This is a genomic window from Actinosynnema sp. NPDC002837 (assembly GCF_040295345.1).
GTDB lineage: Bacteria > Actinomycetota > Actinomycetes > Mycobacteriales > Pseudonocardiaceae > Actinosynnema.
This window is the reverse complement of the sequence record NZ_JBEOVG010000044.1, coordinates 1-56,410: the sequence shown is the minus strand read 5'-3', so window position 1 is coordinate 56,410 and position 56,410 is coordinate 1. Positions and strand designations below refer to the sequence as shown.

54 protein-coding genes (1 of these 54 cut by a window edge) are annotated in these 56,410 nt (G+C 73.6%); 29 read left to right on the top strand and 25 right to left on the bottom strand.

The genetic code is table 11. From position 1 onward, the window contains the following. From ABTZ99_RS26525 to ABTZ99_RS26515, 3 genes are all read right to left on the bottom strand, one after another. Positions 1-329: the beginning of a carbohydrate-binding protein gene (locus ABTZ99_RS26525; RefSeq protein WP_499614917.1), read on the bottom strand. The gene continues 2,251 nt to the left of window position 1, outside the view; the window shows 329 of its 2,580 coding nt (coding positions 1-329); it begins with the start codon at positions 327-329; its stop codon lies off the left edge, out of view. A 115-nt stretch (positions 330-444) separates the two neighbouring features. Beyond that, positions 445-609 (bottom strand): hypothetical protein, encoded by a 165-nt coding sequence (locus ABTZ99_RS26520; protein WP_498784084.1) that lies wholly within the window; start codon positions 607-609, stop codon positions 445-447. A 46-nt stretch (positions 610-655) separates the two neighbouring features. Beyond that, positions 656-2,806, bottom strand: coding sequence for a glycoside hydrolase family 36 protein (locus ABTZ99_RS26515; RefSeq protein ID WP_498784082.1), 2,151 nt, complete (start codon positions 2,804-2,806; stop codon positions 656-658). 62 nt (positions 2,807-2,868) lie between these two features. Here ABTZ99_RS26515 and ABTZ99_RS26510 point away from each other — a divergent pair, with 62 nt between their 5' ends. After that, on the top strand, positions 2,869-3,078 hold the full coding sequence (locus ABTZ99_RS26510) for a hypothetical protein (protein ID WP_498784080.1): 210 nt from the start codon (positions 2,869-2,871) through the stop codon (positions 3,076-3,078). 108 nt (positions 3,079-3,186) lie between these two features. On the opposite strand, the gene ABTZ99_RS26505 is transcribed toward ABTZ99_RS26510, so the two are convergent. The 3 genes from ABTZ99_RS26505 to ABTZ99_RS26495 form a co-directional block, all read right to left on the bottom strand. Next, on the bottom strand, positions 3,187-4,239 hold the full coding sequence (locus tag ABTZ99_RS26505; protein ID WP_498784079.1) for a LacI family DNA-binding transcriptional regulator: 1,053 nt from the start codon (positions 4,237-4,239) through the stop codon (positions 3,187-3,189). Between the two features lie 73 nt (positions 4,240-4,312). After that, positions 4,313-5,188 carry an alpha/beta fold hydrolase gene (locus tag ABTZ99_RS26500; protein ID WP_499614913.1) on the bottom strand — a complete coding sequence of 292 codons (876 nt, stop codon included), beginning with the start codon at positions 5,186-5,188 and terminating at the stop codon, positions 4,313-4,315. Positions 5,189-5,198: 10 nt separating this feature from the next. Beyond that, the gene (locus ABTZ99_RS26495) at positions 5,199-6,689 is read right to left on the bottom strand and encodes an alpha/beta fold hydrolase (RefSeq protein WP_499614911.1); all 1,491 of its coding nucleotides are present in this window, start codon (positions 6,687-6,689) and stop codon (positions 5,199-5,201) included. A gap of 178 nt (positions 6,690-6,867) precedes the next feature. On the opposite strand from ABTZ99_RS26495, the gene ABTZ99_RS26490 reads away from it, so the two are divergent. The 3 genes from ABTZ99_RS26490 (at position 6,868) to ABTZ99_RS26480 (ending at position 9,779) form a co-directional block, all read left to right on the top strand. Then, positions 6,868-7,587 carry an alpha/beta fold hydrolase gene (locus tag ABTZ99_RS26490; protein ID WP_498784073.1) on the top strand — a complete coding sequence of 240 codons (720 nt, stop codon included), beginning with the start codon at positions 6,868-6,870 and terminating at the stop codon, positions 7,585-7,587. Positions 7,588-7,752: 165 nt separating this feature from the next. Next, entirely contained in the window at positions 7,753-8,424 is a 672-nt protein-coding gene (locus ABTZ99_RS26485) for a response regulator transcription factor (protein WP_498784071.1), read from the top strand. Beyond that, a complete protein-coding gene (locus ABTZ99_RS26480; protein ID WP_499614907.1) occupies positions 8,421-9,779 on the top strand; it encodes an ATP-binding protein in 1,359 nt (452 codons plus the stop codon). Before ABTZ99_RS26485 ends, ABTZ99_RS26480 begins: the two co-directional genes overlap by 4 nt. Before the next feature lie 28 nt (positions 9,780-9,807). On the opposite strand, the gene ABTZ99_RS26475 is transcribed toward ABTZ99_RS26480, so the two are convergent. The 3 genes from ABTZ99_RS26475 to ABTZ99_RS26465 form a co-directional block, all read right to left on the bottom strand. Beyond that, complete coding sequence (locus tag ABTZ99_RS26475) at positions 9,808-10,314, bottom strand: SgcJ/EcaC family oxidoreductase (protein ID WP_499614904.1); 507 nt, start codon at positions 10,312-10,314, stop codon at positions 9,808-9,810. Between the two features lie 144 nt (positions 10,315-10,458). After that, a complete protein-coding gene (locus tag ABTZ99_RS26470; protein WP_499614901.1) occupies positions 10,459-12,054 on the bottom strand; it encodes a pectate lyase family protein in 1,596 nt (531 codons plus the stop codon). A gap of 267 nt (positions 12,055-12,321) precedes the next feature. Continuing rightward, positions 12,322-13,170 (bottom strand): PaaX family transcriptional regulator, encoded by an 849-nt coding sequence (locus ABTZ99_RS26465; RefSeq protein ID WP_498784063.1) that lies wholly within the window; start codon positions 13,168-13,170, stop codon positions 12,322-12,324. 103 nt (positions 13,171-13,273) lie between these two features. Between ABTZ99_RS26465 and ABTZ99_RS26460 the strand changes: the two genes are divergently transcribed. Then, positions 13,274-15,115 carry a cellulase family glycosylhydrolase gene (locus ABTZ99_RS26460; protein ID WP_499614898.1) on the top strand — a complete coding sequence of 614 codons (1,842 nt, stop codon included), beginning with the start codon at positions 13,274-13,276 and terminating at the stop codon, positions 15,113-15,115. A gap of 374 nt (positions 15,116-15,489) precedes the next feature. Continuing rightward, entirely contained in the window at positions 15,490-16,644 is a 1,155-nt protein-coding gene (locus tag ABTZ99_RS26455) for a hypothetical protein (RefSeq protein ID WP_499614895.1), read from the top strand. Here the strand turns inward: ABTZ99_RS26455 and ABTZ99_RS26450 are convergent. The 3 genes from ABTZ99_RS26450 to ABTZ99_RS26440 are packed head-to-tail and all read right to left on the bottom strand — an operon-like array spanning position 16,620 to position 19,607. Then, the gene (locus ABTZ99_RS26450; protein ID WP_498784057.1) at positions 16,620-17,528 is read right to left on the bottom strand and encodes a bifunctional methylenetetrahydrofolate dehydrogenase/methenyltetrahydrofolate cyclohydrolase; all 909 of its coding nucleotides are present in this window, start codon (positions 17,526-17,528) and stop codon (positions 16,620-16,622) included. The genes ABTZ99_RS26455 and ABTZ99_RS26450 overlap by 25 nt on opposite strands. Beyond that, positions 17,525-18,133 carry a cyclodeaminase/cyclohydrolase family protein gene (locus ABTZ99_RS26445; RefSeq protein ID WP_498784055.1) on the bottom strand — a complete coding sequence of 203 codons (609 nt, stop codon included), beginning with the start codon at positions 18,131-18,133 and terminating at the stop codon, positions 17,525-17,527. The genes ABTZ99_RS26450 and ABTZ99_RS26445 overlap by 4 nt, the downstream gene beginning before the upstream one ends. A gap of 46 nt (positions 18,134-18,179) precedes the next feature. Further along, complete coding sequence (locus ABTZ99_RS26440; protein ID WP_499614892.1) at positions 18,180-19,607, bottom strand: serine hydrolase domain-containing protein; 1,428 nt, start codon at positions 19,605-19,607, stop codon at positions 18,180-18,182. Positions 19,608-19,692: 85 nt separating this feature from the next. On the opposite strand from ABTZ99_RS26440, the gene ABTZ99_RS26435 reads away from it, so the two are divergent. Continuing rightward, positions 19,693-20,817, top strand: coding sequence for a sensor histidine kinase (locus ABTZ99_RS26435; protein WP_499614890.1), 1,125 nt, complete (start codon positions 19,693-19,695; stop codon positions 20,815-20,817). After that, positions 20,810-21,466 carry a response regulator gene (locus ABTZ99_RS26430; protein WP_498784049.1) on the top strand — a complete coding sequence of 219 codons (657 nt, stop codon included), beginning with the start codon at positions 20,810-20,812 and terminating at the stop codon, positions 21,464-21,466. The genes ABTZ99_RS26435 and ABTZ99_RS26430 overlap by 8 nt, the downstream gene beginning before the upstream one ends. 12 nt (positions 21,467-21,478) lie before the next feature. Here the strand turns inward: ABTZ99_RS26430 and ABTZ99_RS26425 are convergent, their stop codons facing one another. Then, entirely contained in the window at positions 21,479-22,639 is a 1,161-nt protein-coding gene (locus ABTZ99_RS26425; protein ID WP_498784047.1) for an MFS transporter, read from the bottom strand. Between the two features lie 137 nt (positions 22,640-22,776). Then, on the bottom strand, positions 22,777-23,991 hold the full coding sequence (locus ABTZ99_RS26420) for a YncE family protein (protein ID WP_499614941.1): 1,215 nt from the start codon (positions 23,989-23,991) through the stop codon (positions 22,777-22,779). 294 nt (positions 23,992-24,285) lie between these two features. Between ABTZ99_RS26420 and ABTZ99_RS26415 the strand changes: the two genes are divergently transcribed. The 4 genes from ABTZ99_RS26415 (at position 24,286) to ABTZ99_RS26400 (ending at position 28,335) form a co-directional block, all read left to right on the top strand. After that, a complete protein-coding gene (locus tag ABTZ99_RS26415; protein ID WP_499614887.1) occupies positions 24,286-25,452 on the top strand; it encodes a PucR family transcriptional regulator in 1,167 nt (388 codons plus the stop codon). A 69-nt stretch (positions 25,453-25,521) separates the two neighbouring features. After that, positions 25,522-26,235 carry a TetR/AcrR family transcriptional regulator gene (locus tag ABTZ99_RS26410; RefSeq protein ID WP_499614885.1) on the top strand — a complete coding sequence of 238 codons (714 nt, stop codon included), beginning with the start codon at positions 25,522-25,524 and terminating at the stop codon, positions 26,233-26,235. Positions 26,236-26,632: 397 nt separating this feature from the next. Then, the gene (locus ABTZ99_RS26405; RefSeq protein WP_499614882.1) at positions 26,633-27,403 is read left to right on the top strand and encodes an SDR family oxidoreductase; all 771 of its coding nucleotides are present in this window, start codon (positions 26,633-26,635) and stop codon (positions 27,401-27,403) included. Positions 27,404-27,438: 35 nt separating this feature from the next. Next, complete coding sequence (locus ABTZ99_RS26400; protein ID WP_499614880.1) at positions 27,439-28,335, top strand: SDR family oxidoreductase; 897 nt, start codon at positions 27,439-27,441, stop codon at positions 28,333-28,335. Between the two features lie 86 nt (positions 28,336-28,421). Here ABTZ99_RS26400 and ABTZ99_RS26395 read toward each other — a convergent pair whose 3' ends face one another. Further along, positions 28,422-29,294: an SDR family oxidoreductase gene (locus tag ABTZ99_RS26395; RefSeq protein ID WP_499614877.1), complete on the bottom strand. Its 873-nt coding sequence runs from the start codon at positions 29,292-29,294 to the stop codon at positions 28,422-28,424. Positions 29,295-29,382: 88 nt separating this feature from the next. On the opposite strand from ABTZ99_RS26395, the gene ABTZ99_RS26390 reads away from it, so the two are divergent. From ABTZ99_RS26390 to ABTZ99_RS26375, 4 genes are all read left to right on the top strand, one after another. Beyond that, positions 29,383-30,222: a LysR family transcriptional regulator gene (locus ABTZ99_RS26390; protein WP_498784268.1), complete on the top strand. Its 840-nt coding sequence runs from the start codon at positions 29,383-29,385 to the stop codon at positions 30,220-30,222. A 75-nt stretch (positions 30,223-30,297) separates the two neighbouring features. Continuing rightward, complete coding sequence (locus ABTZ99_RS26385) at positions 30,298-30,996, top strand: DJ-1/PfpI family protein (RefSeq protein ID WP_499614875.1); 699 nt, start codon at positions 30,298-30,300, stop codon at positions 30,994-30,996. A gap of 97 nt (positions 30,997-31,093) precedes the next feature. Next, complete coding sequence (locus tag ABTZ99_RS26380; protein WP_498784271.1) at positions 31,094-32,164, top strand: pyridoxal-phosphate dependent enzyme; 1,071 nt, start codon at positions 31,094-31,096, stop codon at positions 32,162-32,164. Beyond that, on the top strand, positions 32,161-33,363 hold the full coding sequence (locus ABTZ99_RS26375; protein WP_499614873.1) for an ATP-grasp domain-containing protein: 1,203 nt from the start codon (positions 32,161-32,163) through the stop codon (positions 33,361-33,363). The genes ABTZ99_RS26380 and ABTZ99_RS26375 overlap by 4 nt, the downstream gene beginning before the upstream one ends. Here the strand turns inward: ABTZ99_RS26375 and ABTZ99_RS26370 are convergent. Next, on the bottom strand, positions 33,345-34,061 hold the full coding sequence (locus ABTZ99_RS26370; RefSeq protein ID WP_498784275.1) for a zf-HC2 domain-containing protein: 717 nt from the start codon (positions 34,059-34,061) through the stop codon (positions 33,345-33,347). The genes ABTZ99_RS26375 and ABTZ99_RS26370 overlap by 19 nt on opposite strands. A 63-nt stretch (positions 34,062-34,124) precedes the next feature. Between ABTZ99_RS26370 and sigC the strand changes: the two genes are divergently transcribed. Next, on the top strand, positions 34,125-34,694 hold the full coding sequence (gene sigC, locus ABTZ99_RS26365) for an RNA polymerase sigma factor SigC (protein WP_498784277.1): 570 nt from the start codon (positions 34,125-34,127) through the stop codon (positions 34,692-34,694). 6 nt (positions 34,695-34,700) lie between these two features. After that, positions 34,701-35,897 carry an MFS transporter gene (locus tag ABTZ99_RS26360; protein WP_498784279.1) on the top strand — a complete coding sequence of 399 codons (1,197 nt, stop codon included), beginning with the start codon at positions 34,701-34,703 and terminating at the stop codon, positions 35,895-35,897. A gap of 1 nt (position 35,898) precedes the next feature. Here the strand turns inward: ABTZ99_RS26360 and ABTZ99_RS26355 are convergent, their stop codons facing one another. Both ABTZ99_RS26355 and ABTZ99_RS26350 read right to left on the bottom strand, forming a co-directional pair. Further along, a complete protein-coding gene (locus ABTZ99_RS26355; RefSeq protein WP_499614869.1) occupies positions 35,899-36,801 on the bottom strand; it encodes a serine hydrolase in 903 nt (300 codons plus the stop codon). A 2-nt stretch (positions 36,802-36,803) separates the two neighbouring features. Beyond that, positions 36,804-37,691 (bottom strand): LysR family transcriptional regulator, encoded by an 888-nt coding sequence (locus tag ABTZ99_RS26350; protein ID WP_499614867.1) that lies wholly within the window; start codon positions 37,689-37,691, stop codon positions 36,804-36,806. 83 nt (positions 37,692-37,774) lie between these two features. Here ABTZ99_RS26350 and bla point away from each other — a divergent pair, with 83 nt between their 5' ends. Both bla and ABTZ99_RS26340 read left to right on the top strand, forming a co-directional pair. Further along, positions 37,775-38,713: a class A beta-lactamase gene (gene bla / locus ABTZ99_RS26345; RefSeq protein WP_498784284.1), complete on the top strand. Its 939-nt coding sequence runs from the start codon at positions 37,775-37,777 to the stop codon at positions 38,711-38,713. Continuing rightward, positions 38,713-39,285, top strand: coding sequence for a D-alanyl-D-alanine carboxypeptidase family protein (locus tag ABTZ99_RS26340; RefSeq protein WP_498784286.1), 573 nt, complete (start codon positions 38,713-38,715; stop codon positions 39,283-39,285). The genes bla and ABTZ99_RS26340 overlap by 1 nt, the downstream gene beginning before the upstream one ends. A gap of 4 nt (positions 39,286-39,289) precedes the next feature. Here the strand turns inward: ABTZ99_RS26340 and ABTZ99_RS26335 are convergent, their stop codons facing one another. Next, a complete protein-coding gene (locus ABTZ99_RS26335; protein WP_498784288.1) occupies positions 39,290-39,655 on the bottom strand; it encodes a DUF1330 domain-containing protein in 366 nt (121 codons plus the stop codon). A gap of 75 nt (positions 39,656-39,730) precedes the next feature. Next, complete coding sequence (locus tag ABTZ99_RS26330) at positions 39,731-40,777, bottom strand: glucose 1-dehydrogenase (protein ID WP_499614865.1); 1,047 nt, start codon at positions 40,775-40,777, stop codon at positions 39,731-39,733. A 147-nt stretch (positions 40,778-40,924) separates the two neighbouring features. Between ABTZ99_RS26330 and ABTZ99_RS26325 the strand changes: the two genes are divergently transcribed. The 3 genes from ABTZ99_RS26325 (at position 40,925) to ABTZ99_RS26315 (ending at position 44,525) form a co-directional block, all read left to right on the top strand. Beyond that, positions 40,925-43,072, top strand: a complete 2,148-nt coding sequence (locus ABTZ99_RS26325; protein ID WP_498784291.1) for an amylo-alpha-1,6-glucosidase — start codon at positions 40,925-40,927, stop codon at positions 43,070-43,072. A gap of 5 nt (positions 43,073-43,077) precedes the next feature. Next, positions 43,078-44,157 (top strand): glycosyltransferase family 4 protein, encoded by a 1,080-nt coding sequence (locus ABTZ99_RS26320; protein ID WP_498784352.1) that lies wholly within the window; start codon positions 43,078-43,080, stop codon positions 44,155-44,157. 116 nt (positions 44,158-44,273) lie between these two features. Next, a complete protein-coding gene (locus tag ABTZ99_RS26315) occupies positions 44,274-44,525 on the top strand; it encodes a putative antibiotic biosynthesis monooxygenase (protein WP_498784293.1) in 252 nt (83 codons plus the stop codon). A gap of 6 nt (positions 44,526-44,531) precedes the next feature. Here the strand turns inward: ABTZ99_RS26315 and ABTZ99_RS26310 are convergent, their stop codons facing one another. Next, positions 44,532-45,578 (bottom strand): alpha/beta fold hydrolase, encoded by a 1,047-nt coding sequence (locus ABTZ99_RS26310; protein WP_499614861.1) that lies wholly within the window; start codon positions 45,576-45,578, stop codon positions 44,532-44,534. A 74-nt stretch (positions 45,579-45,652) separates the two neighbouring features. Between ABTZ99_RS26310 and ABTZ99_RS26305 the strand changes: the two genes are divergently transcribed. Then, a complete protein-coding gene (locus tag ABTZ99_RS26305) occupies positions 45,653-46,564 on the top strand; it encodes a LysR family transcriptional regulator (protein WP_498784298.1) in 912 nt (303 codons plus the stop codon). Between the two features lie 52 nt (positions 46,565-46,616). On the opposite strand, the gene ABTZ99_RS26300 is transcribed toward ABTZ99_RS26305, so the two are convergent. Beyond that, positions 46,617-47,036: a cold-shock protein gene (locus tag ABTZ99_RS26300; RefSeq protein WP_499614858.1), complete on the bottom strand. Its 420-nt coding sequence runs from the start codon at positions 47,034-47,036 to the stop codon at positions 46,617-46,619. A 119-nt stretch (positions 47,037-47,155) separates the two neighbouring features. After that, positions 47,156-47,962, bottom strand: coding sequence for an SAM-dependent methyltransferase (locus ABTZ99_RS26295; protein WP_499614855.1), 807 nt, complete (start codon positions 47,960-47,962; stop codon positions 47,156-47,158). Between the two features lie 236 nt (positions 47,963-48,198). Here ABTZ99_RS26295 and dacB point away from each other — a divergent pair, with 236 nt between their 5' ends. Continuing rightward, entirely contained in the window at positions 48,199-49,749 is a 1,551-nt protein-coding gene (dacB, locus tag ABTZ99_RS26290) for a D-alanyl-D-alanine carboxypeptidase/D-alanyl-D-alanine endopeptidase (RefSeq protein WP_499614853.1), read from the top strand. Positions 49,750-49,761: 12 nt separating this feature from the next. Here dacB and ABTZ99_RS26285 read toward each other — a convergent pair whose 3' ends face one another. Both ABTZ99_RS26285 and ABTZ99_RS26280 read right to left on the bottom strand, forming a co-directional pair. Continuing rightward, positions 49,762-50,715 carry a hypothetical protein gene (locus ABTZ99_RS26285; protein ID WP_499614850.1) on the bottom strand — a complete coding sequence of 318 codons (954 nt, stop codon included), beginning with the start codon at positions 50,713-50,715 and terminating at the stop codon, positions 49,762-49,764. 233 nt (positions 50,716-50,948) lie between these two features. Continuing rightward, positions 50,949-51,686 carry a FadR/GntR family transcriptional regulator gene (locus ABTZ99_RS26280; protein ID WP_498784307.1) on the bottom strand — a complete coding sequence of 246 codons (738 nt, stop codon included), beginning with the start codon at positions 51,684-51,686 and terminating at the stop codon, positions 50,949-50,951. A 111-nt stretch (positions 51,687-51,797) separates the two neighbouring features. Between ABTZ99_RS26280 and ABTZ99_RS26275 the strand changes: the two genes are divergently transcribed. The 4 genes from ABTZ99_RS26275 (at position 51,798) to ilvD (ending at position 56,355) form a co-directional block, all read left to right on the top strand. Further along, entirely contained in the window at positions 51,798-52,337 is a 540-nt protein-coding gene (locus ABTZ99_RS26275) for a gluconokinase (RefSeq protein WP_499614847.1), read from the top strand. A gap of 34 nt (positions 52,338-52,371) precedes the next feature. After that, positions 52,372-53,748 carry a GntP family permease gene (locus ABTZ99_RS26270; protein ID WP_498784311.1) on the top strand — a complete coding sequence of 459 codons (1,377 nt, stop codon included), beginning with the start codon at positions 52,372-52,374 and terminating at the stop codon, positions 53,746-53,748. Between the two features lie 88 nt (positions 53,749-53,836). Then, positions 53,837-54,565, top strand: a complete 729-nt coding sequence (locus tag ABTZ99_RS26265) for a hypothetical protein (RefSeq protein WP_499614845.1) — start codon at positions 53,837-53,839, stop codon at positions 54,563-54,565. Positions 54,566-54,657: 92 nt separating this feature from the next. Beyond that, entirely contained in the window at positions 54,658-56,355 is a 1,698-nt protein-coding gene (gene ilvD, locus ABTZ99_RS26260; protein WP_499614843.1) for a dihydroxy-acid dehydratase, read from the top strand. Positions 56,356-56,410: the final 55 nt, after the last annotated feature.

Below are 56,410 nucleotides of genomic sequence, written 5' to 3'. Positions count from 1 at the left end.
ACGTCCTGCGCGTAGAGGTGCACGTCGGTGCCGCCGGCCGCGAAGTACCCGTCCGCGACCCGCAGCGCGTCGCCGCTCGGGTGCTGCTCGCCGTCCGGCGCCTTCTGCGAGACCGTGCGGGGGCGCATGCCGGCGACGAGGTCGTGCGACGGGACGCCGGGGTCGCCGAGGCCGTAGAGGATGCCGGTGGCGCCGCCGTGGAACGCGCCGGTGGGCGAGTCGAGGTCGACGCGCAGCGTCTCGGTCGACGACTTCCGCGCCGAGACCGCGGTCGAGGTCCCCAGGGCCATCGCGGCGGCGATCGTGCCCGCCAGGAAGGGGTGTCGCATCAACGCTCCTTTTGTCACTTGACGGCGCCGCTGGTGATGCCGGCGAGGATCCGTCGCCGGACGGGCGCCAGGACGGCGACCAGCGGCAGGCTCATCAAGATCACGTAGGCGAAGATCAGGTGCCGGTTTCGGCAGCACGACGCGTCGGAACACCGTGACCGGGCCCGCGCCGTCGAGCCCGGGCCGCGCTGCCCGCCAGGCCGAGCCGGCGCAGCAGCAGCACCACCGTGACGACCGCCGGCGGCAGCACGATCCCGCTGATCCCCAACGCGTGCAGCACCCCGTTGAGCCGGGTGGCGCGGCGGAGGCGACGGGGATCCGTCGGTTCACCGTGCTGTTCCCCCGGTCGGTGGGGTGGCCGGTCCTCGCTCTCCGCCGGGGGCGATCCGGAAGAGCCGCGCGGAGGCGGTGTCCTGGTGGGCGGGCGCCAGGGTCAGCGAGCCGGTGCCCCGGTCCCAGGAGTGGCTCCACGCGGGCAGGTCGCGCGGGTAGAGCACCTCGACGTCGACCGATCGGCCGCGCAGGTGCGGCAGGGACAGCGCCACGTCCGCGCCCGCGCCGTCACGCCGCCACACGGCCACGTGCGTGACGTCACCGGACCGGAGCCCGAGGCTGAGCCACGGATCGCGCCACCCGGGCAGCTCCAGCGGCCACACCGGCGCCGACACCGCCAGGTCCGCGCGGATCTCCCGGAACACCCGCACCGCTTCGCGCACGGACCGCAGCTGGTCGGCGCCCATGAGGTCCAGCCGCCCCGACAGGTAGAGCCGGCCGAGCATCCCCGTGCACACGGTGAAGGCGAACAGCTCGTCCGCCATGTCCGGTTGCGGGTAGGCCCAGCTCGCCGACTGCTCCGGCAGGACCGACATCGGCGCCGACACCGCGATCGGCGGGTAGCGCAAAGGGTCCTGCTGGTCGCTGGTGGACTGCAACTGCATCCGGGACAGCAGCGCGTAGTCCATGCGCATCGCGCCGGACGCGCAGTTCTCCAGGATCAGGTCGGGGTGCCGGTCCAGGAGCCGGTCCAGCCACTCCAGGTGGGCCCGGTTGTGCGCGAGCAGGCCCGCGCCCGCGCTGTCGGCGGCGAAGTCCGTGCCCGGTCCCGGGTCGACGTTGTAGTCGAGCTTGAGGTAGCCGACGCCGAGGTCCTCGACCAGCCGGTCGACCACGTCGTCCAGGTGCGCGATCGCGCGCGGGTGGCGCAGGTCGAGCACGTACCGGTCGTGCTCGACCAGCCGGACGCCGCCGCGTTGGAGGAACGCGGCGGCCGGGAGCTCGTCGGCCAGCGGGCTGCGCACCCCGATCACCTCCGGCTCCAGCCAGAGGCCGGGCACCATGCCCCGCTCCCGGATGCGGGTGAGCACCTCGGCGATGCCGCGCGGGAACCTGGTCTCGGACGGCCGCCACTCGCCGACGGCGTCCCACCAGCTCGTGCCGTTGTCGTACCAGCCGGCGTCGACGCAGAACACCTCCGCGCCGACGTCGGCGGCGGCGTCGACCAGGGGCAGCAGCTTCGCCGTGGTCGGATCGCCCATGAGCGTGTTCATGTAGTCGTTGAACACCACCGGCAGGGCGGACCGGTCGCGGTGAGGGCGGACGAGTTCGCGCCGGTGGGCGGTCAGCGCGGCGATCGCACCGTCCACACCGGACTCGGACACGGCCACCGACGCGGGCACGGTGGTGAACGCCTCGCCGGGCAGCAGGCAGTGCTGCCACTGGTGGTCGACGTCCGTCGGCCCGAGCAACGCCGCGTACGCGCCGTCCAGCCGTTCGCCGACCTCCCACCGCCACGCGCCGTTGTGCTCCACCTGCCACAGCCACGCCTGACCGGTCCGGCGGTCCGCCAGCCCGGCGGTGGGCAGGTGCGTGCCGGTGGACCACGTGCCCGTGCTCACGGCCGCGAACCGACCCCGACCGTGCTGACCGTGCAGCGGGAGGTTGAGGTCGGGGGTCACGCCGTCGCGCAGCGGGTGGCGCGTCCACCGGCCCTCGCCCAGCCACTCGCTCTCGCCGCGCAGCAGGTCGACGTCCCCGACCAGGGCGCCGGGGAAGCCCGCGGCGAACGACGTGACGCCGTGCAGCACCACCGGGACGTCGCCCCGGTTGGTCACGGTGGTGCGGACCTGGCAGGCCGCGACGCCGTCGACCGACCGGAACGACGTCCGCGCGAGCAGCCCGGTCCGCTCGTCGCGCACGTCCACGTGCAGCTCGCTCCACTTGCCGTCACGCGTGCGGGTGGAGCCGGCGTAGACCATGCGCCTGCCGAGCGCCGTGTCGGAGAACCGGTGCGAGGCGCGGGCCCGGCCCTCACCGGCCACCAGCAGCTCCACCAGCGGTTGCGCGGCCCTGGGGTGGTCGGACCGCGGACGGGCGGCCAGCGTGCGGACGCCGACCGGGCCGTCCGGGGACACGTCCACGACGAGTGCCAACGCCGAGTGGCCCCAGACCACGCTCGTGGCGGACTCCGATGAGATCACGGCGCTCCTGTCGTGCGTTCCGACGCGGGTTCCCCGGCTGGTCGAGGGACGCGGCGATCCGGATGAGGTCGATGTCGGGCGCGTCGCCGCTGGAGGGGTTGGCGAACGCGATCGCGTTGACGCCCGCCGTGCCCGAGGCCGTGCAGGCCGCCGACGCGACCACCGCCGCGCACCAGGCGGGTCTCGCCCTCGTCGATCCGATCACCGTCGTCACCTCCAAGTCGCAGGTCGAACTGGTTCATGGAGCGGCGACAGGCCAGCGTTCGTGCTGATCACAGCCATGTGACCGGTCACATCACGACCCCGAGTGTGACCGGTCACACGGACAAGTGAAAAGACCGCGTTACCTTGTTGTGACCAACACTGCGGTGGACAGGTTCTCAACGACCGCGCGGCGGGGCGGTCGACTCGCGCACCACGAGGGACGGCGCGGCGAGGTCGAGGGCGGGCCGCGGCTGGCCCGCCACCTCGGCCACCAGCGCCGTCAGGCACGCGCGGCCCAGCGCCACGAAGTCCATCCGCACCGTGGTGAGCGCGGGCGTCCAGTAGGCCGCGCCGGGCACGTCGTCGAAGCCGATGATGCTGACCTCGCCCGGGACGTCGCGGCCGGATTCGTGCAGGGCGCGGCGGACCGCCATGGCTGTGTCGTCGTTGCCGCACAGGATCGCGGTGACGTCCGGGTCGGCCGCCAGCCGCCGTCCCGCGAGGTAGGCCGACCGCACGTCCCACCCGACGGGCACGACCGGCGGCACCGGCGCGCCCACCTCCCGCAGCGCGTCGCGCCACCCCGTCTGGCGGGCGCTCGTGCCGGTCTCCGACGGGATCGCGACGTGGTGCACCGTGCGGTGGCCCAAGGACAACAGGTACCCGGTCGCGTCGGCGGCGGCCTGCCGTTCGTCGAGGTAGATCATGGCCCGCCCGGTGCCGGCCAGACCTCCCGCCTCGGTCGCCGCCACGGCGGGCACGGCGGCCGGCAGCGCGCGCAGGACGCCCGCGCCGGCGGCGTCGAAGGCGATCACGACGATGCCGCCGGCGTTGGGGTCGCTCACGTACTCGACCGCGTGCCGGACGTCGGCGGGGCGGTCCGACTCGACCACCCGGACGCCGAGCGCGAGCCCTTGCAGGCGCGCGGCCTCCTCGATGCCCCGCAACGTGGCGGCGTACCCGTAGAGCGTGGTGTCGGCGATGACCACCGTGACCGCGCCGGCCCGGCCCGAGCCCAGCGCCCGGGCGGCCCGGTTGGGCCGGTACCCGAGCCGCTCGATCACGTCGAGCACCTGCCGGCGGGTGTCGGGGTTGACGTTGGGCGACTCGTTGAGCACGCGTGACACGGTCTGGTACGAGACACCCGCGGCGGCCGCCACGTCACGGATGCTGGGCGCGGCCTCCCGCCCGCGCTTCCGGGCGGGCAAGCCGGGAGAACGTCCTGTCACCCCGTCATCGTGATCGCCGGCGACGACCACGTCAAAACCACCTCGGGCGGCACACGCTCGTGGTGATCGCGGCTCAGGAGTCGCGGCCGAACCAGTCCAGCACGAGCCTCGCCACCTCGTCCGGCCGGTCGAGGTGCATGAAGTGGCCGGCGTCGGCCACGACCCGCACCGAGGAGCCGTCGGCGAGACCGGTCCGGGCGTCGGCGAAGTGCTCCGGCCTGATGCAGCCGTCGTCCTCGCCGGCGAGCACGAGCATCGGGACGGTGGCCGTCGCCTCGGTCGTGGCGGCCAGTGCGGCGAGGTCCGGGTCGTGCAGCGACCGGTCGAAGTTGCCGCGGTAGATCCGCAGGACGTTGCGCAGCACGGCCGGGTCGCCGTACATCGCGTGCACGCGGGCGCGGTGTTCGCCCGGGTCGAGACCGGGCGACCAGGTCGACCACAGGTAGTCCACCAGGCCGCGGTCGGCCTCCAGCACGGACTCCGCGACACCGGGCACCTGGAACAGCCACAGGTAGAAGAACCGTTGCTGCTGCGCGGGATCGCGGAGCACCGGGCCCAGCGTCCTCGGCGGCGGCACGGCCATGGTGACCGCGTGCCGCACCCGTTCCGGCCACGCCGCCGCCAGCCGGCCCACCACGCCCGCGCCGATGTCGTGCCCGATCAGGTCGATCCCGGCGTCCGGGGACAGGGCCCGCGCGACCGCCTCGGCGTCGGCGGCGAGCGTGATGCCGTCGGCGTAGGTCATCCGGTCCGCGGTCGTCGGGTGGTGGCCGCGCAGGAACGGCGCCACCACCCGGCGGCCGGCGGCGACCAGGTGCTCGGCGAGCGGCCCGAACGTGGCCGGGTGGTCGGGGAACCCGTGCCAGCACACGACCACCGGCCCGTCGCCCGCCGCGAGCGCCGGGAAGTCGAGCCGATCGGTCTCGATCACGATCTCGTCGAAGTCCACGACCTCGAACCTAGCCGCGGACGGGCAGGTTCACGGTGACGTCGCGCAGCACCATCGCGCTCGGCGTGCGGCTGCCGTGCAGGAGGAACATGTCCGAGATCGGGGTGACGGTGAGGTACAGCGACTGGCCGGCCGGGATCGAGGCGGCGACCGCGGGCAGTTCGACGGTGCGGCGGGTGCCCAGGTTCAGGCTGTGCTCGCGGTGTGGGAGCACGTTGTTCTGGATCACCTTGGCGGTCAACGGCGACGTGCCCGCGCTGAGGGCGAAGAACGCGCGGCTGTCGAGGCCGAGGGTGCTGACGAGGGCGTCGAGCGTCGGCGACCCGGCGATGGTGAGGGGGCCGTCCGCGATCTTGATCGACTGGGGCAGGCCGACGCCGGCGGTGGTCACGATGTCGGGCAGGGCGGTGGTCCTGGTCGGCGCGACGCTGTCCACGGTGACGCAGCCGCCCTCGGCGGTCATGAGCTGGTAGCGGCCGTGGCCGGTGATCGCGCGCGGCGCGCCGTGCAGGTTCTCGGCCAGGAACCGCAGTTCGAGCTCGTCGTAGCCGCCGTGCCGCGCCGAGCACGCGTCACCCGCGACGGCGTACCCGGCGGGGATGGCGTTGGGCAGCGCGTGGCCGCCGTTGTAGCCGATGAGCAGGCTGTTCGCCCGGGCGCGCGGGGTCAGGGCGCGGTCGAAGTTGTCGACCGCCTGGTCGAGCGGGAACAGGTTGTCGCTGATGCCCTGGTGCAGCAGCACCGGGACGTCCAGCCGGCGGCCGGCGGCGACGTGGTGCGCGGGGCCGTTGTCGCGGAAGAACTCCTCCATCGTGGTGGGCCAGTCGCCGGTGAGCAGGCCTTCGGCGTAGCCGGCGTGCAGCGTCGAGGTGTGCGCGTCGAGGGCCGCGGCGTACAGGGCGGTGACCCACGTGGTGCGGACGACCTCGCGCGGGGCGAGGCTGTCGTTCAGCGAGTGCCACGTGATCTGGGGCGCGAGCGCGTCGAACCGGGTGCGGCCGGTCTTCATGACCTCGGTGAACGCGCCGGCGAACTGGAAGCCACCGCCGTAGGAACCGCCGACCGCGCCGAGCACCGGGTCGTTCGGACCGTTGCGGCGCACCCAGTCCAGCGAGGCGACGTGGTCGATCACCCGGATCACGTCCTCGCCCTCGAACGCCGGGTCCTCCACGTGCGCCTTGCCGCCGCTCTCGCCGAAACCGCGCTGGTCGATGCTGACCACGCCGAAACCCGCGTCCAGGTACCGCTGGAACGAGCCGGGCGCGGACGTGCGGCTGCCGCCCCAGCCGTGGCTGTGCAGCAGCACCGGCACCCGGTTGTCGCGGGAGGCGGCAGCGGGCTTGAACACGCTGACGCAGATGCTCACCGGCCCCGGCTCCAGCGGATCGGTCTCCGGCACGCTCGCGACGCAGACGTGCTCCGGCGCGGGGTGATCGGCGCTCGCGGCGGCGGCGGGGGTCACGGCGACGGCCGCGACGACGAGTGCGATCACCAGGCGCATCGGGTTCCTCCGGTCGATCAGGGCGGGTTGATCAGGGCGGGTTGATCAGGGCGGGTGGATCGCGCAGTGGGTCCAACGAGCGACCGTGAAGATCGTCACGTCGGATATACCTTGTGCGCAACTTAATCGGGCACTAGCTTTATGGCATCACCCCGCAAGACGAACCGAGGAGCACACGATGACCGGCCACAACCCCACCGTCGTCCTGGTACACGGCGCGTTCGCCGACGGGTCCAGCTGGGCCGAGGTGATCGGACTGCTGCGGGCGCGCGGCGTGGAGGCGCTCGCGGTGAGCAACCCGCTGCGCGGGCTGGCGCACGACGGCGACTACGTGGCGAGCGTCGCCGGGCAGGTCGACGGGCCGGTCGTGCTGGTCGGCCACTCGTACGGCGGCCCGGTCATCACGCACGCCGCCGCGAAGACGCCGAACGCCAAGGCGCTGGTGTACGTGGCGTCGTTCGGCGTCGACAAGGGCGAGAGCGCGTTGAGCTCGGTCGAGGGCTTCGCGCCGGTGGAGCTCAACACGTCCTTGGTGCCGCAGCAGTTCCCGGACGGCGACGGCAGCGACACGGAGTTCACGATCCGCCGTGACGCGTTCGCGAGCGTGTTCGCCGCCGACCTGCCGGACTCGGTCACCGCCACCGCCGCGGTCAGCCAGCGCCCGATCGCGGCCCGCGCCCTCGGAGAGCCGCTGTCCGTGGAGCCCGCGTGGAAGACCCTGCCGTCGTGGTTCGTGGTGGCGACGGCGGACAACGCCATCAACCCGGACTCGCAGCGCGCCGCCGCGGCCCGGCTCGGCTCGGCCACCGTCGAGGTGGACGCCTCGCACGCCATCGCCCTCTCCCGCCCGACCGAGGTCGCCGACCAGATCCTCGCCGCCGTCACCGCCGTCTCCTGACCCACCCGCGTGTCGAACCTCCAGGACCCCCGAGTTCCCCGTCGCCCCGCACCGCTCGGCCGCGAGGTGGAATTCGGGGGTCCTGAGTGGACGACACGCGGGCCCGAGCGTTCGACACGCGGGACCTGAGCGTTCGACTCGCGCGGTGGTGGAAGGATTTCGGGTATGCGGGTGCTGTTGGTGGAGGACGACGAGCCGATCGCCGAGTCCCTCACGCGGGGGTTGGGCCGGTACGGCTTCGACGTCGTGTGGGTGCGCACGGGGGCCGAGGCGCTGGCGGCGGAGCCGGCCGACATCGTGCTGGTCGACCTCGGCCTGCCCGACGTGGACGGGCTGGACGTGTGCCGGGAGCTGCGCGCCCGCGGCGACGTGCCGATCATCGTGATCAGCGCGCGGGCCGACGAGACCGACCGCGTGGTCGGCCTGGAGATCGGCGCGGACGACTACGTGTCCAAGCCGTTCGGCGTCCGCGAGGTGATCGCCCGGATGCGCGCGGTGCTGCGGCGGGTCCGGCCCGCGCTGCCCCAACCCGACGCCACCCGGTCGGCGGACGCCCGGCCGACCAGGCTCACGATCGACCGCCGGGCACGACGGGTGCACGTCGACGGCATCGAGGTCGTCCTGACGCCCAAGGAGTACGACCTGCTGGCGTTCCTCGCCGAAGCGCCCGGCGCGGTGTTCACCCGCGAGCAGATCATGGAGGCGGTGTGGGACGCCAACTGGTTCGGCCCGACCAAGACCCTCGACGTGCACGTGGGCGCGCTGCGCCGCAAGCTCGGTGACGCGGTCGCCGTGGAGACCGTGCGCGGGGTCGGGTTCCGGTTGGTGCTGACGTGATCCGCCAGCTGGTCGCGAGCTACGTGCTGCTGGTGCTGGTGGCGATCGCCGCGTTCACCGTGCCGGTGGCGTTCACGCTCACCGACCAGCTCTACCGCGACGAGGAGAACTCCGCCCGCCGGGAGGCGGCGACGGCCGCGCTGCTCCTGGCGCCCGACGACGCGCCGTCCCGCCAGGCGCTGGCCCGCCTGGTCGAGGCCTACCAGCGGCAGACGCCGGGCCGGTTGGACGTGCTGACCGCCGCACGCACCGCCGTCGACCCGCTGCCACTGCCCGCCGCCACGGACGACCCCGCGTTCACCGAGGCGTTGCAGGGCCGCGAGTCGCTGCGGTGGGGCGACGCCGAGGCGCTGGGCGCGGAAGGTCTCGTGCTGGCCGTGCCCGCCAGGTCCGCGGACGGCGCGGTCGTCGGCGCGGTCCGGATCAGCTACCCGTCGGGTCCGCTGAGCACCCGGCTGTGGCAGATCTGGGGTTTCCGCGCGGCCCTGGCCGTCACGGTGCTGATCGCGGCGGCCGTGGTCGGCTTCCTGCTCGCCCGCCGGCTGACGCGCCCGCTGCGCGAGCTCAACCGGATGGCGGGCAGGCTGCGCGACGGCGACCTCACCGCGCGGGTCGAGGAGACCGGCCCGCCGGAGACCCGGACCCTCGCCGGCACCCTCAACACCGCGACGGAGACCATCGGCACCCTCGTCGGCTCCCAGCGCGCGTTCATCGGCGACGCCTCCCACCAGCTCCGCACCCCGCTGACCGCGCTGCGCCTGTCGCTGGACAACATCGCCGACGGCGTGGACGACCCCTACGTGCGCGAGGACGTCGACCACGCCACCGCCGAGGTGGTGCGGATGAGCAGGCTGGTCAACGGCCTGCTCACGCTCGCCAGGGCCGAGTCCACCGTGGCCACGCCGGAGCCCGTCCGCATCGGCGACGTGGTGGCCGGCCGGTTCGACACCTGGCGCGCCGCCGCCGAGGAGCGCGGCATCCGGCTGCGGCACGACGCCGCCGACCCCGACCTGCGCGCCCTGGCCGGGCACGGTCACCTGGAGCAGGTGCTGGACAACGTGCTGTCCAACGCGCTCGCCGTCTCGCCGGACGACGCCGTGATCACCGTGGCGAGCAGGCGGGAAGCCCGCAAGGCGGTGATCGAGGTGGTCGACCGCGGTCCGGGCCTGCCCGCCGCCGACCGGGAGCGCGCGTTCGACCGGTTCTGGCGCGGTCCGGGGCTGACGGGCCGGTCCGGCTCGGGTCTCGGGCTCGCGATCGTCAAGCAGCTGGTGTCCGACGACGGCGGGTCGGCGAGCCTGCACGAGGGCGAGCACGGCGGCCTGTGCGTGCGGATCGTGCTGCGGGCCGCGTGAGACCGGTGTGCCCGGTCAGTCGGCCCGGTCAGTGCGCTTCGGGCATGGCGGACGAGTGGTGGTTGACGATCAGCCACTTGCCGTCGACGCGCTCGTAGGCGAACGTGTAGCGGGCGTCGACCCGGGTGCCGTTCGCGGCCAGGGTGAAGCGGTAGACGCCCGCGTCGATCGCTGTCTCCGGGCCGAGCACCGCCACGTGCGACTCCAGGATCTCGCCGCTGGGCTTGTTGGCCAGGAAGTGCTCGAAGTAGTCCACGATCTCGGCGCGATCGGAGCGGACGTTGTCCGACAACGTCGGCAGCAGCACGGCGTGCGGCGCGTAAAGGTCGGCGACCTGCTGTGCGTCGCCGGTGGCCAGCGCGCGGTTCCAGGTGTCGAACAGCGCCTCGACCTCCTGCGCGGACGGCCCGGCCGCGGTGGTGGCGACCGCGGTGGTCGGTTGCTCGTTGCCGGCGGCCGTGCCGCACGCGGTCAGCGTGACGGCCAGGGCCACCGCGGTGATCGCTCCGGAACGAGTGCGACCGACGTTGCTCATGGTGATCTCCTGCGGGTGGTGCGGATGTCGCTTTCCACTTTCGGGTGACGTGGGGAAGCGACAGCACAGGAGGAGGACAACGCCGGGTAAGGGTTCCACCAAGAAACGGCGTGGCCGACCCGGGAGCCGGCCACGCCGTCCCGGTCAGCCGACCTTGCCGACGCCCGCGCCAGCCATGACGGCGGCCTTCACGGTGTTCGGGTCGTCGAGCGTGTAGGAGTAGTAGTCGCGGGGCTCCTGCACGCTGCCGCTGCAGTCGGGCTGACCCGACTCACCGACGAACACGTTGTTCCGCGCCACGCACCGCCCGCCGGGACCGGCGTAGTTGTTGCTCACCGGCTCCTCGACGTCCTCGAAGTGGTTGCCCTCGACGACGCAGCCCGAGTCCGCCTGGCACGCCACGCCGACGTCGGTGTTGTAGAGGTAGTAGTTGTTGAACACGTGCACCGGCTCGCCGAAGCGGACGCGCGGGTTGCGCTGCGGCGTCCGGTCGAACCAGTTGTGGTGGTAGGTGACCTTCAGCCGGCCGACGTCCTGCGCGCCGTTGCCGTCGTCGTGGCCCAGCAGCATGTTCTTGCTGTGGTTGTGCGTGTGGTTCCACGAGACGGTGACGTAGCTGGAGCCGCGCTTGATGTCGATAGCGCCGTCGTAGCCGTGGGACAGGTCGTTGTGGTCGATCCACACGTGGTGGGAGAACATCTGCACGTTGATCGCGTCGTCGGCCCAGTCGCGGAAGACGAGGTTGCGGACGATGACGTTGCGCACGGCGTCGGCGGGCGGCGAGGTGACGTTCGAGACCGGCAGGCCGATGTTCAGCCCGCCGCCGGTGAAGCCCGAGGCGGAGCCGATGCCGACGATCGTCTTGTCGGACGTGACGTCGTGCATGGGGCCGGGCAGCGCGATCATGCCGCGCACGCAGATGTTCAGCGGTCCGGGCTGGGCGATCGCGGCCAGGAACTCCGCGGCCGTGTCGACCTCGATCGTGGGACCGCCCGCGCCGCCGGTCGTGCCGTTCTGGCCCCACGCGGTGACGGAGGCGAACCCCTGAGGGCGCCCGGACGTGGCGCAGGTGCCGGGTTGCTGCGTGGTGGTGGTCGTGGTGGTGGTGCTCGTCGGCCCGCCCGGTCCGGCCACGTCGGTCACCAGCACGTCGTCGAACGTCGCCGCCGCGTAGTAGGTCGCCACGCCGATCCGGCCGCTGCCGAACGTGACGTCGGTCGCGGTGACGACCTGCGCGCCGTCCACGAAACCGCGCAGCGTGCCGCCGAACGCCTCCAGCCGCACGGTGCGCCAGGCGCCGACGGCCACGGCGACCGGCGCGGTGGCCAGGGCGGTGTGCCCGCCGCCGACCCGCTTGCCGAGCACGGCGGTGCCGGCGTTGGACAGGGCCAGGTAGTAGTAGTTGCCGGTGTTCTGCACCCGGGCGGTCACGGCGACGTGCCGGTTCGAGCCGTTGAACGCGGTCGGCTTGACCCGGGCCTGCACCGACTGGCCGGACCACACCGCGCCGGCGGTCGCCCTGGCGTCGGCGCTGGTGCCGGACTGGCGCCAGGCGCGCGACCCGTCGGCGACCACCGTCCAGCTGCCGCCGCTCGAGCTCCAGCCGGTCGCGTTGCCGTCCTCGAAATCGTCGTCGAACAACGTCGCGGCCGATGCCGAAGGCACCAGCAATACCGCCATCGCGACGACGAACGCGCTCGCCACGGCGGCGAGCGACGCTGATCTGCCGTGCTTGCTCAAGGGAGCCTCCTGTGCTGAACCGGGCGTTCTGCGCCCGATTCCGCCGACCCTTCGGCGTTCACGGTGGTGAATGCGTTCACGCTGGTGAACGTGGGTGTGCACGCGTTCGGGCGACGGTTGCCGACAAACGGAGGCGGCGGTTGGCGGCACGCTCTCGACAGTGCTTCGAATCCTTGCGGCGAAGGTAGGGCTTCGTTTCCGGGACGTCAACGCCACGTCACGCGGCGGGTTCGGAAACCGGTCCGGGAATCGATCCGGAACGGGTTTTCAGGGGCCGTCGACCACGATCGTGTCGAGGACCGACGCGGCGATCGACGCGGCCGGTTCGGCGTACGCGCCGGCGAGGGCGTGGAACACCTGCTCGGCGCGGATCGCGGGCCAGTCCTCGGGCAGGTGCTCGGCGGGCAGCCGGGGGTCCTGGCGGACCAGTTGCAGCCACTCGGTGTGCAGCAGCAGCTGCCTGGCCAGGTCGTCCGGCGCGTCGGCCAGCGGGCGGTCGTGGTCCCAGCGGCGCAGGAACACCTGGTAGCGCTCGGCGATCGCGGGCACGTCGAACGCGGTGTGGGCGATCTGCTCGGCCTCGGTCGGCTTGGCCGTGTGCGCGGTGAACACCTTGAGGTGGTCGTCCAGGTCGAGGTCGTCGACCAGGGCGGGCACGTCGACCACGCCGGGCGCGACCCACAGGCCGTTCTGCAGCGGGCCGAACCCGCCCCAGATCAGCCGCGAGCGCAGGTCGTGCCGCTGGCTGCGCCAGGACTCCGGCACGGAGAAGCCCACCACGGTCCAGGCGCCGTCCCAGTCGCTGTTGACCGCGCCGCTGCGCCAGACCCGGTGCTCGCCGTCCTCCAGCACGGCCGCCGAACGCGCGGTCAGCCCGAAGTACGTGCGCCTGCCGACGCGGTGCCGCGCCAGCAGGTCCCGCTTGACCATGCGGGTCAACGTCGAGCGCACCGCCTCCTCCGACACCCCGACCCGGGCGAAGACGTCGATGACGCTGCCGGAGAAGACCGCGACGCCCCGGTTGAGCACGTGGATGCCGAGGAAGCTGAGCATCAGCGACTGCGGCCGTACCGATGTCTCCTGCTCACGGGCCTGCGGGTCGTCGTGCGGGATCACCGGGCGAGCGTAACCCCGGCTCCGCGACCTTGTGCGACCCGGCCGATCCGCTACCCTCAACGTGAAACGCCTTCATCTTCGGGTCGAGTGAAGGGCGGTCGCGGTGAAGCGGATCGCGTTCCTGCTGGCGCTGGTGCTGACCACTTCCGCGGCCACCGGCGTCGCCGCGCCGGACGTGCCCTGGTTCGACGGCTCCCCCGTGACCGTCGCCGACGGCGCGTTCCGCGACCAGCACGGCCGCGAGGTGGTGTTGCGCGGGTTCAACGTGTCCGGCACGGCCAAGCTCGCCGAGCACCGGGGCCTGCCGTTCGCGAGCACGGCCGACGCGCGGTCGTCCGCGGCGGCGATGCGGCGGATGACCGGCGCGAACGCGGTGCGCTTCCTGCTCACCTGGGCGTGGGTCGAGCCGGAGCCGCGCCGGATCGACCACGGCTACCTCGACCGGGTGGCCGAGCAGATCGGCGCGTTCACCGACCAGGGCATCCGGGTCTACCTCGACTTCCACCAGGACCTCTACTCGCGCCACCTCTTCAACCGCGACAGCTGGTACACCGGCGACGGCGCGCCGGAGTGGGTCGTGCGCGCGGGCGGCTACCCCAAGGAGTCGTGCGGAATCTGCGTGCACTGGGGCCAGAACATGAAGAGCAACAACGCGGTCACCGCCGCGACGCACGACTTCTGGCACAACCGGGAGGTCGCCACGTCCGCCGGGCCGATCCGGATCCGCGACGAGTTCCTGCACCAGGCGGGCGAGGCGATGCGCCGGCTGAAGTCGACGCTGTCGGCCGAGGCGTTCCGGCTCGTGCTCGGCGTCGACCCGCTCAACGAGCCCTACGCCGGGCGGTACGACCAGGGTCAGGACGGCGTGGCCTGGGAACGCGACCTGCTCGTGCCGTTCTACCGGCAGTTCCGGCAGCGGATGGACGACGCCGGGTGGGCCGACAAGCCCGCGTTCGTCGAGCCGCTGGTGTTCTGGAACCAGAACGTGGAGTTCTTCGCCGAGCCGGGCGGTTTCCCGGCGGTGCCGGCGCTCGGCGACCGGTTCGTGTTCAACGCGCACTTCTACGACGGCAAGGCGCAGTCCGGGCTGCTCAAGCCGGGCAAGGCCGCCGACGGCGAGTACACCGCGGACTTCAACCTGATCCGGGACCGGGCGCGGGCGCTCGGGACGGCCGGGATCGTGTCGGAGTTCGGGCACCCGGTCGCCGGTTTCACCTCCGACAAGAACCCGACCGTGCTGAAGGCCATGTACCAGGCGCTGGACTCGCGGCTGCCCGGGGCGCGGTGGTGGTCGGGCGCGGCGGGGTCCGGGCCGGTGCTGTCGGGCAGCCAGTGGCACTGGGACGTCAACTACGGCCGGCACCGCGAGTTGATGAACGACAACCCGGACAAGGTCCGCACCGAGGGTGACGCGATGAACGACGAGCACTTCTCCGCGGTGCGCGTCGACGACGGCGGCAACCACGTGCTGACGGTGGAGGGCCGGGTGGTCGACCGGCTGTTCCCGCGCGCAGTGGCGGGCCGGACGGCGGCGTTCACCTACGAGGACCGCGCCCGCGACGGCGGCGCGGTCCTGTCGTGGAACCGGGTCCCCGACACGATGCCCGCGGTGCGCGCCCTCGTCGGCAGCGGGCAGTTCGGCGTGCTCGTGTGGCGTGGCAACGGTGTCGCCGCGCCGACGGAGCTGCACCTGCCGTCGTCGTTCCCGCCCGCGTCGACCACGGTGGTGAGCGATCTCGGGTCCCTCACGGGGCCGCCCGCGCACACCGGCGCCGAACCGGTGTCCGTCGCGCCGGAACCGGGCGTGCCCGGGGTGAACCGACTGCTTCTGTCCACAAAGGACATAGGAATGCACTTCGCGCTCGTGACGAACAACCCGCCCGCCGGATCGGCCGCCGCCGCACGGGCGGAACTGGCCGCGTGGGTGGCCGCCACCTTCGGCTGACCCGCCGCGACGCCCGCCGTCCCGATCGGAAACCGGGTGTCCGCGCCGTCACCGTACAACTTCGACCCCACCAACGTGATCACCCAGCTGGAGAACCTTTACACCGTGGGGCCTGTCGAACCTGGAGGCGTGGGGCTCGGCGGTACCCGCACGAGTTCCGGGTCTCCCGCGCAACGCCGTCGGGCCCGGCGCACGGCACGTTCCCGACGGCCGAGCCGGCGCTCGGCTGACCGGTGGGGCGCACACCACGACGGCGTCCGCACCGCTTGGCGCGCAAGGGTTTCGCGGGCGGTTGCGCTGTCCGGCCGACGCCGCGGCGGGCGGCGGCGGGTTACCGTTCGATCGATCCAGGACATCGTCGCAACGGAGCGGTCATGCCCGAGCTACGCGCGTCGCTGGCCGCCTTGGCGCTCGCGACCGCCCTGCCGTTCGTCGCCGTGCCGTCGGCGGTCGCCGAGACCACGATGGTGGTCACCGAGCTGGGCCGGCTGACGAGTCACCCCGACCACTACGTCACCGGGATCAACGACCTCGGCCAGGTGGTCGGCAGCGCGCAGGGCCACGGGCTGCCGGCGCACGTCGTGCTGTGGTCGCCGCGCGGCGGGGCGAGCGACCTCGGTCCGGGTCTGGCGGTGGGCATCAACCGGCGCGGCCAGGTGCTCGGGTTGGAGACCCGCGCCGCCGTCGCGCCGTACCGGCACAAGCCGTGGATCTGGTCGGACGGCGCGCGGACGACCGTGATGCAGGCCTACGCGGCGTGGGCGACCGCGCCGGCGATCAACGGCAACGGCGTCGTGCCGGTGAACTACTCGACGTCCCTGATGCGCCGGGACCACAACCGCGCCGCCGTCTGGCAGGCCGGTCGGCACACCGAGCTGTCGCTGTCCGGGCCCGACCTGTGGGTGTACGGGATCAACGACGCCGGCGCCGTGGCGGGCAGCTACGCCTCCGCCGCGGACCAGGACTTCGCCGCCGTCCGCTGCGTCGACGGCGCCTGCACCCGGCTGGGCGGCTCGTCGGGCTACGGCCCTTACATCCCGGAGGCGATCAACGAGGCCGGGGTCGTCGTGGGCAACCGCGGCACGGTCGCGTTGCGCTGGGAGGGCGACGAGGCGACCGAGCTGTCGGAGAACGGCCGGGTCGCGCACGGCGAGCAGTCGCTCAACGAGCGCGGTGACGCGGTCGGGTGGGCGGCCGGGGAGGACGGCGTCCCCCACGCGGTGCTGTGGCCCGCCGGCGGCAAGCAGGTGGAGCTCGCCGTGCCCGCGCCGGCCGAGGCGGTGGGGATCAACGAACGCGGCGACGTCATCGGGTGGACCGCGGCCAACGAGTGGTCCTCGCCCCGCGGGTTCCTCTGGCGCGACGGCCGGGTCACCTACCTGGACCCGCCGACCGGCCACTACAGCCTGCCGGTCGCGATCAACGACCACGGCGTCGTCGTCGGCCACACCACCGGCACGGACAGCACGAACCGGCCCGTGGTCTGGACGCCGGTGCCCACGACTCACGACCGGTGGGCGTTGTGGTAGAGCCGGACGGCGTTGCGCATCGCCATGGTCACGGTCATCGAGCCGACCCGGGGCACGAAGACCGAGGCGCGCTCCACCACGTCGTCGGCGAAGTTCTTCATCGTGGAGAAGTTCAGGCACACCGCGCCCGGTTTGATCTCGTCGGCCCGGACCAGCGGGAAGTCGCGTGACGGCACACCGGTGACCACCACGTCGGCCTCGGCGAGGGCGGTGGCCCGGTCGGTGGCCACGACGTCCACGTGGTGGCCCTGGATGCCGGCCGCGTGCCGGAACGCCAGCGAGCCCGAGAGGTCGAACGACGTGACGTCCGCGCCGTCGTTGGCCAGCATGGCGGCCAGCGGGCGTCCGACGATCTCGCTGCGGTTGAACACGCAGGCCTTCACCGACGCCAGCGGGGTGTCGCCGTCGCCGCGGAACGCGCCCGCCTCGCCCAGCAGCTTCATCACGGCCAGCGGGGTGCAGGGCAGGACGGCCCGGCGGGTGCCGGCGTCGTCGACGAACCGCCGGTTCTCGTAGAGGCAGCGGCTCCAGAACGAGTGCAGGCCCTCGACGTCCTTGCGCGGGTCGACCAGCTCGCGCAGCCAGCGGTCGCGTTCGGGGTCGCGGACCGGGTAGTAGACGAACACGCCGTGCACGCCGTCGTCCGCGCCGGCGTCGCGGACGGCGGCCTCGACGTCGTCGGCGCGCGGCGTGCGGAGGTCGAAGTCGATGCCCACCTCGGCGCACGCGCGCCGGGTGTACTCGGCGTAGGTGCGGGCCGGCCGGTCGCCGTCGACCAGGAAGCCGACGACGGTGAGGCGTTCCGGGATCGCCGCCAGGTCGGCGCGGATCCCGTCGCGGATGGACTCGGCGAGGTCGGCCGGGTCGATGGTGCGGGCGGTCATCGGGACTCCTCCTGGGTGTTCTCGATGCGGGTGTGCGCGGCCACGGCGGCGCGGCGCACGGCGTCCAGTCGTGCGGTGAACGCCGCCGCGTCGTCCCCGAGCGACGCCAGGTTGGCCTCGGCTCCGCGCAAGGTGGCCAGGACGGACCCGAGCAGCAGGTCGGCGCCCGCGCGGACGTCGCTCACGACCGCGCCGGTGACGACGGGCAGCACCGAGAACGCCCACTCCAAGGCTTCCACCGCGTCCGACGCGGCGGTCAGCGGGCCTTCCGTCGCGGCCGCCGAGGCCGCCGCGACCGCGGCCTCCCGGGCGGCCCGTTCCCCGTCCGTGGCACGCGGCAGCCGCCGTGCCCGCAGGTAGTCCTCGAACAGCTCCACGTCGCGGTCGGCGGCGGAGCCGAGGCGGTCGAGCAGGGACTTGCCCGCCGTGATCGCGTCGCCGACCGACGGGTCGCGCCGGGCGGTGATCTCCAAGGCCATGAGCACCAGCGCGCAGCCGAACGCGGCCGTCACCGCGGCCACCGACCCGCCGCCGGGCGTCGGGCTCGCGCTCGCCGTCCGCGCGCGCAGCTCGGCCAGGCTCAGGTCCCACAGACCGTCCGTCACGCGAAGATCATCGCTCGCCCGAGCCCCGGCTGCCACCCATCGCGGATCAGCCCGGCCCCGTGCGGCCGGCCAGCGCGACGACCCTGGCCGCGAGCAGGGCGACGCAGCCCAGTGCCGTCACCGCGAGCGCGACCATGAACGTCGGGTACAGGTACGGCACCTGGAGCCACGCCACATCACGTCCCCGGTACAGGTAGCCGACGACCCGGTGGACCGTGGCCGTGAGCAGCAGCGGCAGCGCCAGCGGGACCAGGCGAGCCACCGCCCACCCGGTCGACCGCCGGCGGGCGGCCCACCGCCGGGACCGGGCCACGCCGCGACCGGTCAGCGCCGCGCTCGCCAGGGCGAGGGCGAGCAACACCGCGTCCACGGCGACGGACGGGTCGTCCACGGGCGCGGGTTGCCTGCCTTCGACCAGGGCGACCAGGCGTGCGCCGATCGCCTGGGCGTCGCCGTGCAGCATCCCGGTGTTGGCCAGGACGGCGATGCCGTAGCCGGACCCGGGCAGCAGCGCCTGGTACGCGGTCGAGGTGAACAGGTCGCCGCCGTGGTCGACCAGCGGCGCGCCGGACGCCGTGACGCCCACGAACCAGCCGAGGCCGTACGACTGCGACGCGGCGGTCGGCGTGTGCGTCTCCGTGATGCTCTCGGGCGTGGCGATCGACGTGCCGTCGGGCCTGCGGCCGCCGTTGTTCTGCGCGATCAGCCACGCCGCCAGGTCGTGGGCGGAGGTGAGCACGCCGCCGGAGCCGTTGCCGAACGCGGGTGGTTCGGGCAGCGCCACGGGCAGGCCGAGGACCTTGACGTGCCCCTCCGCGCTCGGCGGCAGGTCGCGCGCGGTGTCGGCGGTGCGGCTGTCGGCCATGCCGAGCGGGTCGAACACGTGGCGGCGCAGGTAGTCGGCGAACGGCACGCCGCCAACGACCTCGACCAGCCGGGCGGCCACCTGGAAGTTCGGGTTGTGGTACTCCCAGCGGGCGCCCGGTGCGGCGGCCAGCGTCGAGTCGCGCATCGCCGCCACCGCCTCCGCCAGCGTGTGCACCGGCGGCCCGCTGAACGACCGGTGGGTCGTGTCCGACAGGCCGGAGGTCTGGTCGAGCAGGTGGCGCACGGTGATGTCGGCGGCGCGGGGATCGGCCATCGTGAACTCGGGCAGGTGCGCGCGCACCGGGTCGTCGAGCCGGATCCGGCCGCTCTCCACGAGCCGCATCACCGCCAGCGCCGTGAAGGACTTGCTCACCGACGCCGCGGCCATGGTGGTGTGCTCGGTCACGGCGTCGCCGTCGGGCGTGTGGCCGTACCCGGCGGTGTGCACGACGGTGGCGCCGCGCGTGACGGCGACCGCGACCCCGGGCAGCGCGGTCTGCTCCCGGTACTGCCTGACGACCGCGTCGATGGCGGCGCCGTCGACGGTGGGCGGAGCGGTGAGGGACGTGGCGGAGATGAGCAAGGCGGGCAGGATCGAGGTGAACACGGCAGGCAGTCTCGGGGCGTCGCGGTCGCGTGCCATCGGACCGTGGTCCGAGTTCCGCCGGTCGCCGCCCGGCTACGGTGCCACCATGGTGCGACTCGGCCCGAAAGGGCTGCTGGTGGTGGACGTGGTGACCGCGGGCGTGGTCGTGGCGTGGGCGGTGCTGCGCGCGCCGGCGGTCGACGTGCTCGCGGTGGTCTGCGCCGTCGCGCTCGGCGCGCCGCTCGCCGTCCGCCGGGTCCGGCCCACCGCCGTGCTGGCCACCGTGCTGCCGGTCGGCGCGGCGGCGATCGTCATCGGCACCGGGAACGAGTCGACGCTGGCCGCCGTCGCGGTGGCGCTCTACCCGGTCGTGCTGTCGTCGTCCCGGTCGGGTGCGGTGGGCGCGGTCGCGGCGCTGGCGTGCGTGGTGACGGCGGGTGTCGCGGTGGCGACCGTGCCGGGCCTGCCGCTCGTCCCGGCGCCGGCGGGCACGGAGTCGTTCGCCACGAACCCCTTGTCCACCCTGCTGTTCAGCGCGGTCGTCGTGACCGGGGCCTGGGCGGTCGCCGCCGCCGTCCGCACGCGCCGGCGGCACGCGGCGGAGCTGGCCGAGTCGCGCACCGCGCGGGCGGTGGCCGAGGAACGGCTGCGCATCGCCCGCGACATCCACGACGTGGTCGGGCACAACCTCAGCCTGATCGCCATGAAAGCCGCCGTCGCCAACCACGTGGCGGGCACGCGCCCCGACGAGAGGGAGGCGGCGCTCAGGGGCATCGAACAGGTCAGCCGGTCGGCCCTCGCGGACGTCCGGACGGTCCTCGGTGGGCTGCGCGAGCCGTCGGCCCCGGCCGGCCCCGCCGGGCTGGACCGGCTGGTCGACGACGCGCGGTCGGCCGGCGTCACGGTGACCGCCGAGCAGGCCGACCTGTCCGGCGCACCGGCGGCGGTGCGGGTCTCGGCCTACCGGATCGTGCAGGAGGCGTTGACCAACGTGCGGCGTCACGGCCGCCCGCCGCGCTGCCGCCTGGTCACCGCCGTCGAGCCGGGCAGGCTCGTCGTCTCGGTGGTCGACGAGGGCACGGCCGCGCCCGGCGCCGACGGGCACGGGCTGCTGGGCATGCGCGAACGGGTCGCGCTGCACGGCGGCACGCTGCACGCGGGCCCCGCTCCCGGCGGCGGGTTCGCGGTCCGCGCCACGCTCCCGTTCGAGCCCGGCGGCGGCCGTGGCTGAGCCGATCCGCGTGCTGCTGGCCGACGACGAGCCGATGTTCCTCGACACCCTCCGGCTGCTGGTCGACGCGGACCCCGGGGTGGAGGTGGTCGCGCAGGCGCGGACCGGCCGGGAAGCGTGCGACCTGGCCGCCCGGCACCGGCCGGACGTCGCGGTCGTCGACGTCCGGATGCCCGACCTGGACGGCGTCGCCGCCACCCGGCGCATCACCGCGCTGCCGGACCCGCCCAAGGTCCTCATCCTCACCACGTTCGACCTCGACGGCGTCGTGTACGAGACGTTGCGGGCGGGCGCCGGCGGGTTCCTGCTCAAGGACGTCCCGCCGCACCGGCTGCTCGACGCCATCAGGACGGTCGCGGCGGGTGAAGCGCTGCTCGCGCCGACCGTCACCCGCAGGCTCATCGCGGACTTCCTCCGCACCCCCGCGCCGCCCCGCGCCCGACGGCCGCTCGACCGCGTGACCCCTCGGGAACGGGAAGTGCTCCGCCTGATCACGCAAGGGCTGTCCAACACCGAGATCGAGCAGGCCCTGCACCTGAGCCGGCACACGGTCAAGACGCACATCGGCCACCTCATGGCGAAGCTGGCCGCCCGCGACCGGGCACAACTGGTGATCGCGGGCTACGAAGCCGGTCTCGCCGACCCCTGACCCACGCGCCGGTCACGGCGGCGGGCGTCGTCCGGCCGCGACACCGGCGGCGGTCAGGCTCGCGGCCGTGAGGACGAGGACGCCGGCGGCGCCCGTGCCCGCCGCGAGCAACCCCGCCGCGCTGGGCACGACGACCTGGCCGAGGCGGTTCCCGGTGAGGCGCAACGACATCGCCCGACCGCGCAGCCCCGGCGGCGTCGCCTCCGCCAGCCACGACATCGTCAGCGGTTGGCCGACACCGAGGCCGAGGCCCACCACGAGGACCACCAGGCCGAGCAGCCACACCGGCATCGGCACGGCCGACGCGGCGAGCCCGACCGCGGCCAGCGCCACGCTCCCCGTCAACAGCCGACGCCTGCCCAGCCACGCGGCCAACCGGCCGAGGAGCAGGCGTGAGGTCATCGACGCCGCCGCGCGCACCGCCAGCAGCACACCGACCACACCGGACGGGATGCCGCGCTCGGCGCCCAGCGCGGGCAGGTACACCAACGTGATGTCGACCGCCGCGATCACCACGCAGCTGACCGCGAGCGTCCGCACCAGACCCGGTCGCCGCAGCAGGTCGCGCACGCCCTCCGGCTCGCCGTCCACCGCGGCCGCACGACGGACGGCGGGCGAGCGCAACGCCACCGTGACGCCGATCAGCACGACGGTGATCACGAACGCCACCACGAACACGGTGTCCGTGCGCGGGATCGTCCGATCGCCGCCGAACAGCAGGATCAGGCCCGGTCCGACCGCCTGCCCCAACGACGCCGCGAACGTGTAGTAGCCGAACGCCGCGTCGTAGCGCGAGGTCTCGGTCGTGTTCGCCACCAGGGCCTGCTGCGCGACCACCGAGCACAGGTGACCGGTGCCGAGCAGCACGCTGCCGACCACCAGCCCCGCCACGCCGCCGCCGACGAACGCGAACGTCGCCGCGGCGGCGCACATCAGCACGGCGCCCGCCAGCATGACCCGTCGTTCGCCCAGCCGGTCGACGGCCTGCCCGGACGGGATCGCCAACACCAGCGGCGCGATCGCGAACCCCGCCGAGAGCAGGCCGAGCCACCCCGTCGGCACGCCGAGTTCCAGCGCGCGGTAGGTGGACGTGGGCCGCAGCACGAACGTGACGACCTGGACCAGCACGGTGTGCGCGAGCAGCACCGCGAGCAGGTTCCCCCTACCCGGCATGCGGCTCCGCCACGGCCGGCTCGACGCGGTCGCGCATCAGGACCTCCTCGGTTGATAGGTTATAACCTACAACCTCGGTCCGGAGCAGTCGAAAGCGGTGGCCGACAACCTCGCCGACCACCGCTCTCCTGTTGTCGTCAGCCCGCCGAAGGGCCCGTCCAGCCGGTGGGCACGTGGCCGACGCGCACCCGCTGCGGGTGGTCGCCGACCGGCACCGACACCAGCTTGCGCCCGGTGGCGAAGTCGATCGCCGTGACCTGGTCGGAGCCGCTCTCCGAGATCACGCAGCTGCGCCCGTCACCGCTGACGGTCGCCCAATAGGGCTTGGACGCGGGCACGAGCGCCCCTTCGCGCAGGGTCGCCCGGTCGACGATCACGGCGTAGTCGTCCATCGTCCCGGCGATGCACAGCTTGTCACCCTGAGGGCTCATCGACATGCCGTGGTGGCGCGAGTCGTTGACCCAGGTCGTGCGGTCCTCGCTGGTGTTCGGGTTCTTGGGCAGTTCCTTGAGACGGGTGACGCGGTCGGCGGCGACGTCGTACTCCAGGAAGCCGTTGAAGAACGACACCTGGAAGTACAGCTTCGACTCGTCGGGCGTGAACGCCACCGGCCGCACCGAGTCGGACAGGTCCGAGCGGCCGAACGCGTCCAGCCGCGGCCTCATGTCGATCACCTTGACCTGCTGGAACGTCGCCGCGTCCACCACCGTGACGCGCCGGTCCCCCTTGGTGAAGTCCAGCGCCGGGTCGTCCAGCGCGGTGTTGACCTCGCCGATGGACATGTTCCACAGGTAGCGGCCGTCGTCGGTGAACACGTTCTCGTGCGGCTTGTCGCCGGTCGCGAACGAGCCGACCTGGCGCCCGGTCTCGATGTCGAGCACGTGCACGGTGTTGGACGTCGAGGCGGACACCGCGACCCGACGGCCGTCCGGCGAGACGGCCATGTGGTCGGAGCGGAAGCCCGAGACCGGGAAGCGCCAGTTCACCCGCCCGGTGGCCAGGTCGATGGACACCACGTCGGCGAAGCTCGGCCGGGAGGCGACCACGGCGCGACCGTCGGGCGTGGTGTACATGTCGTCGACGAACTGGTCGTGGCCCTCACCCGGGCCGGACCTGATGCCGAGGAAGAACGCCAGCTTGATCGGGTTGAGGTAGATCTCCCACAGCCGCTCCTGGCGGTCGGGGATGATGTTCACCCGGCCGATCTTCGCGAAGTCGCCGCTGGAGGCGATCACGTCGGCGGTGCCGTCCCAGTTGTTCCCGACGAACATCACCTCGCGCAGCGCCGTGCCCGCGGGAGGGGCGGCGACGGCGGACGCGGCGACGGCAGGGGCGGTGGTCGCGGCCAGCACGCAGGCGGCCAGGAGGCCGAGCAGGCGCGTGCGGGGTGCGCGCTCGCGTCCCCCCGACCCGGATTTCTTGTCCACGACAGCTCCAAACCGGATGCGCGAATTGTCACATCCGTGCAGGGTTTTCGACTCGTCCACGCCTGTTCCCGGACCCGTGGCCCCGAGTCCGGCCGGACTGTTACCGTTCAGTAGGCAATAGATACCGGCTCGCGGCGCGTCCGCGGTAGGGGCCCGCGCCCAACGAGCCGCGTGCTCGTTATGCCACTGCCACAACGTCGCGGCGGGAGGATGTGGCCGGTGTCGGCAGCACGCGATCGAGGTCGCCTGCTCGGGCAGGTGCTCAGGGGCATGGCGACCGATCGCGGCGTCGTCGAGGAGCTCGTCCGGGCCGCGCGCGGCCAGTCGCCGGAGGTGGCGCGGCTGCCGGAGGCGGAGAACCGCCGGCACGTCGAGGTCCTGCTGGCCACCGGGCTCGACTTCTTCGAGCGGTCCGAGGAGCCGGAGGCGCAGGACTTCGAGGCGGCCGAGGCGCTGGGCGCGGACCGCGCGGCCCAGGGGATCTCCATCGACGGCCTGCTGCGCGGCGTCCAGGCGGGCCGCACCACGGCGATGAACATCGCCATCGCCCGCAGCCGGGCCGCAGGCGTGCCCGACGAAGTGCTGCTGGAGGGGTTGGTCGACCTCGACCGCTACACCGGGGCGTTGGAGCGGCACGTCATCAACGGCTACCACACGGCCGAGCTCGAACTGTCCCGCACGAACCGGGACGCGAACACTCACCTGCTGCGGCGACTGCTCGTGCACGGCGACGGCACGCCGCCGGAACCCGCCGAGCTGCGGCGCGCCGGCCTGTCATCGGACGGGCTCTACCACTGCCTGGTCTCCGACGTGACCCTGCCGGGCGAGGCACGGGCGCTGGAACAGCGGCTGCTGGGGTGCGGCGGCGTCTACGGGTTGGTGGAGGGGCGGCTGACCGGGTTGGCCATCCGACCGCCGACCGACCTCGGGACCGACGTGCTGCTGGTGGTCGCGCCCGCGACGGGGCTCGCGGTCATGCGCGACCTCCACCCGTTGTGCGTGGCGGCGTTGCGGATCGCCGGTCGGGCGGGGCGGCGCGGGGTGCACGACCTCACCGACCTGGCGGGCGAGGTGGCACTGGCCGCGCAACCGGTGCTCGCCGACCTGCTGCGCGGCTCGCTCGACGGCCTCGACCACGACGACGACTTCCACCGCGAACTGGTCGGCACCGCCCTGGTCTACCTCGACCACGGCCAACGCCTCGGTCACGCCGCCGCCGCGCTGCACGTGCACCCCAACACCGTCCGGTACCGGCTCGACCGGTTGGCCGAGCTCACCGGCACGCCGTGGGACGACAGCGGCGCGGACGACCCGTCGACCGTCCTGGGCACCCTGCGCCACTGGTGGGCGCTGCGAACCTGGCTCGACCACCGCCCGTCACGGTGACCACCTGGGATTATCGGCGCTAACAGCGAGCTGTTGTCACCGATCGGGCCCTGTGTTATCGTTGCTAACATGGACAACAGATCAGCGATCCTGGTGGCGGCCACCGAGCTGCTGGAGAGCTCGCCCAACGGCGACATCTCCACGCGCGGCGTCGGGGAGAAGGCCGGGGTGCAGCAACCGGTGATCTACCGGCTCTTCGGCGACAAGGACAGCCTGCTCGCCGCGGTCGTCGATCACGGGTTCGCGCAGTACCTCGCGGCCAAGCGCGCCGCGGTGCCGACCGAGGACCCCGTCGCGGACCTCCGGCGCGGGTGGGACGGGCACACGCGTTTCGCCCTCGACCACCCGAACGTGTACCGCCTGATGTACACGCCCCGGCTGTCCTCCCCGCCGCAGGCGGTCCGCGAGGCGAACGAGTTACTGCGCGGCGTGCTCGAACGGGTCGCCCGGGTCGGCCGCCTGGCCGTCGAACCCGACCGCGCCGCCGACGTCGTGATGGCCGCCAACACGGGCGTCGCCCTGTCCCTGCTCAACCGCCCGGAGGCGGACCGCGACCCCGAGCTCTCGGTGCGGGTGAGGGAGATCGTGCTGCCGGGAATCCTGACCCCGGAACCCGACGCGGACCCCGCGGACACGCCGGTGACGACGACCCAGGCGGTGGCCCAGGCGGCGACGACCCTCGGCGCGCTGCTGCGCTCGAAGCGGCCGAAGTCCTTCAGCCCGGCGGAGTTCGCCCTCCTCACCGAATGGCTGACCCACCTCGCAACCCCCACCGAGCCTTAAACACCACCACCCCCCACCTCCCGAACCTGCCCGCCACTCCCCCACGACCGGCCCCACCCGCCACACACCAGCCTTAGCCCACCCCGGACAGCCGGACCGCAGCCACCCCCGACAGCCGGCACCGCTGCCACCGCACACGGCCACACCGTCGCAGGCCCGGCCCAGCCACCACCGCAGCCCCACCCAGCCGGACTGGACAGTCGCCATGCCTGGCCCGCACTTCCGGCGCCCGGCGCATCCACGCGCCTCTTTCGCGCGCCCGCACACCAAGTCGAGCGGCTCTCCGTCCGCCCCTTCGCCACTACCCCGCCGCCCCTCCCTCGCGGCCCATGGCAACCCCCTCGCCGGCTCCATCTCCGGCACGCACTGCGCATCCCTTGCGCCGAAAGGAAATGACATGACCGAGAACACCGCCACCGACACCACCAACGCCACTCCCACCACCACCCGGGTCGCCCTCGTCACCGGCGGCAGCGGGGGGATCGGGCGGGCGGTCGCCGAGCGGCTCGTCGTCGACGGTTTCGCGGTGGGCGTGCACTACGCCGGCAACAAAGGCAGGGCCGAGGCGATCGTCGCCGACATCACCGCCCGCGGCGGGCAGGCCATCGCGGTCGGCGGGGATGTCGCCGACGAGCACGACATGAGCGCCGCCTTCGACGCCGTCGAGGCCGCGTTCGGCGGCGTCGACGTGGTCGTGAACACCGCCGGGACCATGGTCCTGGCGCCGATCGCCGAACTGGACCTGGACGACCTGGACCGCGTGCACCGCACCAACGTCCGCGGCACGTTCGTCGTGTCACAGCAGGCCGCCCGCCGCCTCCGCCGGGGCGGCGCGATCGTCAACTTCTCCACCTCGGTCACCCGCACCCAGCTGCCCACCTACGGCGCCTACGTCGCGAGCAAGGCCGCCGTCGAGAGCATCACCCTGATCCTCGCCCGCGAACTGCGCGGCAAGGACATCACCGTCAACGCGGTCGCACCCGGCCCCACCGCGACCCCGTTGTTCCTGCGGGGCAAGGACGACGACCTGATCGCCAACTTCGCCAAGGCCACCCCGCTCGAACGGCTCGGCCGGCCCGAGGACATCGCCGACGCGGTCTCGTTCCTCGCCGGCCCCGCCCGCTGGGTCAACGGCCAGGTCCTCTTCGCCAACGGCGGCCTCGCCTGATCACCACACCTCCGTCCACACCGGAAGGAACCGCCATGAGCAACGTCATCGTCATCACCGGCGCGTCCAGCGGCTTCGGCGCCCTCACCGCCCGTGCCCTCGCCGACACCGGCGACACCGTCTACGCCGGGATGCGCGAGACCACCGGCCGCAACGCGCCCCGGGTCCGAGCCGCCACCGACTACGCCCGGCAGCACGGCGTCGACCTCCGCGCGATCGAGCTCGACGTGAACTCGCAGGAGTCCGTCGACGCCGCCATCGCCCGGATCGAGGCCGAGCACGGCCGCGTCGACGTCCTCGTCCACAACGCCGGCCACCTGGCCACCGGGCCCACCGAGGCGTTCACCCCCGACCAGCTGGCCGAGCTGTACGACGTGAACGTGCTGAGCACCCAGCGGGTCAACCGCGCCGTGCTGCCCGGCATGCGCCACCGCGGCCACGGCCTGGTGATCTGGGTGTCCAGCTCCAGCGTCAAGGGCGGCACCCCGCCGTACCTCGCGCCGTACTTCGCGGCCAAGGCGGGCATGGACTCGCTCGCGGTGAGCTACGCGGGCGAACTCGCCCGCTGGGGCGTCGAGACGTCCATCGTCGTGCCCGGCTCGTTCACCTCGGGCACCAACCACTTCGCCCACTCCGGCCGCCCGGCCGACACCGCCGTGGAGGCCGAGTACGGGACGAGGTACGCCGGGCTGGTCGAGCAGGTCGCCGGCAAGCTCGCCGCCCTCGCGCCCGAAGACGCCGACGCCTCGCTCGTCGCCGACGAGATCGCCCGGATCGTCGCCCTCCCTCGCGGCGAACGCCCCTTCCGGGTGCACGTCGACCCGGCTGACGACGGCTCCGAAGAGGTCTCCGAGGTCGCCGACCGCGTCCGCCGCGACTTCCTCACCCGCATCGACCTGGACGACCTGCTCACCGTCCAGCCGGCCGGGTAGCCGACAGCTCGTCAGGGCCGATTGTGCAAGCTGCGCCGGGGCACACGTCCGAGAGTTGAACTCGGTCGACACTGAAGCTATAGAGGTTATTGGGCAAGATCGGCCGACCGGGGCCGGGCTTCCAGGACGTCGCGCAGCGGCACGGTCGGCCGTCCGATCAGACCGGCGAGCGCGGGGTCGACCCGGGCGAACTCGCCTTGACGACTCGCCGCGAACATCCCCACCAGCAAGTCCGCGACGTGCTCGGGCAGACCGTGGGTGACGAGCCCGGCCCGGTAGTCGTCGTCCGGCACGACGACCCGGCGGATCGGCCGGCCCGTCGCCTCCGACGCGATCGCCGCGACCTCTGCCAGGTCCACCGCCACCGGACCGGTGAGGGCCGGCGTCACGCCGTCGAAGACGTCCTCGGTCAACGCGAGCGCCGCCGCCTCGGCCAGGTCGTCGTGGGACGTCCAGGACACCGGGCCGTCCTCCGGCGCGGCCAGCTCACCCGTCTCCGCCGCGCCACCGAGCAGCATGGCCACGGTCGACGCGTAGAAACCGTTGCGCAGCGACGTGAAAGCGAGGCCCGACTCCCGCAGCACCACCTCCGTGGCGGCGTGGTCGACCATCGGCGCGAAGGGCGACGACGGGTTCGAGCCCACGTGGCTGGTGTAGACGACGCGCTCGGCCCCGGCCTTGCCGGCGGCGTTGATCGCGGTCTCGTGCAGGCGCACCGCCGTCTCGCCGCTGTTGTCCACCGACACGACCAACACCCGTGACGCGCCCTCGAACGCGTGCGCCAGGCTCCCCTCGTCCGCGAAGTCGCCCTGCCTGACCCGAACGCCCCGCTCCGCCAGCCCGCGAGCCCGCTCCGCATCGCGGACGCACACACCGATCCGGTCCGGCCCGACCCGGCGCAGCAGCCGTTCCACCACCGCTCGACCGAGCTTCCCGTTGGCACCACTGACGATGATCATGCGACCAACCCTGCCCGCGACGCCGCCGTGCCGGAAGGATCAGCCGGCACTGGGTTGTTACCCTCAGGGACATACCGATCGGAGGTAGGTGGGCTTGGAGTCACGTCCCCTGCGCTACTTCGTCGCCGTCGCCGAAGAGCTCAACTTCACGCGCGCGGCCGAGCGGCTGGGCATCTCGGCCCCTCCCCTGTCGCGCACGATCCGCAAGCTGGAAGCGGAGTTGGGCGTCACGCTGTTCGAGCGGACCACCCACAGCGTCGCGCTGACGGCCGCGGGCTCCGTCCTCCTCGACCAGGCCCGGATCGCCCTCGACGCGCTGCAGGCGGCCGGCCGGCGAGCACAACGCGCCGCGGAGCCGAAGCTCGTCCTGGCGGTCAAGGCCGACAGCGACGCGGGGCTGCTGGAGGCCATCCTCGCCGGGTACGCGGCCGACCCGGCGTCGTCCTTGCCGGTCGCGGTCCGCCTGTGCCGGTGGGGCGAGCAACCCGGGCTCCTGCGCCAAGGAGAGGCCGACGCCGCCCTGATCTACGAGCCGTTCGACCGCACCGGCCTCGACGCCGAGACCGTGGCCGTCGAGCGGCACGTCGCCGCCGTCCCGACCGACCACCCGCTCGCGGCACGCGGGCACGCCACCCTCGCCGAGCTCGGGCTGCCCGTCGACGACGCCACGCGCCTGGACCAGCTCCACCACTACCTCGACGGGATCGTCGCCCGGCACGACGTCCGCGACCTGCCCCAACTGCTCAAACTGGTCGAACTGGGCGAGCTGGTCACCCTGCTGCCCGAGTCCGTGATCGACCGCTACCCGCGACCGGGGATCGCCTACCTCGACGTGCCGGACGCGCCGCCCGCGACCCTCTCGATCGCCTGGCCCCAGCAGTCCCGCTCGACGGCCACCGCGGCACTCGTCCGCGCGGCCACCCGGTGACGACTCGCCGACCGCCAGGAACCGGACGGGCGTTTCGACCGACCACTGTGGTGAACCGGAACCGGGGAGGTCACCGTGGAACGTCGTGCGTTCTTGCGCGCGTCGGCGCTGTCCGTCGGCACGATGGGAGCAGTGGGGGCGATGTCGGGTGGTGCGGCCACCGCGTCGGCGACGACGCCGCTGCGGGTGCAGGTGCTGCTGTTCGACGGGGTGGAGGAGCAGGACTTCATCGCACCGGTGGAGGTGCTGGGCCTCGCCGGGCGGATGAGCGGCGGCGCGTTGACGACGACCTTGGTGACCACCGGTCGTCCCGGCACGGTCACCTGCACGTACGGCACCAAGGTCCAGGTGGCCGCGGGCTGGTCGCCTGAGCAGGCGGACGTGCTGGTCGTGCCCGGTGGCGGGTACGCCGACAAGACCGGGCCCGGGGTCAACCGGCTCATCGCCGACCAGGGCTTCCTGCGCCGCCTGGCCGCCGCCGACCTGCTGCGGGTCGGCATCTGCACCGGGACGATGGTGCTGTCCGCCGCGGGGTTGACCAAGGGCCGCAACGCGACCACGCACACCGGCGCGAAAGCCGACCTGGCCGCGCAGGGAGCCACCGTCGTCAACGCCCGCGTGGTGGACGACGGCGACCTGATCAACGGCGGCGGCATCACCTCCGGGCTGGACGTGGCGCTGTGGCTGGCGGAGCGGTTCCTCGGCGCGAAGCTCGCCCAGCGGGTGGAGACGGTCCTGGAGCACGAACGGCGCGGCACGGTCTGGCGCGGCTGAGCGCCTCGACCGGCGGTTGCCGGGAACCGAACGCCCCGTGCCGACGACCTCTACGTCCGGGAGCCGACTTGGCCACCTACCTGCGTCCGATCGGGCGGTGACGGCAGTGCTCGACCACCCCGGCTTACCGGTGCACGACCACATCACCGACGCGGTGAAGACGCCGTCGCTCGTGCGGTTGTCCCCCGGCATCGTGCTGATCCGCTTCGAGACGTTGAAGGTTTACGCCGCCCTGGGCGCGGTCCGGCACCTCCTCGACACCGGGGTGGTCCACAGAGGACAGACCCTGGTCGACAGCTCCAGCGGCATCTACGCGCTGGCGCTGGCGATGGCCTGCCACCGGCACGGGTTGCGCTGCCACATCGTCGCCTCCACCACCGTGGACGACACCATCCGCGCCCAGCTGGAGATCCTCGGCGTCACCGTGGACCAGATGCCGCCGTCGGACGACCTGCGGCTGGACCAGAACCGCCGGGTCGCCCGGGTCCGCGAACTGCTGGCCCGCGACCCGGACCTGCACTGGATGCGGCAGTACCACGACCCCGTCCACCACCTGGGGTACGCCGAACTGGCCGAGCACCTGCGGCGCGCCCTGCCGGCCGAGGCGCTGACGGTGGTGGGCAGCGTCGGCACCGGCGCGTCCAGCGGCGGGCTGACCCGGTCGTTGCGGCGGCACGACCCGGAGGTGCGGCTGGTCGGCGTGCAACCGTTCGGCAGCGTCACGTTCGGCAGCGAGCGGTTCACCGACCCCGACGCCATCATCGCGGGCATCGGCAGCGCCATCCCGTTCGGCAACGTGCACCACGAGCTGTACGACCGCGTGCACTGGTTGGACTTCCAGCACGCCATGGCCGCCACTGTCGGGCTGCTGCGCGAGCACGCCGTGTTCGCGGGCCTGTCCACCGGCGCCGCGCACCTCGCCGCGCGCTGGGAAGCCGAACGCGACCCCGGCCGCACGCACCTCGTCATCGGCGCGGACACCGGCCACCGGTACGCGGCCCGCGTCTTCGCCCGTCACCGCGAAGCCCTCGACCCGGCGCTGCTGGCGCCGGTGGAGATCGCCTCGCTCGACGACCTGGCACCGCCGTGGGCCGCGATGGACTGGGCGCGCCGGGCCCACGGTCCGCGGGTGCCCGCGCAGGAACGCCGGAAGGACCCCGTGCCGTGACGATCGCGCTGCTGGAAGCCCTCACCTTCGGCCTCGGCAGGCTCGCCGACGCCGCCGGGGACGCGGGCCACGACCTGTGCCTGCTCACCGGCGACCGGTCGATCTACACCCACGAACTCCGCACCCTCGGCCCGGACCGGGTGCGCGTCGTCGACATCGACACCGCGGACGTGACGGCGTGCGAGGCGGCTCTGCGCGCGATACCGGACCTGGCCGGGTTGATCAGCTCCACCGACACGTGGGCCGTGCCGGGGGCGGAACTGGCGCGGCGACTGGGTCTGCCGGGACCCGACGTGGACGCGGTGCGCGTGCTGCGGGACAAGGGCGCGGTCCGCGCGTTGCTGCACGAGCACGGGCTCAGCCGCGGCGGGCCGGTCGACCCGACGTCGGACGACGGGTTCCCGTTGGTGGTCAAGGACTCCGCGGGCACGTCGTCGCGCGCCGTGTGGCTGGTGCGCACCCGCGCCGAACTGGACGACGCGTTGCGCGAAGCCGAACGCACACCGCTCAAGGGCAGGCTGATCGCCGAACCGTACTTCGCCGGGCCGCTCTACAGCGCCGAGACCGTCACGTGGGCCGGCCGCACGCGGCTGCTGGGCGTGTTCAGCCGCCAGCTCTCGCCCGAACCGGTGCGACGGGAGGAAGCCGCCGCGTTCCCGGTCGCGTTCCCCGCCGCCGACCTCGCCGAGCTCGGCCGGTGGATCGCCCGGGTGCTGGCCGTCGCCGGCCACGAACGCGGGTTCGCGCACACCGAGTTCGTGCTCACCGCCGACGGGCCCGAGGTGGTCGAGGTCAACGCGCGGATCGGCGGCGCGCTCGTCGGCGAGGCGCTGTGCCGGTCGCTGGACGTCAACGTCTACGACGCGATGGTCTCGATGGCGCTGGCGGTGGAACCGGCGTTGCTGACCGAGCCGCTCAAGCCCGGCACCGGGGTCGCGTTCGTCCTGGCCTACCCCGCGCGGGCGGGTGTCCTCAGTGGCTGGTCCGGGCTCGACCGGGTGACCGGCCTGCCCGGCTCGCCCGAGTGGTACCCGGCCGCGAGTCCCGGTGACGTGGTCGAGCACCTGACCGACCAGCGCTCGTGCACCGGGATCGTGCTCGCCGAGGGCCCGACCGCCGAACTCGCCCTGCACCGCGCGCTGGCCGCCGCGGGCGCGATCACGCCCATCGTGTCCACCGCTCAGGCAGCACGCCGGTGAGCCGTGGGCCTCAGGCCGCCCCGGCCGCGCTTCCCCGCGCGCGGCGGCCGGTCGTCTTCCGACTCGTCCGAGCCGTCGTGCTCGTCGTGCTCGTGCTTGGCCGGTGTGCCGGGCGTCGGCTGGTCGCGGTGCGCGCGGTGGACCAGGAACAGCAGCACCAGACCGGCCAGGACCGGCACGTGCGTCAGCACGCGGGCCGCGGTCGTGGCGCCGGTGAGCAGGTCGTGCGCGGAGAACGCGGCGAGCACCGCGACGAAACCCCCGAGCGTGGGCAGCAGCCCGGCGGCGCGGTGCGCGTGCACGGCGGCGACGAGCAAGCCGATGCCCAGCGCCAGGTTCCACGCCGCGCCCTCGTTGAACAGGTGCCCGGAGATGCCGTGCGCGGGCGGCGACGTGGCGCCCGCGAGCAGTTGCGCCAGCGCCAGCCACAACTGGACGATCGCGACCGCGGCCAGCGCCAGGCGCGGTGTCAGGGCGACGTGGCGCGGCGGCGCGTCCGCCAGCACGGCGGCGACCAGGTCCGGCGCGGGCTGCGCCGGGCGCACCCGGATCGCCCTGGTCAACGCCTGCGCCCGGACCAGCCACGTCGAGCAGTCCGCGCACTGCTCGACGTGCGCGTCCACTTCGGCGGCGGGCGCGGGCTCGGCTTCGCCGTCGAGGCGCGCGGACAACACTTCACGGCAGGTTCGGCAGTCCACGCCCCAGTAGTCGCTCCATTCGGCGCACGAGTTCCCGACTTTCTGTGGTTACGATTCGAAGTCGTGACCTCCCCCAACGTGACCAACCCCGACGACGAGGTGACGCGCTGGGCGTTGCGGGCCCGTGCCGGCGACCGGGACGCGCTGGAGCGGTTCGTGCGGGCGACGCAACGGGACGTGTGGCGGTTCATCGCCCACCTCGCCGACGTCGGCGTGGCCGACGACCTCGCCCAGGAGACCTACGCGCGCGCCCTGGTGAGCCTGCGCCGGTTCGCCGGGCGTTCGTCGGCCCGCACCTGGCTGCTGTCGATCGCCCGCCGGGTGGTGGTCGACCAGGTCCGGATGGCGCGGTCACGGCCGCGGCTGTCGCCCGGCGCGGACTGGGAGCGCGAGGCGGACCGGCGGCCGGTCGGGTCCGGCTTCGAGGACACCGTCGAGCTGAACCTCCTGCTGGACGCGCTCGACCCGGATCGCCGCGAGGCCTTGGTGCTCACGCAGGTGCTGGGACTGTCCTACGCGGAGGCGGCCGAGATCGCGGGCTGCCCGGTGGGCACGATCCGGTCCCGCGTCGCGCGGGCGCGTGACGACCTGCTGCGCGCGACCGGCCGGTCCGGCGCCACCGAGGTCGGCTGAGCGTCCGTGCGACCCGACGTCCGGTCCGGCCGGCCGCTGGTGCGCGACGCGGCGTTCCTGCGGTTGTGGATCGGGACCACGGCGTCCGGGTTGGCCACGTGGGCGTTGCCGTTCGTGCTCGGGTTCGCCGTGCTGGAGCGGTCGATGACCGCGGTGGAGCTGGGGATCGTGCTGGCCGCCCGGACCGCCGGGTTCCTGGTCGCGGTGCCGGTCGCCGGTGTGCTGGCCGATCGGCACTCCCGGCGTCGGGTGGTGTGGTGGGCGGGACTGGTCGCCGCGGTCGCCTCGCCGGTCATCGCGGTCGGGTTGGGACGGTCGGTCGTGGTGATGGCCGTGGCGGCGGCCGTGGTCGGCGCGGGGCAGGGCGCGTGCCGACCGGCGTTCCAGGCGCTCACGGCGGAAGTCGTCGCCCCCGACCGGCGGCGGCGGGCGAACGCGGCGATGACGTTGGCGGTGCGGGTCACCACGTTGGTCGCGCCGGGCCTGACGGCGTTGCTGGCGCTGGTGGTCGACACACCGGCGTTGATCGTCGCGACGGCGGTGCTGTGGTTGGGCGCGGCGGTGATCCCTCCTGCCGGCGGAGTCGTCGTCCCGGTGGCCCGTCGACGTTTCGCGGTCGAGTTCTTCGAGGGGGTCCGCGAGGCGCGGCGGCACCCGTGGTTCGTCGCGGGTCTGGGCGCGTTGACCGCGGTGATCGCCACGGGTTACTCGGCGACGGGTGTCGTGCTGCCCCTGGTGAGTCGCGACCGGTACGGCACGGGTGCGGTGCTCGCCGCCGCCATGACCGCGTACACGGTGGGCGCCTTGGGTGGCGCGATCATCGCCGGACGGTGGGGTTCCCGGGCGCAGGGCTGGACCGCGTTGGCGGGGTTGGCGTGCTACGGGTTCGTGCCGTTGAGCCTGTTGCTGCCGGTGCACGCGGTGGTCGTCATCGCCGCGTACGTGGTGGCGGGGGTGGGGATCGAGCTGTTCAACGTGCCGTGGTTCACCGCCGCGCAGCGCGAGGTCGAGCCCTCGGCCCTGGCCAGGGTGTCGTCCTTGGACTTCCTGCTGTCCTACGGTCTCGCGCCGGTCGGCCTGGCCCTGATCGCACCGGCGATCGACGGGTTCGGCGCGGGCGTCGTCCTCGCCGTGTGCGCGGTGGTCTGCTTCGCCGCGCCGGCCGCCGCCGCGCTCGTGCCGTCCGCGCGCGACTTCCGCTGACTCACGACGCCCGCAGCTCGTCGCGCAGCGTGCGGGCGACGTGCGCCATCAACGCCTCCGCCCCGGGCTGCACCACGGCGGGCACGCGCGACTCGGTGAGCGCTGCGACGGCGAACGCCCGGCCGTCGGCGTGCTCGACCACGCCGACCTCGTGCCGCAGGTTGAGCAGCGTGCCGGTCTTGGACGACCACCGTGACGCGTCGGAGCTGAAGTCGGGTGCGAGCCGGTGGCGCAACGCGTTGTCCCCCATCAGTTCCCGGACCCGTCCGGCGACGGCGGGCCGGATCGTCGTCGGCCGCCACACGCCGTGCAGGAGGTCGACGAACGCGCGGGCGGAACCGGCGTTCGCGCGGCTGATGTCCAGCTGCGTCACCGGGTGCCCGCGCCCCTCGGTCGCGGCCGCGATGGCCAGCGAGTGGGCGAGGTGGCCCTCCGCCGGGGTGAACCGCTCGGCGGGCGTGTCGACGAGGTCGCGCATGAGGTGGCGCACGGCGATGCCGTCGTGGCCGAGCCGGCGCAGCTCGGCGGCGACCGCGTGGGGCGGGGTCAGCGCGAAGAGGGCGTCGGCGGCGGTGCTGTCGCTGATCGCGATGCTCAGGTAGAGCAGGTCGTCCAGCGCGATCGTGGCGGGGTGGCGGAACTTGGGCAGCCCGATCGGGCCGGGCGCGGCGACCCGGTCCGGTGGCACCACGACCGGGGTGGCGGCGTCGAGCTCGCCCCGGTCGACGCGTTCCAGCGTGGCGATCGCGAGCGGCACCTTGACCAGCGACGCGACCGGGTACTCCACCTCGGCGTCGAGGCCCAGCTCGTCGCCGGTGTCGAGGTCGCGCACGAGGAACGAGCCGCGCAGGCCGGCGTCCTCCAGCGCTTCCCGCGCCTCACGCAGGACCTTGGTCGTCCCCATCGTCACGCTCCTGCGGCCGGGACGCCGAGGCAGTGACCGATCGCGGCGGGCGGCAGGTCGCGGATCCGGCGGGCGTCCTCGCGCAGCCCGGCCGCGACGTCGTAGCCGCGGGCGAGGTCCAGCTCGCCGACCGGCCGCCAGTGCAGCCCGAGCTCGTGGGCCTGGCCCGGTGAGCAGAGCAGGAGGTCGGTGGAGCCGAGCACGTCGGCGGTGGCCGCGACCAGCGAGGCCGCCACGACCACCTGGGCGGGTTGCAGGCCGACGGCGTCGCGCAGGCGCGTGAGGCGGTCGCGGACGTGCGGCACGTCGTCCTCCGGCTGGAGCCGGATCCGCCGCCGGCGGGCGTTGCGCTCGGCTCGGCCGGCGCGCAGGGTCTCCACGTAGACCGCCGGAACGGGGCCGGGGTCGGCGTGACCGGCGAGGCCGAGCGGCACCCGCCAGGCGCCCTCGTCGGGCGGCACGGCGACCAGCGCGGCCCGGACGTCCAGCGTGCGGGCCAGGTCCGCGCGTTCGGCCGGACCGGCCGGGCGCGGGTCCAGGTCCAGGTCGTGGCGGCGGGCGTCGGCGACGAGCCGGGCCAGCGGGCGCGGCGCGCACACCTCGGGCACGGCCAGCCGGAAGGGGCGCAGCTTGGCGCGCTCGGCGTCGTGCTCCATCGCCTCGGCGAGGTCGACCAACCGCCGCGCGGAGGGCAGCATCTCCCGACCGAACGGCGTCAGCGCCACGCTCCGCGAGGTCCGGGTGAACAGCCGGGCGCCGAAGTGCCTCTCGAGCGCCGCCACGCGCCGGCTGGCCACGGACTGCGGTATCCGCGCCGCCGCGGCGCCGACGGTGAAGCTGCCGTGCCCGCTCACGGCCACGAACGCCTTGCACGCCTCGACCACGTCCACGAGCCGCGACTATGCCAGATCGGCATCGATGCCCGCCTCGGTGTCTTGGACAGCATCCACGACCGCCTGTGAAGCTCGACGGCGTGACACCGCCGTACCGAACCGTCAGCCGCCGTGCGTTCCTGGGCGCGGCGGCGCTGCTCCCGCTGGCCGGCTGCGCGCGGGAACCGGCGCCGCCGTCCGCGCCCTCCTCCGCGCCGGTCGGCACGTCCGCCGCCTCCCCCACTCCTTCCGCCGTGCCGCACGATCACCTGATCGGGCTGGAACGGGAGTTCGACGCACGACTGGGCGTGTACGCCGTGGCCACGGGCACCGGGGCGACCCTGGCGTACCGGGCGGACGAGCGGTTCGCGTTCTGCTCGACGTTCAAAGGGCTGGCGGCGGCCGCGGTCCTGCACCGCAACCCGCCGTCCCACCTGGACACTGTCGTCATGTACACCGAGGACGACCTGATGGCGAGTTCCACCATCACCCGGCAGCACGTGGCCACCGGCCTGACCCTCCGCCAGGTCTGCGACGCGGCGGTCCGCCACAGCGACGGCACGGCGGGCAACCTGCTGCTGCGCGAGCTGGGCGGCCCGGCCGGGCTGACCGCCTACCTGCGCACCCTCGGCGACACCGTCACGCGATCGGACCGGTTCGAGCCGCACCTCACGACCGCCGTGCCGGGAGACCCCCGCGACACGACCTCGCCCCGCGCCATCGGCGCCGACTACCAGCGGATCGTGCTCGGCGACGCCCTCGGGCCCGACCAGCGCGCGTTCCTCCGCGACCTGCTCGAGCGCAACGCCACCAAGGCCGGCGCGCACCGCGTCCGCGCCGGCGTGCCGCAGGGGTGGGCGGTGGCCGACAAGACCGGCACCGGCGATTACGGCACGGTCAACGACATCGCCGTGGTGTGGCCGCCGGACGCCGCGCCGCTCGTGGTCTCGATCATGTCCAGCAAGGCGACCGCGGACGCCGGGTACGACCAGGCGCTGGTCGCGAAGGCCGCCGCCTACGCCGTGGACTCGCTGACCTGATGCGACGCGTCGTGATCGGTCTGCTGCTGGCGCTGCTGGCGGCCGTCGCCTCGGTGGGCGCGCTCGGCGCGACCGGCCGGGTCGTCCTGGTCCACCACCCGGTCACCGGCCGCCCGGTGGCGATCGTGGAGGAGGTGCCGGGCCCGGAGACCGGGCAGGTCTGCCCGCTGGACGCGCGGTACGTCGACGAACGGCCCGACGGCCTGCGCCCGGACGTGCTGGAGGCGTGGCGCCGGTTGCGGGCCGCCGCCGGCGCGCAGGGCGTCGGGCTGTGCCTGAACGACGGCAAGCGGAGCACCGGCCAGCAGCGGCGGGAGTTCGAGGACGCCGTGCGGCGGTTCGGCACCGCGGAGCTCGCCGCGCGGTACGTCCTGCCGCCGGAGAAGTCCATGCACGTCAAGGGGATCGCGGTGGACGTGCAGCCGCTCGAGTCGGCCGCCTGGGTCGAGCGCAACGGGTCCGCGTTCGGCTGGTGCCGCCGCTACCTCAACGAGGAGTGGCACTTCGAGCACGACCCCGCGTACGCGACCGCCGGCTGCCCGCCCATGCTGCCCAGCGCGAGCGGCTCCTGAACGCTCAGGCCCACGGGATCGTGGCCTGGAGCACCGCCTCGGTCAGCGCCCGCGTGCGCAGGTGCGTGACCTGCTGGTACTCCGGGTCGGCGACCATGCGGCCGAACGCCGCGCGGTCGGGGTAGCGGACGATCACCACGGCGTCCCAGCTCTGCCCGTCCTCGGCCACCAGCGCGGTGGAGCCCGCGCCCGCGTAGAGGACCTCCGCGCCGTAGCGGGGCAGGAACGTCTTGCGCAGGTGCCGCGCGTACTCCTCGTACGACGCCACACCGCCCTCGGCGAACCGCAGCAGGTTCAGCATGACGACCGGACCGCCGGGGTCCTCGGCCAGCAGTCGCTTCAGGTCGGCGCCACGCGGGTCCACAGCCATGCCGACAGCATGGACGCACGCGATCACGTCCGCATCGGTGAGTCCACCTGCCGCACCGGTCCAGAGGTGATGACCTCAGAGGGCGATGACCACCTTGACGTCGTCCGGCCGGGAGTCGAACGCGTCGGCGAACCTCTCCAGCGGCACGCGGCGGCTGATCAGGCCGTCCAGCCAGTCCCGGTCGGCCTTCGCCAGCGCGTCGGCCGCCTGGCGGTAGTGGCGCAGGTTGGCGTTGACCGAGCCGACCACGACGTCGTTCTCCAGCACCATCACCCGGTTCGCGCCCGCGACGTCCACGTCCACCGTGTGGCCGCCCGAGGAGATGCCGGTCAGGCACACCACGCCGTACGGTGCGGTGTTGCGCACGACGGAGATCACCACGCTGCCCACGCCGGTCGCCTCGATCACCACGTCGGGCCGCAGCCGGGAGGCGACCTCGTCCACGTCGCCGTCGTGGTAGGTCGCGCCGAGCCGCCGCACCAGCCGCGGCTTCGGGCCGTCCTCGACCCGGTCGAGCACGTGCACGTCCAACCCCTGCTGCACGCCGATCATCGCGGCCAGCAGCCCGATCGGCCCCGCGCCCGTCACCAGCGCGCGTTCCGGCTCGTACCACGCCCGCTCACCCACCCGGGCGACCTGCTCCCACGCCTTCGCGACCACCGACGCCGGCTCCATGAGCACGCCGGCGTGCGCCAGCCCCGGGTCCAGCGCCACCGCGTAGTCCGACTCGACGCACCACCGCTCGGCCGCGTACCCGTCCAACTCCTTGATGCCGCGCTCGGTGTAGCCGCCGTTGCGGCAGTTGTCGAACTCGCCGTGCGCGCACGCGCCGCAGGGCGCCGGATCGGGTCGCCGGACCACTCCCACCACCAGGTCACCGGCCGCGAAACCACTCTCCGGAGGCGCCATCGCCACCCGGCCGAGCGATTCGTGGCCGAGCACCAACCGGTCGCGTCCCGGCGGCGCCCAGCCGTACTCGGCGCGGGCGATCTCCTTGTCCGTGCCGCAGACACCGACGACCAGTCCCTCGACCAGCAGGTCACCGGGCCGCGGCTCGGGTTCCGGCACCTCGGTGACCTGCAGCGAATCCGCCTTCTTCGGGTCGAGCGTGAGCGCGCGCATGGTCTGGGCTACCCCCGCGCGCGACCCGCATGCGGGCCCGGCCGCCGACGTCCCCCGGTGGGATGGGTGTTGTTTGCCCTCGTCGAGGGGTGGCACCCGTGGTGCACCCGGTCGGCGGGAGGAAACACCCGGCGGAGGAGGCCGACGATGACCGAGGGTGGTTGGGCCTACGACGGTGAGCCCGTCACGCTGTCACCCGACACCGTGACGCTCGTGCACGGCACCTCGTTCTGCGTCTGCGGCAGCGACGGGAACGTGGACGGCGCCGCCGCCCAGGGCGTGTTCTTCCAGGACACCCGGATCGTGTCCGGGTGGGCGTTGCGGGTGGACGGCGCGACCGTCGAGCACATCACCACGCTCACCCGCGACCCGTTCCGGATGACGTTCGTCGGCCGCGGCCGGTCCCGCGGGCACGAGGCCGAGAGCACCCTGCTCGTGCGCCGCGAGCGGTACGTCGGCGCGGGCATGCGCGAGGACATCACGCTGCGCAACTTCGGCCGGGAGTCCGTCGCGCACGTCGTCTCGGTGCACGTGGAGGCCGACTTCGCCGACCTGTTCGAGGTCAAGGAGAGCCGGGTCCGCGCACGGGGGCGGCACCAGTGCGAGGTCGAGCCGGACGAGCTGCGCCTGACCCGGCGCCTGGACGGCCAGAGCCGCGGCGTGCGGGTGCGGGCGGAGGGCGCCGACTACTCGCCGTCCACCCTGACCTTCCGCGCCGTCATCCCGCCCAAGGGCGAGTGGTCGACGTGCGTGACCGTGCAGCCCGTCGTGGACGGTCGGACGACCGAGACGATGTTCCCGCCGGAACGCCCGATCGACGAGTCCGTCCCGGTGCTGCGCGCCCGCCGGTGGCGCGAGGACGTGCCCGTCCTGCGGTACACGGGCAGGCCGGCGCTGGGCGCGACGCTGCTGCGCAGCAGGCAGGACCTGGGCGCGCTGCGGATCTTCGACCCGGACCGGCCCTCGGACATCGCGGTCGCCGCCGGCGCGCCGTGGTTCATGACGCTGTTCGGCCGCGACTCGATCCTCGCGTCGCTGATGTCGCTGCCCATCGACCCCAACCTCGCCCTCGGCACGGTCCGGACCCTCGCCCACCACCAGGGCACGCGCGTCGAGCCGAACAGCGAGGAGGAACCGGGCCGCATCCTGCACGAGATGAGGTTCGGCGCGGACGCCTCACTGGCGCTGGGCGGCAGCAACGTCTACTACGGCACGGCGGACGCCACGCCGCTGTTCGTGATGCTGCTGGGCGAGCTGTCCCGCTGGGGCATCGACCGCGACCAGGTCGAGGCCATGATCCCGCACGTCGACCGCGCGCTGGAGTGGATCGAGCACTACGGGGACCGCGACGGCGACGGTTTCGTGGAGTACCAGCGCGCGACCGCCGGCGGACTGGTCAACCAGGGGTGGAAGGACTCGTGGGACGGGGTGAACTTCGCCGACGGGAGCATCGCGAAGCCGCCGATCGCGCTGTGCGAGGTCCAGGGTTACGTCTACCACGCCTACCTGGCGCGTGCGTGCATCTGCGAGGACTTCGAGGACCTGGCCGGCGCCCGGCGCTGGCGCGAGCGCGCGGCGCGGCTGAAGGCGGAGTTCAACGACCGCTTCTGGCTGCGCGACCGCGGTTACTACGCGGTCGCCCTGGACGGGGACAAGCAGCCGGTGGACGCGCTGACCTCGAACATCGGGCACTGCCTGTGGAGCGGCATCGTGGACGGGGACAAGGCCGAGCGGGTCGTCGAGCACCTGCTGTCGCCGGAGATGTTCACCGGGTGGGGCGTGCGGACCCTCGCGTCCGGCATGGGCGCGTACAACCCGATGAGCTACCACAACGGGTCGGTGTGGCCGCACGACAACGCCCTCATCGTGCACGGGCTCATGCGGTACGGCTTCGTGGAGGCCGCGCAGCGGGTGACGATGGCCGTCCTGGAGGCCGCCGAGGCGTTCGGCGGCAGGCTGCCCGAGCTGCTGTGCGGCTTCGACCGCGCCGAGTACCCGGACCCGATCCCGTACCCGACGTCGTGCTCGCCGCAGGCGTGGGCGTCGGCCACGCCCGTGCACCTGCTGCGCGTGCTGCTGCGGGTGGAGCCGTACTCGCCGCGCCGCAAGGTGTGGCTCGCGCCCGTGCTGCCGGAGTCGTTCCAGCCCTTGGCCCTCGACGGCATACCGATGCTGGGCGCGCGCGTCGACCTGGAGGTCGACGGCGACGACGTCCGGGTGCGCGGCCTGCCCGAGGACGTCGAACTGGTCCGTGCGCCGGTAGGGGTGCACCCGGGCCTGGACGACAGGGGGTGAGCACGGTGACACCGCTGCGCGTCGCGATGATCGCCCCGCCCTGGTTCGAGCTGCCGCCCTCGGCCTACGGCGGCATCGAGTCGATCTGCGCCGACCTGGCGGACCGGTTGGTCGCGCGCGGCAACCACGTCGTCCTGGTCGGCGTCGGCCGCAACGGCACGGCCGCCGAGTTCCGGGCCACGTGGGACCGCGCGCAGCCGGACCGGATGGGGCAGGGCGTGCCGGAGGTGGTGCACGCCGCCGCGCTGCCCGCCATCCTGGCCGACCTGGACGTGGACGTCGTGCACGACCACAGCCTCGCCGGACCGCTGCTGGCCCGCGGCCGTTCGCTGCCGACCGTGGTCACCGCCCACCTGCCCGTGACCGGGGAGACGGGACGCTACTACCGGGGCCTGAACGGCAGCGTGAACCTCGTGGCCGTCTCCAACGCGCAACGCCGGCTCGCGCCGGACCTGGACTGGGCGGGCACCGTGCACAACGCCGTCGACGTCGGCACGTTCCCGTTCCGCCGGGACAAGGAGGACTACGCGCTGTTCCTCGGGCGGACCGCGCCGTTCAAGGGGATCCCCGAGGCGATCGCCGCCGCCACCGCGGCCGGTGTCCCGCTGCGCATCGCGGCCAAGTGCCGCGAGCCGGTGGAGCGGGAGTACTTCCGGCGCGAGATCGCGCCGTTGCTCGGCCCGGGCGTCGAGTGGCTCGGCGAGGTGGACCGCGAGGAGAAGCTGCACCTGCTGACCGCCGCGCGCTGCCTGGTGTTCCCGATCAGCTGGGACGAGCCGTTCGGGCTGGTGATGGTGGAGGCGATGGCGTGCGGCACGCCCGTGGTCGCCACCCGCCGCGGCTCCGTCCCGGAGGTCGTCGCGCACGGTGAGACCGGCTTCGTGTGCGACGACCACGCGTCGCTGGTCGCGGCGCTGCGCCGGGTCGACCGGTTGTCGGCCGAGCGGTGCCGGGCCGAGGCGGTCCGCCGGTTCGACGTCGAGCTGATGGCCGCCCGCTACGAGGACGTCTACCGCTCCGCCGCCGCCGAGTCCCCGCACGTGCTGGAGGCGGTGACCACGACCCGCACCGCCGCCGCCCGCTGACCCGGTCGACCTCCTGGCTCGACGCCAGGGTCGCCCGGCCGGCGCTCCACCTGAGCGATTCCCGGAAACGGCAACAGGAGTTGTCGTTTCCGGCGGGTCGGGCCGAAGCTGGCGCCATGACCGAGAACGACACGGCGGCGGTGACCCGCGTGGGGCCACCGCCGCGGCACCACTTGGCCCTGATGATCTGGGTGGCCGTCTTCCCGACGCTCACCGTGCTGCAGCTGCTGTTCGGCGACCTCCTCGACGGCGCGCCGACCGTGCTGCGGACCCTCGTGCTGGCGACGATCGCGGTGCCGATCGTCATCTACGGGCTCATGCCGCCGCTGCAACGGCTCCGCGTCCGCCTGCTCTCCCGGCGGTCGTGACCGGCGCTAGCGCAGCCACCGCACCACCTCGTCGAGCAACCGGTCCCGGCCGTGCCCGGCCCGGTCCAGGTGGGCGAAGTGCGTCGCGCCGTCCAGGCGCGCCGCCCGCACGTCCGCCGCCCGGTCGAGGTCGGCGACCAGCGTGGTCACGTCGCCCTCGCGTGACCAGAAGTCGTGCTCGCCGCGCAGGACGAGCGTCCGGGCGGTGATCGTGCCCGCGTGCCAGAGGCGTCGGCCGGTCGCGAGGTGGAAGCTGTCCTTCAGCGCGCCGGTCGGGGCGCGGAAGCTCGGCGGCTCGCGGTCGGCCGACGTCGGGTCGCTCGCCACCGCGTGCTCGACGTAGGCCGCCGCGACGCGGGGGTCGCGCCACGCGGACTTGTCGTCCACCGGGATGGCGGCGTCCCAACCGCGGAGCAGGCCCGGCCCGGTCGAGAGCCGGTACGCGCCGTGGCGCGCGTCGTCGAAGTGGCCGGGCCGCGCCGGGTCCTCGTAGTCCGAGCCGCGGCCGAGCACCGGGTGCCCGTCGATCGCGCCGTACAGGCTGTTGTAGATCACGAGGTGCGCGACCCGGTCCGGGTGCTCGCTCGCGTACCAGGCGGCCCAGTGCCCGCCGGTCGCCCAGCCGACGAGGTCGACGCGGTCGTGGCCGGTCGTCGCGCGCAGCCGGTCGACGACCGACGCGATGTCGCTCACCACCTGCTCGCCGGTCACGGCGGGCGGGTTGGCCGACGGTGGCGCGTCGAGCGCTTCAGGGCGGTCGGAGGCGCCGTAGCCGCGCGCGTCCACGATGAACACCCGGTGGCCTTCGCGCGCCAGGTCGGCTGCCAGCGACCCGCCGGGCACGGGCAGGTCGAACGACGCGACGCCCGGCACGCGGGCGCCGTGCAGCAGCAGCACCGGCCGGCCGCGTGCCGACCGGGCCGTCCGCACCTCGCGGACACCCAGGTGCCCGGCTTCGCCACGCACCTTCCAGTCCTTGCGCACCACCTGGTCGGACGGCGGCGCCTGCGTGATCGTCGCGGCCATCGCGAGCGTGAGGATCGTCTTCAGCATGCGGCCAGGATGCCGCCGGACCGGTCACCTGATCTGATCGTGCACAGAATCGGTGCGATTGATACGGGGTGGATATGGATCTCAGGCACCTGCGGGCCGCCGTCGCGGTCGCCGACCACCTGCACTTCGGCCGGGCCGCCGCCGCGCTCGGCCTGGCGCAGCCGCCGTTGAGCCAGACCGTGAAGGCGCTGGAGACCGAGCTCGGGGTGGCGCTGTTCCACCGCGACACCAGGAACGTCCACGTCACCCGGGCCGGTGAGGCGTTCGTCGCGGACGCGCGCGCCGCGCTGTCCATGGTGGACGCCGCGGCGCGTCGGGCGCGTGCGGCGGGGCGGGGCGAGGAGGGCTCGCTGTCGATCGGGATGGTCGGCTCGTCGGTGCTGCACCCGCTGCCGATGATCATCCGCGAGTTCCGGGCGCGCTACCCCGCCGTCGCCCTGTCCTTCTCCGTGCTGCCGACCGTGCCGCAGGTCGAGCGGCTGCGCGCGGCGGCGCTGGACGTGGGCCTGCTCCGCCCGCCGCTGCCGGGCCCGTCCGACGACCTGGAGCTGGTGCCGGTGTCGCGCGAGCCGCTGGTCGCCGTGGTGCCGAACGACCACCGCCTGGCCGGCCGGCGGCGGGTGCACGTCCGGTCGCTGGCCGGCGAGCCGTTCGTGCTGTTCCCGCGCCACCTGGGACCCGGGCTGCACGACGAGATCACCGCGCTGTGCCGACGCGGCGGGTTCACCCCCGAGGTCGCGCAGGAGGCCGTGCAGATGCCGACCATCGTCGGCCTGGTCGCGGCGGGCTGCGGGGTGTCCATCGTGCCCGGCTCGTCCGCCGCCCAGCCGCGGCCGGAGGTCGCGTTCCTGCCGCTGAGCCCCACCGTGCGGCTGGTCGACCTGGCGATCGCGCTGCCCGTGCCGAACCACTCCCCGGCGGCCGCCAACTTCACCGCCCTGGCCCGGGACCTCACCAGGGCGCGCGGCACGACGCCGGCCGGGTGACCGGTGCGAGGCGCGGCCCTCCGGGAGGTCCCGGCGATCGGGTGACCGGCGCTCAGTCCTCGAGCCAGTTGTACTTGCGCGCCATGCCGACCAGGTTCTTGCGCACGTTCAGGATCTGCTCGGCCGTCATGCCGGGCGCCGAGGCCAGCAGCGTCTCGGTGACCTCCTGCAAGTAGCGCTTGGTCGACACGACCTCGCAGAACATGTCGTTGCCGTTGACGTCGTCACCCGAGTGGTACGACGGCGTCCCGGCCCGCACGGACGCTTCCCGCACCAGGCTCACCCGGGAGGCCTTCGGCCCCCGGTCGCCCATCTCCACCAGGAACTCGACCAGCGCGCCGGGCGCCATCAGCCTCTTGTCGAAGTCGATGTCGTTGACGTGGATGAACACGTCCTCGCCGCCCTCCTCGGGCGACACGAACCCGTACCCGCGCACCTCGTCGAACCGGACGACCTTGCCCTTCACCACCACCGCAACCCCTTACCAGCAGCACGCGCCACACCTGTGGCGACATCACCACGATCCTATCCCGGACGCCGGCGCGCGACTCGTGGGCACGACGTCCGGACTCCTCCGTCCTCGGAGCGCGCTCAGCCCGCCTTGCGACCGACGGCCGCGAACGTCGACATCTGCTTCGGGTCCGGGTCCTCGTCGCCGGGTTCCGGGCGCCACTCGGTCAGGTACACCACACCGGGGTCGACCAGCTCCACGCCCGCGAGCAGGTCGGTGATCTCGGCCCTGGTGCGCATCGAGAAGTCCGTCACCCGGTTGCGGAACTGCTCGGTCGCCTCCTCGGCCCGGTCGGCCTCGCCCTCCAGGCTGGCGTGCGAGAGGGCGAGGTAGCTGCCCGGCACGGTGGCGTCGAGGTACTCCCGGACGATCTCGGCGGGCTTGTCGGAGTCCGGCACGAAGTGCAGCACCGCGAACATCAGCACGCCGACCGGCCGGGTGAAGTCCAGCGTCCGCACCACGTCCGGGTGGGTCAGCACCTCGCGCGGCCGGCGCAGGTCGCCCTGCACCGCCGTGGCGTTGGCGTGCTCGCTGAGGATCGCCCGGCTGTGCGCGACCGCGACCGGGTCGACGTCCACGTAGACGATCCGGCAGTCCGGGTCGGCGCTCCACGCGACCTCGTGCACGTTGCCGGCCGTGGGGATGCCCGACCCGAGGTCGAGGAACTGGGTGACGCCCCGGCCGACCAGGTAGCGCACCGCGCGGCGCAGGAACGCGCGGTTGGCCCGCAGGATCCGCGGCAACCCCGGCATGACCTCGACGATGCGCTGCGCCGCCTCCCGGTCCACCTGGAAGTTGTGCGCGCCGCCCAGGTGCACGTCGTAGACGCGCGCCGGGCTCGGTCGCGAGAGGTCGATGTCGGGGCCCACCCACGAAGGTCTTTCCACGCTGCCGCTCCTCGGTTCGCCACGGACCGTGATTGCTCGGGTGCACGCTACAACGGGCGAACCGCCACGAGAGCCCCTATCGGGGTTCGCAATCGGTGCGCTCCCGCGCAGGGGTTGGACCGTGCCCGAAGGTCGTCGTCCGCCACCACCCTTCGCGTGTCAGAACTTCACAAGGCATCCCGATACGTGGACAATCCTTGACCAGAAGTCGCACCGGCGTCCCTGGAGGAGCTCCCATGCCCAGATCACGGTCGTTCGCGCTCGTCCTGGCCGCCGTCGCGTTCGCCGCGGCGCCGGCCGCCGACCTGGCGACGCCCGCGTCCGCGCGGGCCGACGACGCGCTCAGCCGGGACCTCGACGCGATCATCACCAGCGCGGCCCTCGACGGCGCGGACGTCGGGCTCGTCGTCCGCCACGCCGAGACCGGCGCCGTGGTGTTCGCCCGGGAAGGCGACGAGCGCGGCCAGCCCGCGTCCAACGGCAAGCTGTTCAGCTCCGCCGCGGCGCTCGACATCCTCGGCCCGGACCACCGGTTCAGCACCACCGTGGCCGCGACCGGCCGCGAGCGCGCCGGGGTGCTGGCGGGCGACCTGCACCTGCGCGGCACGGGCGACCCGACCATGCTCGCCGCCGACTACGACGCGCTGGCCGCCGAGGTCGCCCGCAGCGGCGTCCGGCTGGTCCGCGGCAAGCTCGTCGCCGACGACACCTGGTTCGACTCCGTGCGCCTGGGCACCGGCTGGGCCTGGGACGACGAGCCGTACTACTACAACGCCCAGATCTCGGCGCTGACCGTCTCCCCGGACACCGACTACGACGCCGGGACCGTCATCGTCCGGGTCGCGCCCGGCGCGGCGGGCCAACCGGCCACGGTCACCACCGACCCGCCGACGGACTACGTCACGATCGCCAACACCGCCGTCACCGGCGCGCCCGGCTCGGCGTCGAGCGTGTCCGTCGAACGGCAGCACGGCGCCAACGTGATCGCGGTGCGCGGCAGCATCCCCGCCGGCGGGGCCGTCGAGAGCGAGTGGAGCACGGTCTGGGAACCGACCGGGCTGGTCACGTCCCTGTTCCGCGACGCCCTGGCCCGGCACGGCGTGCACGTGCTCGGCGGCACGGGCACGGGCACGACCCCGGCCGACGCACGGGTGCTCGGCGAGCACCGGTCGATGCCGTTGTCGCAGCTGATGGTCCCGTTCATGAAGCTGAGCAACAACATGCACGCCGAGATCCTGGTCAAGACCGCCGGCCGGGCCGTGTTCGGCGAGGGCAGCTGGGCCGCGGGGCTGCGCGCGATGACGGCGAGGCTCGGCGAGCTGGGCGTGGACCCGGCCGCGCTGTCGCTGCGGGACGGTTCCGGACTGTCCAGGATGGACCAGGTCTCGCCCGACCAGGTGGCCGCGCTGCTGCTCGCCGCCCGGCGCGAGCCGTGGTTCCAGCCCTGGTACGACTCGCTGCCCGTGGCGGGTAAGAGCGACCGGATGGTCGGCGGCACCCTGCGCAACCGGATGCGCGGCACCCCGGCCGAGGGCAACGTGCGGGCCAAGACCGGCACCCTGACCGGCGTCAGCGCCCTGTCCGGCTACGTGACGACCGCCGACGGCACCCCGCTCGTGTTCGCCATGATCAGCAACGACACCCTCACGTCGGCGAAACCGCTCGAGGACGCCGTCGCGGTCCGGTTGGCCGGCCACCGGGACGGCGCGACCCCGCCCGCGGTCAGGGGCGCGCCCGAGCCGGTCGCCGACGAACGGCTGGAGTGCAGTTGGACCAAGTCCTGCTGAGCCGGGCGGTGATCAGATGACGACCGCGCGGAACCCGTGCACGCACCACGGGCCGTCGTAGCTGGTCACCCAGAGGTTCGTGGAGTAGCCACCCAACTTCTGCCCCTTGGCCGTGCCCTTGAGGTAGACCTGGAAGGAGTCCTCCCCCGTCGTCCCGCCGTCCATGTCCGGGTCGATGGCCAGGTCCGGGTCGTAGCCGACCAGCTTCTCCACGTCCGCCGCGTCGTTGTTGGCGTCCGGGCACAGCAGGCCGGCGGCGGTCGCCGCGTCACCGGCGTTCACGCTGTCCAGGAAGGACCGCATGGCGGCGAGCGCCTCCGGCGGCACCGGCTTGCCGCCGGCCGTGGGCTCGCCGTCGGTGGTCGGTGGGGCGGTCGCCGTCGGGCGCCCGCTGGCCGACGGCCCGTTGGCCCGCGCGATGTCCTGCCAGCACCAGTCGCCGTCCTCGCGGACGACCGTCACCTCGACCTGCGACGTCCGCGAGGACGTGGTGACCTCGACGGTCCCCTCCACCTTGTCGTCGGTGACCTCGTCGCTGCCGACGAGCTCGGCCTTCTTGAGCGCGGACACGTCCTTGATGGCGTTGTCCACGCCGGACTTGGCCTTCGCGCACTTGAGCTTCTTGAGGGCGGCGGCGTCCTGGGAGTCCAGCCCGGCCACCAGCGCCTCCAGCAGCTTCTCCGCGTCGCCGCCCTTCGCCATCGTGGACGACGCGGTGGTCGGCGGCGTGGTCGTGGTCGTCGTCGGGTCCGCCGCGCCCACGAAGAACCCGGGCTGCACGAACCCGGTGAACGCCACGCCGCCCAGCACCAGCACGACCACCACGACGGCGGCCACGATCGCCCCGGTCCGCTTCTTCGGCGCGGGCGGAGGCTGGGGCGCGAACCCGCCGTACTGGTAGCCGCCGTACTGGCCCGGCTGCCCGTAGGGGTCCTGCCCGCTCGGCGGTTGCTGTGGGTAGTTCACGGCGCCTCCCCGTTCGTGGTTCGCGCCTTCGACGACGAACGGGGGCCGCGCGTTCCCGGTACCGGTGACGAAGCACGTCGCCTCACGGCCGACAGCGGTGACGCGCAGTCCCCGAACGACCACGCCGAGCCAGGTCCACTGTGGACCGCATTCGACGGAGGGCGGCGGCTCCGCGGCCACGACCGTCGATCCCGGACGATCTTCCCGAGTCGCGGGAGCCCCGGTCGCCGCGGTCAGCGAACCGCGCGCGGGCCGTTCACGGGCACCACGGCGTCGCGCACCTCGGCCACCAACGCGCGCATGGCCAGTTCGGCGGCCTCCGGGCGCCGGGACGCGACCGCCCGCGCCACCTCCTCGTGCAGGTCCAACGCGCCGGGCACGGGCTTCTCCGGCATCAGCCCCAGGCTCGTCCGCCCGCGCAGCACGACCGCGACCACCCCTTGGAGCGCGGCGAACATCTCGTTGCCGCCCGACTCCAGCAGCAGCGCGTGGAAGGCGACGTCCAGCTCGAGGAACTCCTCCAGCCGCCCCGCCTCGCCCAGCCGGCGCATCCGCGTGGCGAGGTCGAGCAGGCGGTCGCGCTCCCGCGCCGACGCGTTCCACGCCGCCCGCGCCGCGGCCACCGGCTCGACCGCGATCCGCAGTTCGGTGAGCGCGCGCAACTGGGCGTCGCGGTGCGGCCCGGCCAGCCGCCACCAGATCAACCTCGGGTCGTAGACCTGCCAGGACGACGGGGGCTGCACGGTGATGCCGACCCGCCGCCGCGACGTCACCAGGCCCATCGACTCCAGCACCCGCATGGTTTCGCGGGCGACGGTCCGGGACACCCCGAACCGCTCCTGGATGCCGTCGAGCGTCAGCACCCGCCCCTCGGCGAGGTCGCCGCTGGTGATCTCCAGCCCGAGGGTGTCGAGCACGGAGGTGTGCAGGGCGTCGCCGCCCGGGACGCCCTCACGACGTGGTACCGGCACGGCAGCAGCGTAGCCCGGCGGGCCTTCCTCAGCCCGATCAAAGGTGATACCTTTCGCCGCCAAAGGTACTACTTTTAATCGTCTCGTCGTCGCAGCCGAGAGGTGCACCCCATGACCACGAGTGCCGAGCCGACCTGCGTGGTCGTGATGGGCGTGTCCGGATCCGGCAAGAGCACCGTCGCCCGGGTGCTGGCCGACCGGCTCGACTGGCCGATGGCCGAGGCCGACGAGTTCCACCCGGCCGCCAACATCGGGAAGATGTCGGCGGGCACCCCGCTCACCGACGACGACCGCGCGCCCTGGCTGGCCGCGATCCGCGACTGGATCACCGCCCGCGCCGCCGCCGGCGAGAGCGCGGTCGTCACGTGCTCGGCGCTCAAACGCGCCTACCGCGACGTGCTGCGGGAGGCGGGCGCCCGGGTCCGCTTCCTGCACCTGCACGGCGCCGCCGACGTGATCGGCGAGCGGATGCGGCACCGCTCCGGCCACTTCATGCCGCCGTCCCTGCTCCGGTCGCAGTTCGACACCCTCGAACCGCTGCGGTCCGACGAGGACGGCGCCGAGGTCGACGTGACCTCGGCGCCCGAGCTGATCGTCGAGGAAGCCGTGACCCGGCTCGACCTCGCCGCCGGACACCCGGCCACCCCCTGACCCGCCGGAACCCTCGAGAGCGACGGAGCTGCCGATGACCACCAACGACGACTGGGTCCAGACCTTCGGCACGGGCGCCCTGCTCGGCATCGCCGCGGGCGCGGTCGCCCTGCTGCTGTTCCTCATCATGTACCTGCGGGTGCACGCGTTCCTGGCGTTGGTGCTGGTCAGCCTGCTCACCGCGTTCGCCGCGCGCATCCCGGCCGACACGGTGGTGCCCACCCTCGTCGGCGGGTTCGGCACCACCCTCGGCAGCGTCGCGCTGCTCGTCGGCCTCGGCGCGATCCTGGGCAGGCTCGTGGAGGTCACGGGCGGCGCCCAGTCGTTGACCGAGGCGTTGATCCGCCGGTTCGGCGAGCAGCGCGCGCCGCTCGCGCTCGGCGTCAGCTCGCTGGTGTTCGGCTTCCCCATCTTCTTCGACGCCGGCCTGGTCGTGATGCTGCCGATCGTGTTCGCGGTGGCCCGGCGCCTGGGCGGCGGCGTGCTGCGCTACGGCCTGCCCGCCGCGGGCGCGTTCTCCGTGATGCACGTGTTCGTGCCGCCCCACCCCGGTCCGGTCGCGGCGACCGAGCTGCTCGGCGCGGACGTCGGCCTGGTGATCGCGTTCGGCCTGCTGATCGCGATCCCCACCTGGTACCTGACCAGCTACCTGTTCGGGCTGGCGATGGGCAGGCGGCTGGAGCTGCCCGTGCCGACGATCCTCAGCGGCGGACCGCAGGTCGAGGACCACGAGAACCCGCCGCGCCCGGGCACGGTCGTCGCGCTCCTGCTGCTCCCGCTCGTCATGATCTTCACCAACACCGGGCTGGACGCGGCGCGCGCCGCCGGGTGGGTCGACGGCGAGGCGTCCTGGTTCCAGGTCGCCCGCGCGCTCGGCTCGACGCCGGTGGCGCTGCTGGTGACCGTGCTCGTCGCCTCCTACGCCCTCGGGCTGCGCAAGGAGTCGGTGGAGAAGCTGGTCGACTCGGCCCTCGGGCCGGTGTGCGCGGTCATCCTCATCACCGGCGCGGGCGGCATGTTCGGCGCGGTGCTGCGGGCCGGCGGCATCGGGGACGCGCTGTCGGTCGGGCTGACCGACGTCGGGCTGCCGGTGTTCGCGGCCGGGTTCGTCATGGCCGCCGCGCTGCGGATCGCGCAGGGCTCGGCGACGGTCGCGCTGACCACGGCCGCGGGTCTGGTGCAGCCCGTCGTGCAGGCGGGCGGGTTCAGCGCGGTCGAGCTGGCCGCGATCGTGCTCGCCCTGGCGGCGGGCTCGGTGATCGCGAGCCACGTCAACGACTCGGGCTTCTGGCTGGTCGGCAACCTGATGGGGATGGACGTGCGGACCACGTTGACGACGTGGACGGTCATGGAGACCATGATCAGCCTGGTCGGCTTCGGCCTGTCCGCGGTGCTGTTCCTGCTCGGTTGACCCCCGGCCGCGCCTCGGGGGCGAACCGGGGGTGATCTCCGGGATCCGCCGGATCATGGACGCGGCGCGAGGCGAGAGGCTCGGCGGCATGACGAGAACCTTCCGCCGCGCCGCCGTCGCGGCACTGGCGGGCACCGCGCTGATCGGGTTGGCCGCGGCGGTCCCGCAGCAGGCCGCCGCGCAGCCCGCGCCGACGCCCGCGTTCGACTTCGCCGACTGCCCCGCGATCCCCGCCGGCGCCGACCCCGCGCAGTGGCGCTGCGAGGTGCTGGTGTCCACCGGCGCCATCAAGTTCGGCACCCTGCCCGAGCAGAGCACCGGCGCGATGCGGCTGACGTTCGCCGAGGGGCGGCTGGACGGCGAGTTCGCGCAGGTCTTCGGCGCGCTGCGGGCCGAGCCGACCCGCGTGCCGGGCGGCCTGCTCGGTGTGCCCGGGCACCACCCGGTGCTGCGCACGGACCTGCGCATCGAGTACGCCGGGTTCGCCGACTTCCTCTCCGACGGCGACCGGATGGGCGTGCAGCACCTGAAGCTGCGCGTGCTCAACGGCCTGCTGCCCGACACGTGCTCGATCGGCGACGACGCGGACCCGCTCGTGTTCCGCCCCGTCCGGACCAGCGGCCCCGACCGGATCTCCGCCGATCCGCCGGTGCTCCGGTTCACCATCGAGGACACCGCGTTCGCCGTGCCCGCGGCCCGCGGCTGCGGCGGCCTGGACCGGTTGGTGGACAAGCGGTTCGGCCTGCCCTCCCCCGCCGGCGCGAACTCGATGAAGCTCACCACCCTGGTGGGGTTGAAGAGCTACACCGAGCTGTGACGGGTCCCCGGCCTCGACCGCTCCGACCGGTCGGGGCCGGTACCGGCCGGTCGCCGGTGCGACGGCCCCGCCGGGGCGTTAGGTTTCGTGCCATGAACGAGACCCCGGACATCAAGCCGCGCAGTCGCGACGTCACCGACGGCCTGGAGAGGACCGCCGCGCGCGGGATGCTGCGGGCGGTCGGGATGGGTGACGACGACTGGGCCAAGCCCCAGATCGGTGTCGCCTCGTCGTGGAACGAGATCACGCCGTGCAACCTGTCGTTGGACCGGCTGGCGAAGGCGAGCAAGGACGGCGTGCACGCGGCGGGCGGGTACCCGCTGGAGTTCGGCACGATCTCGGTGTCCGACGGCATCTCCATGGGCCACGAGGGCATGCACTTCTCCCTGGTGTCGCGCGAGGTCATCGCGGACAGCGTGGAGACGGTCATGCAGGCCGAGCGGCTGGACGGCTCGGTGCTGCTCGCCGGCTGCGACAAGTCGCTGCCCGGCATGCTCATGGCCGCCGCGCGGCTCGACCTGGCCAGCGTGTTCCTCTACGCGGGCTCGATCCTGCCCGGCCGGGTCACCCTGACCGACGGCAGCGAGCGCGAGGTCACGATCATCGACGCGTTCGAGGCCGTCGGCGCCTGTGCCCGCGGCCTGATGAGCCGTGAGGACGTCGACCTGATCGAACGCGCCATCTGCCCCGGCGAGGGCGCGTGCGGCGGCATGTACACCGCGAACACCATGGCGAGCGCGGCCGAGGCGCTGGGCATGTCCCTGCCGGGCAGCGCCGCGCCGCCCGCCACGGACCGGCGGCGCGACGGGTTCGCCCGCAAGTCCGGCGAGGCCGTGGTCGGGATGCTGCGCAAGGGCATCACCGCGCGGCAGATCATGACCCGGGAGGCGTTCGAGAACGCGATCGCCGTGGTGATGGCGTTCGGCGGGTCGACCAACGCCGTGCTGCACCTGCTGGCCATCGCGCACGAGGCCGAGGTGGAGCTGAGCCTGGACGACTTCACCCGGATCGGCGAGAAGGTGCCCCACCTCGCCGACGTCAAGCCGTTCGGACGGCACGTGATGACCGACGTCGACCGCATCGGCGGCGTGCCCGTGGTGATGAAGGCGCTGCTGGACGCGGGCCTGCTGCACGGCGACTGCCTGACCGTCACCGGCCGCACGGTCGCCGAGAACCTGGCCGACATCGCGCCGCCGGACCCCGACGGCACGGTGCTGCGCGCGATGAGCGAGCCGATCCACCGCACCGGCGGCATCACGATCCTGCGCGGCTCGCTCGCGCCCGACGGCGCGGTGGTCAAGTCCGCCGGGTTCGACTCCGACGTGTTCACCGGCACCGCCCGCGTGTTCGACCGCGAGCGCGCGGCCATGGACGCGCTGGAGGACGGCACGATCACCGCCGGCGACGTGGTCGTCATCCGCTACGAAGGCCCCAAGGGCGGACCGGGGATGCGCGAGATGCTCGCTATCACGGCCGCGATCAAGGGCGCCGGGCTGGGCAAGGACGTCCTGCTGCTCACCGACGGCCGGTTCTCCGGCGGCACGACCGGCCTGTGCGTCGGCCACGTCGCGCCGGAGGCGGCGGACGGCGGTCCGATCGCGTTCGTCCGCGACGGCGACCGGATCACGCTCGACGTCGCCAACGGCACGCTGGACGTCGACGTGGACGCCGCCGAGCTGGCCGCCCGCCGCGACGGCTGGGCGCCGCTGCCCGCCCGCTACCAGCGGGGCGTGCTGGCGAAGTACTCGAAGCTCGTCGGCTCCGCCTCCGGCGGCGCGGTCTGCGGCTGACGCGATGACCAGGTTCGTGTGCGCCCAGCTCGCCGTGCTCACGGTGCTGTTCGGG

Coding starts and splice junctions, on each gene's coding strand:
- ABTZ99_RS26485 (WP_498784071.1), top strand. CDS start 7,753: ATGCGGGTGCTGTTGGTGGAGGACGACGAGCCGATCGCCGAGTCCCTC.
- ABTZ99_RS26475 (WP_499614904.1), bottom strand. CDS start 10,314: ATGAGCAACGTCGGTCGCACTCGTTCCGGAGCGATCACCGCGGTGGCC.
- ABTZ99_RS26435 (WP_499614890.1), top strand. CDS start 19,693: ATGGTGCGACTCGGCCCGAAAGGGCTGCTGGTGGTGGACGTGGTGACC.
- ABTZ99_RS26495 (WP_499614911.1), bottom strand. CDS start 6,689: ATGCGCCTGGTGATCGCACTCGTCGTCGCGGCCGTCGCCGTGACCCCC.
- ABTZ99_RS26275 (WP_499614847.1), top strand. CDS start 51,798: ATGACCACGAGTGCCGAGCCGACCTGCGTGGTCGTGATGGGCGTGTCC.
- ABTZ99_RS26450 (WP_498784057.1), bottom strand. CDS start 17,528: ATGACCGCCCGCACCATCGACCCGGCCGACCTCGCCGAGTCCATCCGC.
- ABTZ99_RS26355 (WP_499614869.1), bottom strand. CDS start 36,801: ATGGGGACGACCAAGGTCCTGCGTGAGGCGCGGGAAGCGCTGGAGGAC.
- ABTZ99_RS26315 (WP_498784293.1), top strand. CDS start 44,274: ATGACCGAGAACGACACGGCGGCGGTGACCCGCGTGGGGCCACCGCCG.
- ABTZ99_RS26310 (WP_499614861.1), bottom strand. CDS start 45,578: ATGCTGAAGACGATCCTCACGCTCGCGATGGCCGCGACGATCACGCAG.
- ABTZ99_RS26405 (WP_499614882.1), top strand. CDS start 26,633: ATGACCGAGAACACCGCCACCGACACCACCAACGCCACTCCCACCACC.
- ABTZ99_RS26400 (WP_499614880.1), top strand. CDS start 27,439: ATGAGCAACGTCATCGTCATCACCGGCGCGTCCAGCGGCTTCGGCGCC.
- ABTZ99_RS26265 (WP_499614845.1), top strand. CDS start 53,837: ATGACGAGAACCTTCCGCCGCGCCGCCGTCGCGGCACTGGCGGGCACC.
- ABTZ99_RS26335 (WP_498784288.1), bottom strand. CDS start 39,655: ATGGCTGTGGACCCGCGTGGCGCCGACCTGAAGCGACTGCTGGCCGAG.
- ABTZ99_RS26410 (WP_499614885.1), top strand. CDS start 25,522: ATGGACAACAGATCAGCGATCCTGGTGGCGGCCACCGAGCTGCTGGAG.
- ABTZ99_RS26340 (WP_498784286.1), top strand. CDS start 38,713: ATGCGACGCGTCGTGATCGGTCTGCTGCTGGCGCTGCTGGCGGCCGTC.
- ABTZ99_RS26490 (WP_498784073.1), top strand. CDS start 6,868: ATGACCGGCCACAACCCCACCGTCGTCCTGGTACACGGCGCGTTCGCC.
- ABTZ99_RS26325 (WP_498784291.1), top strand. CDS start 40,925: ATGACCGAGGGTGGTTGGGCCTACGACGGTGAGCCCGTCACGCTGTCA.
- ABTZ99_RS26455 (WP_499614895.1), top strand. CDS start 15,490: ATGCCCGAGCTACGCGCGTCGCTGGCCGCCTTGGCGCTCGCGACCGCC.
- ABTZ99_RS26305 (WP_498784298.1), top strand. CDS start 45,653: ATGGATCTCAGGCACCTGCGGGCCGCCGTCGCGGTCGCCGACCACCTG.
- ABTZ99_RS26395 (WP_499614877.1), bottom strand. CDS start 29,294: ATGATCATCGTCAGTGGTGCCAACGGGAAGCTCGGTCGAGCGGTGGTG.
- ABTZ99_RS26270 (WP_498784311.1), top strand. CDS start 52,372: ATGACCACCAACGACGACTGGGTCCAGACCTTCGGCACGGGCGCCCTG.
- dacB (WP_499614853.1), top strand. CDS start 48,199: ATGCCCAGATCACGGTCGTTCGCGCTCGTCCTGGCCGCCGTCGCGTTC.
- ABTZ99_RS26330 (WP_499614865.1), bottom strand. CDS start 40,777: ATGCGCGCGCTCACGCTCGACCCGAAGAAGGCGGATTCGCTGCAGGTC.
- ilvD (WP_499614843.1), top strand. CDS start 54,658: ATGAACGAGACCCCGGACATCAAGCCGCGCAGTCGCGACGTCACCGAC.
- ABTZ99_RS26425 (WP_498784047.1), bottom strand. CDS start 22,639: ATGCCGGGTAGGGGGAACCTGCTCGCGGTGCTGCTCGCGCACACCGTG.
- ABTZ99_RS26510 (WP_498784080.1), top strand. CDS start 2,869: ATGAGGTCGATGTCGGGCGCGTCGCCGCTGGAGGGGTTGGCGAACGCG.